We start from the raw sequence: 52,699 nt of genomic DNA on the forward strand, positions 1-52,699 counted from the left end.
TGCAAGGGCCAGCGCCGCCTTAGCCGCCGGTTGCGATATGATTTTGGTGTGCAATGACAATGCGGGCGTGATGTCGCTACTCGATGGCTTTACTTGGCCAGCGAGTGCGCCGCAGTATCCTGCAAGTCTACTAAAGCCTAATGCTGCGCAAACTGCTGCAGCGCTCGATAATACCGCCCGATGGGAAAAAGCGAAACAGCTTGCGGAGCAAATTTGTTTGGCCCAACAGGCGAAAGTTTGATGTAGCGCAAGGTGTGAGATCACTCTTTTGCTAGGGTTAGTTAATTCACTGTAATCAAAAATGATTAAAAGGCCTTGATATGATTTTCTATCTTCATGGATTTGATGCGACTAGCCCAGGTAATCACGAAAAAATGCGTCAGTTGCAATTTATCGACCCTGACGTACGTTTGGTCAGTTACAGCACCTTGCACCCTAAGCACGACATGCAACACTTGCTCAAGGAAGTCGCCAAGCAAATGAAGCATAGCGACGATCCCGCGCCGTTAATGGTCGGCGTAGGACTCGGCGCTTATTGGGCCGAGCGAATTGGCTTTTTAAATGGGCTTAAATCTGTACTGATTAACCCTAATTTGCACCCAGAAGATAATATGCAGGGCAAGATTGACCGCTCAGAAGAATATGCAGATATCGCCAATAAGTGTGTGTCGCAATTTCGTGAAAAGAATACTCACAAGGCCATGTGCATATTTTCGGTTAATGATGAGATGTTTGATAATCAGCAACTCGCCAGTGAATTAAGCGCCTATTATTCGATTGATTGGGATGACGTTCAGCCCCACAAATTCCCCCAACTCGCCGCACATCTCCCCAAAATAAAAGCCTTTAAATTGGCTTGATTGATATCAATTGGATAAAAGTACCACTCCTCTTTTTGTATTTAAGAGGGGGAGTGGATTTATCTTATCTGCTATTCCGCCTTATGGTTTTGGCTTTCGTACTTCATGTAGCGGACATATGACTGTGACTATTGGGGATAGATTAAGTAGGATTTTAGTGTTGGCTGATATCCCCGCATATAGGCTTGCCATGGTATTTACTCACCGACGCGCAGCCAGTCCATCCTTGGATGCTCGACCGCCCCGTCCATGGGGCGGACGGTCGTCTCGCCAATCACCATGGCTCACCTTTCGAGTATTAGCGTAATATGCAAATCCAAAAGACTCGCGTTAACATTCAGCGATGGAGGGCTCTGCTATTTTTATCTTTCCAAAAAATGATCATGGGTAGCTAGAAATGAAGAAATATAAACAGCGCACTTTTGTACAAAAGTGCGTTAGTGTCTTGTGCTCTGTAGATACCTTCGGTCACCCGATTATTTGTCTTCAATCATTAGTGCTGGCCAAAATGCAGGATTTATCTGGTATTCAATATTTCCTTTCTTCTTAATTATTCCAGCCATCAACTGCATGCTGTAGTTAAAGTCATAAATATATTTAGTCTCACCATTAATGTTTAATCCAATAAATCCATACCATAGTAAAAGTTCAAATATTTTTTTAACGAATTGATCTCCAACACCAAATTCGCCTAATACCGAGAATATCTCATCTATCTTAACAACTGATTTGCTTCCGATGAATGCATAGAGAACGTCATCAACATTATTCTCTACATCGTGTATTTCATAGCCGATATCGGCTAACAGATCTGTAGAATGTGCTGTTAATCCTTTTTCAATATCTTCTTCAAGGATACGTTCATGATTAAGATTAATCGCAAAACTTTTACACTGGCTAATTAGATTTAATAGAAATCGTGGTCTCATCAAAGATCTTTCAATAAGATATTGGGAGCTTTCCTCTCCCGAATAGTGGCTGACACAGATTTTTTGCCATAGAGAATTGAATGAGCTATCTCCATTAATATTGTTGGACACTATTCTTAAACGAACCAGCTCTCTTAGTAAGTCTGGGTCAGTCCAATCAAGAAGTACACTAGCCTCTTTTCCTCGATCGGATGTTTCTTTAACAAGTAATTCATACACATCGTTTCTTAGAAAGAGAATTGTATTTACATCAACATTTGATTTTCCAAACTGGCGCTCTATCTTTTTGGTTGCATCTATCAATGCTCTAATTATTAATAGGTCTTCATGCTCAAGCCCTGAGGTTGGCCAACCTTTATCAATATTGTCAAAAAGAAGCCAGCAAACTTCTTTTTGACTCATATATTCGATTACTTGCTTTGAAAGCTCCCTAACATCATGGCAATAAAGCATTTCAGTTATATTTGAGGCATTTAATCGAACATTAGTTTGGCTCCCATATTTTGATCTATATTCGGTCGATATTTTTTCCATTAGCGAACTCATCCTTTCGGAAAAGTCACCTTCAGTTTCATACCCATCTGCATGATATAGATCAGCTAGTGCACGGTATGGCTCATATAAGGTATGATCATGTTTATGCTGCTCTCGGTCTTTTTCTAAAATCTTGTAACATATTTCTAAAAGTAAAACATACTCCCAAAATGCCATAATAGTGTGCTGAAATGTACCTTCTTCAAGAAATGATAATATCAATTCTTTAAATTTAATTAGTTTATATCCATCGGGCTTGAGATCTAAAACAATGTTCCCTTTTTTATTTCTTTCTCTATCTCTTACCTGTAAAAATATTGCCGATTTACCTGAACCCTTTCGCCCTACAACAATATTTGCTTCGCCCCTCAAGGATTTTAGGAACTGGTCTGTTTTTAAATAATAACTTTGTAGAGTACGCATCTCGTTTTCTGCTGAAGTCGAGCCTAAATCAAGAGATTGAAGAAATGTATCTTCACTCGACGTGGTAATACTTACATCTTGCTGAAATGCTTCAGCTACCTTGCCAGCGAAATTGGCTATATGCTCATTTATGTCATCAGGATGATATGACATAGAAACAAAATCACGGTAATCAAGAGGTACTGGATCATTCTCATGCTGAATAATACAAAGTGCTTTCGACATTCCATCAGCTAAACCAGCAATGAACGCACCTCTCATATTATGAACTTCATAGCCAACCGATTTATTGGAGAGTAGTGGAACGACTACGCCATGAGACTGCGCAACTTGGTCGATAGCATCATTTGCAGATAATCTCGGTTGCTCATTAGGGTCAAAAGATCTAAACAAGTAACGCGCTTTCTTAATTCGAGATATTATACGGGTTGCCCAATCCGTCTTATGCATGCCTTCTAGTAAATATACTGGCGATTTAACATTAATTTTACTGGGCAAGTTAAGTGGAACAGATGGAATAGCTGAATTAAGGAAACCACGCAACTCAAATGAGTTTTGATACCCCTTATACCCAAGCGTGTCAAATATTCCGACCTCTCTTATTGAAGGGTTTCCTTCTTGTATACTCATATTTTTTGTCAGCAGAATACGCTTTCCTTTCCCTATCGCATAACCTATTTCATAGGTCACGTTAAAATTTAGCACTGAAATATCTGCTACAAGAAAATCACAAGAATCTATACCCTCTAAAACCTTTTCAGAAATAAAGTGACCAGGTATATCAAGTGCCTTCCATGTATTTACCTCTGTATTTGAACTAGTAACAGCTTGTTAAATCGTTTGACCAATTTCAGCAGGTGTTGAGGCGTATGCATAAAATCCTGATTCTTTATTTTCCACAAAATATTTCCTTATAGATGTAGTTTTTTGAAGTAACAGTGGGCATAACATAACGTCTTACTTTATGCGCTGTACTGTTTACCTCATTAAAACAGTAAAAATCGGACATAGTTAACCATCTGTATTAACAAGAAGTTATCAGACTTCTATCATTTTTCATATGCAAGAATCCATCAGGAAAACGTGTATGTGTATTTTACGAACTTTTCATCTTAAAAAGCTAACATTTAAGTATTTGATTTTAAGTGCTTTCATATTTAGTTTTTTGAAATGAGGCGCATAAATATTGACTTGAAAACGTTCAAAACCAAGCAATTGGAATACTACGGTATAACGCTCTAGTTTCGGCCACTCGTGTAGTGTAATTAGGTAGTAGTTTGTTCATCAACTTCTTCTGTCACGCTTGGGGGGCAAAGCTGTTTAGGGCTGATTTGTGAATTAAGGACTTAGTTAAGATTGGCATTGTTGCAACTGTGACCGTTGGCGGCATGGATGCCGCCGTCGAGCCCTCAGGGACGAGTTTATGGCGAGTCACAGGGGAAACAATGACAATAAAAACAACACAACTGACGACAACGTTATCTTGCTTTGGAGCAAAAGCTGTTCAGCTAAACGAATTGCGAAAGGGTGAGTTACGATGGGCATTGTAGGACTAGTGACCTACTAAAACATGGATATTTTAGCAGAACCCATCAGGGATGAGTTTACGGCGAGTCACTGGGGAACCAATGACAATGAATACCGCACAACTGGAAATAAAACTAACTTTAGGCATCACTGCAAAAGAGGTTTTCCTGTTGCGCTGAACTGGCATAAACAGCAAAGCATTTTATTTACTGGGCGTGAAAGGGCATAATGCGGCGCTTACTATTTGAGATACAAGGAATAACCATGAAGTACTTGGTTAGCGTAGTTGCATGCTGTTTATTATCGGCCTGTTCTTTTGGGGATGCTGATGTTGAGTTCACACCTGAGAAAGGGGAAGAGCGCTCGTATCAGTTGTATAGCACCACCAACATCACTGTAGACAATGGTCAGCGTACCGAAACGGTTAACACCAGCTCACATCAATTGCTGCGTTATAAGGTCCTCGAAACAGGCAAAAACAGTCGGTTTCAAGTGCATGTCGATTATATGAACATGCGCGATGGTCAAGGGAGCGGCGTCAGTAGTGGCCAGCGGGCCGATCGTAATCCCGAAATGCACGCTATTTTCTCGCAGGGATTTGAATTTACGTTAAATCTAGACGATGGCAGCGTTAAAGAATTCAGTGCATTGAACAAACCGGTATGGCAGGCGCTGCTGGCTGAACGCGGCGCAGAGCTTGAGCAGGAACTGAAAAAACTCTTTAGCTCATCGGCCTTCCTTAGCACCATACCCGCCAAAGCGGGGGCGGTCGTCGCGCTTCCTACCTATCAAGGCCACGCCAATGCCAAACTTACTGTATTGCAAGTCACTGATACGCATGTGTTAGTCAAAGTTGAAAGTGATGGTGAGCAAGCCAAAATATACGGTCAGTTGATGTTAGAACGTGAGCGGGGTTGGTTAGCGCAGTTAGCTTTAGTGGCAGAAGCGCCGTTTGAGCGCTACGGCTATAAGGGGACAGTGCGCAGCAACGTTATTATGTTGCCGCAGCAGCGCCAGTTGGGTGATTTAACACAGCGTTTAGGTTTTGATTATGATTTCCCAGCCTTTGAGTATCAAAAACAGCCTGACTTTGTGCTAGATGACATCAATAAGACCTTAGGCATTGATGCTGTGTTTGCCTATGATGCGGGTTACTTTTACCAGCAAGATGATCTATTAAATCTAACCTATCATCATGACTTTTCAGGTTTTAAACCCGAAGGCGGATTTAGCTTAACCGATATCACTGCATACAGCGCGGATGGCACTGTGCTGCCACTACAACTAAGCAAGGTGGGCAGTTACAGTTATCCAGAACAGGATGGTTTCCATCAATCTGTGCAGCAAAATCTGCTTATTGGCTGGAATGCACCAAATGACCTCTTAGCTCAGGTTGCTGAGTTTCGCGCGACTGCCCATTATCATGGTGCGAAACTGGTCAAACTTAACTTGACACCTGATCCCAGCAAAACTGTGAGCTTGCAGTATGAAGATTTACAGCTGGAACTCTCGCCAATCACCGACAAGCCATTCAGTTATTTACTGAAATCGCGAGGCGGCGCTGACAAAACTTGGTTGTACCGGCGCTATGACGGTGCCGAAGGCGCTATGGTGCACTATCTGCCACCGCCAGCCACTGGACCGGATTGGTTAACCCCAGCAGAGCAAAATATGCTGGCGCTGACTTCATCGGCGCAATATGAAACGATTACACAGTTTACCTTTGCCGCCGCGCCGTCGACACTGACACTCTATGTGAATACTGCGACTGACAGCGGCGAACTGACTAAGAATATTCGTTTTATTCCAACTCTATATTACGCGCAAAATATGGCTTATCCGCCGGCGCAGCAGCAACTGCTTTATAGCGATGATATGTATGCGTCCTATGATAATCAGCCGCAACCTAGCACAACCGTCGATCCCGCCTTACTTGAGCCGCAAATCGTCGCCAAATACGGCGTCAGTATGCTGTTAACGTCTGAGCAGGCAGCGGTGTGCACCCTTAGTGTGGTCGATGCCCCTAAGGTCAACGGGCACACACTGCAATGGACAAACACCAGCGCAAGCAACAACACGGGTTTTGGTGCTGGGCTGGATAAGTTTGTGCTGTACCAACTGAGTAGCGCCGATGGGATCCGCCGCAATTTTTACGACATCAATGTCAGCAGCACCTTGGCCTGTACTGGTACGCCTCAATGGCAAGCACTCGCATATCATCCCGAGCAAAGTTGGTTGATTGATGTCAGTCAGCTGCCAGATTTGGATACCACTCAAACCGTGGCCGAATTTATGCGGCGCTATCGTTTTCTAAATGCACAGAATTTACTCCTTGCGCCTGCTATGCAAGGTGACAGTACTGATTTTTATCAACGTCCGTTGCAGCAAGTATTACGTGAGCAACGCTGGTTTGTGCTGGCGGGGCGCGCGGCACAGATAGAACAGCTGACGATAAGAGGCGAACCGGTGAATAAACAGTGGGTTAATGCATTCCCAGCGTTACCTTAAGGAGCAGAATATGCGAGTCTTATTACTATTATCTGCGCTACTTATGTCGTTTAATTTGTCGGCTGAGCGAATTTTACTCGACCAAGAATGGCGGCTTAGCGATGTGCCGGGCGAAGCCATTTATTATCTGGAGCAAGCGCCGACAGAACAAAATGGCGAGTGGCCAGTGCAGCTATTTTATTTAGAAACGGATAAACCGGTTTTTAAGGGCAGTGTCAACAATCCCAATTTAGTCGAGAGTTTTATCGTTGGCGATTTCGAGTTTTTCTACCCCGACGGTCAATTGTCTCGCAAGGGCAGCAGCGATGCGCAAGGACATTATCAGGGCACGCATCTGCATTATTGGGAAGACGGAGCGCTCTCGGGAGAGTACCACTACCAGAATGGCCAGCTGAACGGCGAGCAGAAAAGCTATTATCAAAATGGCCAACTGCAGCGCCATGAGCATCGCGTGAATGGGGCTGAATTAGGCTTATCGCAAAGTTATCATGCCAACGGCCTGCTGGCATCGCGCGCAAACTATGGTGCGAACGGTATGGAAGGGCGATATGAAAGCTTCTATGACAATGGTAAGCCAGAGCAAAGCGTGAATATGGTGGCGGGAAAATACCAAGGTGAACGACTGTATTGGGCCAAAGAGGGCTGGTTATACACCAAAGAGTTTTACCTGAATGGAAAAATGCACGGAGAAGTGTTGATTTATCAGGCCGCAGATATTCTGCAAGAGATCAAACATTATCAGCATGGCAAGCAGGTAGGAAACCAGCAGCGTTTTAAAGGGCCAGGGCTGTTAGCCATGCAGCAAGAGTACGATAATGATGGCCACGAAATACAGAATATTACCTATGATGATGCTGGTAATGTCGCCACCCAAACCGATACTCAATATCTTGCCAAAGGCCGGATTAGCACTGAACAGCGCTTCGATGCCACAGGAAAGTTAACCCATCAATATCAGCGTGATACTGCAAAAAACTGGAGTTTACGTCAGCGCTTCGACTCTGCAGGTGAATTGATTGAACGCGATGAACAACTCAAGGGGCAATACGATGGCTTGTATATCGGGATTGGCTGGAATGGCGCTGTCCAACGTGCGAGCTATAGCAAAGGTCAAATGCACGGTACCTATCGGGAAGATAATGTAGAGGACGGCAGTTTTGTCAGCGGCCAATACCACTTAGGTTTAAAGGTCGGCAAGTGGGTCACGCAAACCCGTGACACGACGCGCAATGAGCAGTTTAACCAACAAGGTCAGCTGAGTGGCGAACAAACAGAAATCGCAGCCGATGGCACGATAATGCGCCGAGAGTTTTATAAAAACGCTAAGTTACATGGCGCGTATTTACTGCGTGGTTTTGATAAACAGCTGCAAGCCCAAGGTCAGTATGTTAACGGTCTGCGTGAAGGCCAATGGCTGCTGCAAGATGAAAGCAGCTACAGCATGGTTAAGCTTTGGCATGGTCACTATAAAGCAGGACACGAAGTGGGTCACTGGCAAGCCTTTTCCGCCAATAGCCATTTATTAGGGCAGACGCAGTATGATGATAAAGGTCAATTGCAGGGTAAAGGTTACAGTTTTAACGAAGATGGCAGCCTGCTACAAAGTGATGAGTATCTTGATAATCAACTGCACGGCAGGTCGGTGTATTACTTTAATGGCGAACCCTCATCCGAGTATCGCTATCAAAATGGTCAGATGATCAGCGAGTAGCAGGTTATCGCGTAATCAACTTATCGCGCAATAAAACAGAAACCGGCAGACTATGCCGGTTTTTTACTTTTGTCTTTTGAATGTGTAGCTGGCATATTTTTGCTTATCTTGCTGTAACGCTTCGCCATACACAGTACCCGTTATTAGCGTGGCATAGCGACACTTTAATTCTACAACCCTCACTTCTAACCCCATTACTTCCCAAACCCCCAATTCGCAATTGTGAGCGGGCCAGAACAAGCACAATCTCAGCGTTGAACGTCAACGCGCCCTCATGTTTCTGCGATTTTCACAGGGGTGTTTTTTTAAATGAACAATGTAGGCAGAGGTAGGAGCCGATTTTCAGCTAAAAGCATTATATTCGCTGGGGAGGGATAGTTTTACTTTTCAAACTCTTGAAAATAATTATTTATTGTGTAAAGTAGCCAGTCTTGCTATTTTGTAACAAAATGCTACAGAGTTGCTGTTGTATTTGTCCATTTATTGGATATCCCTTTGCGTATGTCGCCCGACACAGCTAACTGCAGTCTTGTTAGCTGTTTTTTTTGCCTAAAATAAAATATCGTTTGTTTTTTGCTCTATAGATCCATAGGTTAACACTTAGCCTTCGGATAATTGCGGCTATGCTTAATCCAATAACAGGCTTGTGTGCAATGCAAAAGGGGCGTGAGATGAAGCGTGTATTGATAAGTTTAACGGGTAAAGTGCAAGGTGTGGGTTGTCGGCATGCGACCTTGACTAAGGCCAGAGCCTTGGGCGTGACAGGCTATGTCACCAATTGCCGTGATGGCAGTGTCGAAGTATTAGCTCAAGGCAGTGATATTGCGGTGAATAACTTGATTGCTTGGTGCGAAGTGGGCGTGCCTTGTACCGAGGGATTAACGGTCACTGTGGGAGAAGACGAAGCCGATGATATCTACCTCGACTTCTCCATAGTACAGTCTTAAACAGCTGCACAGTCTTAAGCTAAAAGTGCAGTCTCAAACAGCAGTACAGTCTAAGTCATTCATTTTAGAGTACGACTCAAGTCTTTTGTTGTTTACTTGCTGACTCAGTATTGCCCAACCGTTTGTATCGATTCGGCATTCTGACTTTTTTGCTGTGCACTAGGTTGTGCCATCTTACGAATTTGGATCACCATGCCCATTTCGGGGTGATCTAAATAATGGATTTCTTCACTCTTCACCCGGCGGTTTTGCTCCAAAGGCACTGACATTAAAAACGGTGTCATGACTTTAGGCGCCGTGAGTGTTGCGCTGGTATCGGCGGCATCGCTTGGCATTGCTGGTAATAGCTTCCTGCCTTCTTTTCGCATATTCAGTGCAGTTTCAATATACAAATAGTGGCTCAAGTAGATATTTAACGTGCCATCTAATTCCCAAACCGGTGAGACCACAGATGCAAGCATAGGCGTGCCATCGGCATTGATCATAGGTTCAGTTTGAGTTGGCGTAACAATTTTTCTGCCATCAAAATGATAGGTATCCGAGTAATCTTTACCCGCAAATAAACGAATAGGCACAGAACCACTTTTGCCGCGCATCGGTTGTTGCCACGCCATGTGCAGTAAACTGCGCGTGCCGCGTTCACGGGAGATACTATTGATAATGCTCGCGAATTGGCTTTGGCTGCGCGCTAATAACACTGGGCCACCATTGGCGCTAGCATAGCTGGTCGTTGCGCTGCTGATTTCTGATGGGATCACTGGCGGATAGCGATATTCGACACTGGTTGGCGCGGCGGCTACAGGCTCAGACGTTGGCTCACCGTTTAAGCTTTCAGCGCAGTGGCTATTGGCATCGGCATCAAATATTAGCGTACAAGGCGCCGACTCACTCGCCATTGGGGTAACGACTTGTGCAACCGCTGGAGAGATCAAGTCTATCGCTTTATCGGTTTTTGTCTTGATCGGTGTATCTGGCCATTGTTCAGTTGACTGACTTTGGCGTTCAAATACATAGACTTCAACTTCGAACCAAGCTTCAGCTTGGACGACCTGACTGTGCGATAGTGCAATGAGGGTAGCGATAGAGACCGCGAGTTTACGTAACACTATTTATCTCCAAGACGATGTTGCGATTGATGTTGAGATAGTTGTTCGAGCAAGAGTTTGACCAAAGCGAGCCTGTCTTTACAGGTTTCGGCCGCAAGGCTGAACTTTAACTTATTCGGTCCTTCCATTCGATAGATTTGTGGCTGGCTTTGGAGTAATCCAATAATAAACATAGGATCGATGACGTGATCATGACTAAATTCGATGCTGCCACCTTTACTGTGCACTTCTATTTTAGTCGCCCCTAAGCGAGTCGCCTCATGTTTATAGAGGGTCATTTCCATTAAGTTACGCGTCGGTTCGGGCAATAGGCCAAAACGGTCGATCAATTCGACTTTTAACTCATCCAGCGCCGCTTCGGTTTCGCAACCTGCGATGCGTTTATAGAGGGATAGACGAATATTCACGTCGCTCACATAGGCCTCAGGCAGTAGGGCGGGGATACGCAGTTCAATTTCACATTGTTGATTCAGCATTTGCGCCAGCGATGGCTCTTTGCCTTGTTTTAAAGCTTTGACTGCCGCTTCGAGCATTTCCATGTATAAGCTAAAACCAATTTTCGAAATATGGCCGCTCTGCTCATCACCTAAGAGTTCACCTGCACCGCGGATCTCTAAATCTTGGGTCGCCAGCATAAAGCCTGCACCGAGATCTTCAAGGGCATCAATGGCTTCTAAACGCTTACGCGCATCGGGAGTCATACGTTTAGGATGCGGCGTCATCAAATAGGCATAAGCCTGATGGTGCGAGCGTCCGACGCGGCCGCGTAATTGGTGTAACTGCGCCAGACCAAAGGTATCGGCGCGCTCAATAATAATGGTGTTGGCACTCGGGACGTCGATACCAGTTTCGATAATAGTAGTACAAACTAGCACGTTGAATCTTTGGTGATAAAAGTCAGACATCACCCGCTCAAGATCGCGCTCACGCATTTGACCGTGGGCGACGACTACCCGCGCTTCTGGCAGTAAATCGATAATGCCTTGGGCACATTTCTCAATACTTTCAACATTATTGTGCAGGTAATACACTTGGCCGCCACGGAGAATTTCCCGCAAAATGGCCTCGCGCACGGTTGCAGGATCGGATTCTCGCACAAAGGTTTTCACCGCTAAACGTTTGGCGGGCGGGGTGGCGATAATCGATAAATCGCGCATGCCCGACATGGCCATGTTTAAGGTACGCGGAATCGGCGTTGCGGTCAGAGTTAAGATATCCACGTTGGCACGCAGTGCCTTGATTTTCTCTTTCTGACGCACACCAAATCTGTGTTCTTCGTCGATGATCAGCAGGCCTAAGTTTTCAAACTTGGCCTCAGATTGCAGTAACTTGTGAGTCCCGATAACAATATCGACTTTGCCTTCTTCCAGTTGCTGCAGCACTTGAGTCTGTTCTTTGGCGGTACGAAAACGTGACATCACTTCGGTGACCACGGGCCAGTCGGCAAATCTGTCTTTAAAGTTTTCATAGTGTTGCTGGGCAAGCAATGTAGTCGGAACCAGCACGACCACTTGCTTACCGGCGTTGACGGCCACAAAGGCGGCGCGCATGGCGACTTCGGTTTTACCAAAGCCCACATCGCCACAGACTAATCTGTCCATTGCGGTCGGCGATTGCATATCGGCTAACACGGCGATAATGGCGCTTTCTTGATCGACGGTTTCCTCGAAGGGGAAACCGCGAGCGAATAGGGCGTATTCCTCTTCGTCAATCTCGCAGCTTTCGCCGGGACGAGATTGGCGACGGGCATAGACATCGAGCAGCTCGGCCGCAACATCGCGGATTTTTTCAATGGCTTTTTTCTTGGCTTTAGCCCAAGTCTCGTTGCCGAGTTTATTTAAGTGGGCGTCTTCGTCGGCGCCAACACTGTAGCGGCTGATAAGGTGCAATGAAGACACTGGCACATACAGTTTATCACCGCCGGCGTATTCCAGTTGCAGGTATTCAGCGATCAGTCCACCCGTATCTAAGGTGACTAAGCCCCTGTAAAGTGCAACGCCGTGCTCTAAATGCACTATGGGTTGACCGACTTTGAGCTCGGCTAAGTTTTTAATCAGGGCATCGTTACTGATCTGACGCTGTTTTTCACGGCGACGTTGCTGGGAAATTCGATGGCCGAAGAGCTCAGTTTCACAAATGATACTGATGCCATCTTTGGCGCTGATCTGCAGCAAACAACCACGTGACAGTGGCGACACGATGAGCCCTAACTTGGCATCACTTTGAATAAATTCATCAAAATGGTTAAACAGCGCAGGTTTTAACTGAATTTTAGCGAGCAATTCAAGTAGCGCTTCGCGGCGACCCTCGGACTCAGCGCTAAACAACATGCGTTTGGCGCTGCTGGCATAATCTTGCAGCGCTAGCAGTGGTTGTTTTAATTTATGGTTGGCGCTGATGTCGGGCAGGGTGCTGGCGGCAATAACAACCGCTTTCGTTGTTTCAGTGCCATCAGTTGACACTTGCATTTGATAACGTGGCAGCGGTTTAAAGGCGGCAAATAACTCTTCAATGAGTAAATACAGCTCTTTAGGCGCCAGTAGCGGCCGCAGTGGATCGACGCGCCTGTCTTGATAGCGATGTTCGACTTCTTGCAGATGCGCGCGCGCCGACTTTTCGATATCCCCTAAAGTGACTAACTGAGTGTCCTTGGGCAAGTAATCGAATAGGGTGGCAGTGTCATCAAAAAACAGCGGCAGGTAGTTTTCAATCCCCGCCGGCATCAAGTTGCGGCTCACCAGCTGATAAACCGATTCCGGCTCTTTAACTATGACCTCAAAACGGCGACGGTATCTTTGTCTAAACCCTTCGATGGCTGAGCTGTCGGTCGGGAATTCCTTCGCGGGTAATAGGCGAATCGAATCTACAGGTTGTAGTGAACGTTGGGTTTCGGGATCAAAATGGCGGATGGTCTCCACTTCTTCATCGAATAGCTCGATGCGCAGCGGCATACTCATCCCAGTGGGGAAGATATCCAGAATCGAGCCGCGAATGGCAAACTCGCCGTGTTCATACACTTGCTCAACTGAATGGTAGCCAGTGTCGGTTAAATGCTGGCGTACATCGTGCAATTTGTAGCTATCGCCTTTTTTCAGCACAAACACGTTGGCGCTTAAATAGGCCTTAGGTGGCAGGCGCATCATTAAGGTCGTGACGGGCACGATAACGATATTTTGTTCAATCTGAGACAGTTGCGACAGGGTTTCGAGTCGCTGGGAGATCAAATCCTGATGGGGCGAAAAACTGTCGTAGGGCAAGGTTTCGCGGTCAGGGAATAATCTGACCTTAATGCCTGTTTTACTGAGCAAATAACTCAGCTCTAGCTCTAAGCTTAAGGCGCTTGGCGTATCACTGGTGACAACTAAGGTCGTCCCCTTATGTTGACGCGCTAAACTGGCGAGTGTAACGGCTTGGCAAACGCCGCCCACAGTGGACAGAGTCTGAATTTGATTGCCATTTTTGACGGCTGGCGGCGTTAGGGCTGATATGTGAGTCATTGGCGTGCGATAAACTGATTCATTCACAAAGAGTTGCAGACATTGTAGAGACTTGATGGCGCAGGTGCCAGTGAAAAGTCAGTGGCTATTGACGCTCGTCTCTGGCGAGTTTACGTAACTTGAGTTGTTTCTGCTGCACATTGAGGCTGGCTTTGACTAATTGCTCCACGTCAGCTTCGAGAATTTGACTGAACTCAAAGTCGGTTTGCCATTGCGTGGCAGGAGACTGAAGTTCCGCCTGAGTATTGAACTCGGGGCTTTGTGTGTCACCGCTATTAGTATCTCGATTGGCGCTGCTCTCGGTAGATAGCGTTTTTTGCGCGGTAGAGGCGGTTACTTTGCCAAAACAAAGAATGGCGACTAACTCGTCGTGAATAAACAGGGTGATTTTATAGTTTGAGCCGATGGCCAAGGCTGTGGGTGTGAGTAGTCTTAGGCTGCTGCCACCAAACTGATTGCCAATGCATTTTTCGCCTTCTTGGGTTTCTTTCTCTAATACATGCTGCAGCACTAAATCCACTTTGCGGGATTGCAGCTTTAAAAAGTCCACCACCACCTTAGCGTCGTTGTCTAAATGGCGCAGTTGCAGCAAGCAATTGGCCTCGAGCGTTTTCACTTCGCTGAGTAGCTGAATACCCAATGATTGCATTGATCTTAATGCCATTTCAGAGGGTAATGGCTCGGAACTCGGCCACAGACTTAAGTAGGCGGTAAAAGGGTGAGGCACACTAAAATACGGATTGGTGTCAGTGAACAAGGCTTGCCTCTTTATTTATAGGACCAATACCCCTATTATCGTGCCCATCTTCATGATTTAGCAAGTTCAGCACACAGGACGCAACCCTCTTTCAATGAATCCAGGATTTCCTTTCTATATTGGTTACCGTTATTGGCGGGCCAGAAAAGCGAACGCGTTCGCGTCGTTCATTACTCTATTTGCCGTTTCGGGCATTTTTTTAGGCGTTGCCGCGCTCATTGTTGTGAGTTCTGTGATGAATGGTCTCGAAGGCCAACTCAAGCAACGTATCTTAGGCGCAGTACCGCAATTAACTGTTTATAGTGAAGCGCCTTTAGTCGATTGGACTGAGCAGGCGAGTGTGCTTAAAGCCTTACCTGGCGTATTAGGCGTGACGCCGAGCGTGTCGACGCAGGCCATGGTGCAATCGGCGGCGAGTATTCGTGCTGTACAGGTTTATGGCGTGTTCCCCGAGTTAGCGGAAAAGTTATCTTCGGTTGCCCAGCACACTTACTCAGGTGCATTTGAGCAGCTGACGAGCGGCGACTACAAGGTGATTTTGGGCTCTGAGCTGGCAAGGCAACTTAAAGTCGCCCCCGGTGATACGGTGCGATTATTGAGTGGCGATGGTGTGGTGTATTCGCCCTTAGGCCCAGTGCCGAGCCAACGTAAGTTTTTGGTCTCAGGCATTTTTGAAATGGGCTCTCAGGTCGATGCGGGCGTGGCGTATATCCATTATCAAGATGCGAAACGGCTGATGCGCCAACCCAGTGAGGCTATTGATCAGCTCAGACTCTATTTAGCCGATCCCTTTAGCGCACCCGCTTTAGCGCCTAAAGTTCAGGATATATTAGCTAAACAAGGTGTTAAGGCGACAACCAGCGATTGGCGTGATACCTATGGCCACTTGTTTGGCGCGGTCAAAATGGAAAAGAACATGATGTCGCTGATGTTGAGTCTGATTGTGGCCGTGGCCGCATTCAATATCGTCTCGGCGCTGGTCATGATGGTGGTCGATAAAACCACAGATGTGGCGGTACTCAAAACCCAAGGCGTGACCACACCCGCCGTGATGGGCATTTTTGTGGTGCAAGGGTCGCTTAATGCAGTGCTCGGTTTAGTGCTGGGGCTGGCGGTTGGGATACTCATCACCTTGAATCTGAATGGCATTATGACCACCTTAGGGATTTCTATTTTAGGTGTGGGGCAGAGCTTGCCGGTGAAATTGGAGTTGATGCAGTTGTCTGTGATCGTGATTGGTACGCTACTGGTGACCCTGCTGGCGACCTTATATCCCGCACTGCGCGCCGCCAATGTGCAACCCGCGACTGCGCTCAGATATGAGTAACGGTATGCGCCAATAAGCTGTAAACCGTCGCCACTGTTGAATTGAGCGACGGTTTAGCAAGGTGCGAATAATTAAATGCATTGATTTGATGACATAAATCGATGCCAAAGCCTGTTTAAGAGAGAATTCAATGCAAGACGTGTTACTGCAAGTGCAGAGTGTCAGTAAGAGTTACCATGATGGCGCCGTGACCACGCAAGTGTTGTCTAATGTCGACCTACAGGTATTTAAGGGCGAACAGTTAGCGATTGTCGGTAGCTCTGGCTCTGGTAAGAGTACGCTGCTGCATATCATGGGCACGCTAGATGAACCAACCGCCGGTAAAGTCTTGCTGTTAGGCGAAGATTTATATCAAGTGTCCAGTGCGCGTCAAGCGCAGATCCGTAACCAAGATTTGGGTTTTATCTATCAATTCCATCATTTATTGCCTGAATTTACCGCGTTAGAAAACGTCGCTATGCCGGCATTTATTCAAGGTAAAGATCGTAAGCTGGCGCTCGCCGATGCTAAAGCCTTGTTGGAGCGGGTCGGGTTAGGGCATCGCATGACGCACATTCCCGCCGAGTTATCGGGCGGCGAACGTCAGCGTGTGGCTATCGCAAGGGCCTTGATTAATAAACCAAAGTTAGTGCTGGCCGATGAACCTACGGGTAACTTAGATGCCAACAGTGGCGATGCTGTTTATGAGTTGATCCGCGAGTTGGCCGAACAACTGGGTACAGCGTTTGTGGTGGTGACCCATGATCATAAATTGGCTGCCCGTATGGACCGTCAGCTGATGATGAAGAACGGCTTCCTGCAATTAGCGGCGGAAACCCAAGTATGAAAGGACCGTTAGCCTTATCCATTGGTTGGCGTTTTTATCGCGCCCGCCAATCCAACAGCTTTATTAGCTTTATTTCCTTCGCATCGACAGCGGGCATCGCCTTAGGCGTGGCGGTATTGATCATCGTTCTGTCGGCGATGAACGGTTTTGAGCGCGAGTTAGAACATAGATTGCTTGGCGTCGTGCCGCAGGCGGACATAGTCGGTGTGAGCGAGCCTATCGCGAATTGGCAAAGTGTTGCCGAGGGGGCGCTGTTAATTGAAGGTATTCGCGGCGCGGCGCCTTTTATCCGCATGCAAGGTTTAGTACAAAAGCCCGGCGGTTTTCAAGGCTTAGCCGTGGTGGGGATCGATCCAAAAGAAGAAATCAAGGTCTCGACACTGGGGCAATTTATGAGCGATGCCAGCTGGCAGAGTCTAGGCCAAGATGAAAATCACATCGTCCTTGGGCAGAGTTTGTTGACTAAATTGGGGCTTGAGGTTGGCGATACGCTGGCCTTATATGTGCAGGATATGGATCCAGAAGCGGCGGGCAGTTTACGCGCCGCGAAGAGCCATCGTTTTGTGGTGTCTGGCACCTATAATCTTGGCGGCGAGCTTGAGCTGACCACGGCTTATATTCCTATGCAGTACGCGGCGCAGATTTTGAACATGAAGAGCGGCGTGACTGGCGTGCGTATTAGCGTCGATAAAGTGTTTGATGCACCCGTCAAAGTGCGTGAACTTGGTTATGCGCAAAAGCAGTCGGTGTATATCAGTGACTGGACCCGTACCCAAGGGCATTTATATCAAGACATTCAGTTGGTTCGCACAGTCATGTACTTAGTGCTTGTGCTGGTGATTGGTGTCGCTTGCTTTAATATCGTTTCCACCTTAGTGATGGCAGTGCGGGATAAAGCCTCTGAGATTGCGATTTTGATGACTATGGGCCTGAGCCGCCTTGCTGTGATGGGGATTTTCATGGTGCAGGGCGCCTTGAATGGTCTGCTTGGCTGTGGTCTTGGTGGGATTATTGGCGTGAGTGTGGCACTAAATTTAAGTGCGATTGCCAGTACTATGGAGCAGTTACTCGGTATTCAACTGCTGTCAGCCGATGTGTACTTTGTCGATTTTTTACCGTCTGAGTTACATGGCTCAGATGCGGTGTTGGTGATTGTGATGGCGTTTGTGATGAGCTTAGTCGCCACACTCTATCCTGCTTGGAAAGCCAGTCAGATTGCGCCAGCGCAAGCCTTAGCGGGTAGATAACGCAATCAGTGGTTGTGCGTCCTGTTAGCCGATTGGTGCTGAAATCAGTGCACGCTTGCAGGACACTCCTTTTATTCTCAATCACTATACTATTTCTCAAATACTATGTTTTGGCGATTGCGGATGTGAGGACTTGATGGCTCGAGTACTGAAGGATTTAGAATGAAAGCCACATAAACAAAAAGGCCAGTGAGCGCTCTTAGAAGAGACTGCCACTGGCCTTTTTTATGTCTAACGTTTTGTATCTATGCGTTTTGGAAAGCTAAGTGTTAATCGAGGCTAACGCTTCGAGACTAACGCTTCGAGATTAACGCCTACAATTAACGCTTTAAAGCTTCGTTCAACAATGGACGCATGATTTTAACTAATTCTGTGGTTACTTTAGGTGAACCTGCAACGATGTTACCAGAAATCAAATAGTTATGGTTGCCAGTGAAATCGGTAACCGTACCACCCGCTTCGCGGCAGATAAGATCGCCAGCAGCGATATCCCATGGCTTTAAGCCGATTTCGAAGAAACCGTCTAAACGACCCGCAGCAACATAGGCTAAATCTAATGCGGCAGAACCTGCGCGACGTAAGTCAGCACATTGGCCGAAAACTTCGCCGAAAATAGCCATATAAGTTTCAGTGTGTTGACGCGCCTTGAATGGGAAGCCTGTACCAATCATGGTAGGAGCTAATTCATTCACGTTGGTAACACGCAGACGGAAATCATTGAGTTTTGCACCTTTACCACGGACGGCGGTAAAGAGTTCTTCACGGACAGGATCGTAAACAACCGCAACTTCAGTTTTACCTTTATGTTGCAGAGCGATAGAAATCGCGAAGTGGGGAATGCCTCTAACAAAGTTGTTAGTGCCATCCAGAGGGTCAACTATCCAAACGTAGTCGTTATTCTCACCGCGGTTTTCGCCTTTCTCTTCACCCACGATAGTGTGATCAGGGTAAGATTTACGAATTTGGTAAGTAATTGTCGCTTCTGCTTCCTTGTCTACACTGGTAACAAAATCGTTGATACCTTTTGAACTGACTTCAATACGGTCAAGTTCGGTATAGGCGCGCATAATATTTTGGCCGGCCGCGCGGGCAGCGCGTACAGCAATCGTCAGCATCGGATGCATTGCAATCCCCTGGATGTTAAAGAACGTTAAAATAGCGGGCGGCATTATACCCGATTTGATAGTTATATCAAATACCGATTTTCATATAAGCATTCGGCAATGGCTGTGATAATATTCGTCCCCAACGTTTTATGAATTAAATTAAGTTGTTTCATGCTAAGTAATATTCGAGTGGTTTTAGTGGGGACTTCGCACCCCGGCAATATTGGTTCCACTGCCAGAGCGATGAAGACTATGGGTCTGTCAAATCTGTACCTTGCAGAACCGCGTGTTGAACCCGATGGGCATTCCATTGCATTAGCCGCGGGTGCATCGGATATTCTGAAACATCTTGTGAAAGTGGATTCACTCGCTGAAGCGATTGCCGATTGCAGCCTCGTTATTGCAACCAGCGCGCGCAGTCGCACCTTAGATTGGCCGATGTTAGAGCCAAGAGAAGCTGGGGTGAGATTAGCGACCGAGGCACTTAAAGGCCCCGTTGCAATCGTGTTTGGCCGTGAGAACCACGGATTGAGCAATGAAGAGTTACAACAGTGCACTTATCATGTGGCGATTCCTGCAAATCCTGAATACAGCTCGCTCAATCTTGCGCAAGCCGTACAAATTATTTGTTATGAAACCCGTGTTGCCCACCTCGCACAAAAAGAAGTGGCCGAAGAAGAGCTGACTGAGTATCCCTTGGCCGCCGATCAGGAACGTTTCTTTGCACACCTTGAGACGACACTGCTATCAACCGGATTTATCATTAAGAATCATCCCGGACAAGTGATGATGAAACTGCGCCGCTTGTTTAGCCGCGCACGGATTGAGAGTCAGGAGATGAATATCCTCAGGGGTATTTTGACCTCTATTGAGAAAGTGACGGGTTCTAAAGACAAATAGCCAAATCCTAATCATCAATAATTACCATACAGAATGACCGTAAAGGGATAAACAATGGGCGTGATAGCTAGGCTAAAAGAAGACATTGAATCTATATATCACCGTGATCCTGCGGCGCGCAGCGCGTTTGAGATCTTGGTTAACTATCCGGGCATGCATGCCATTTGGTTGCATCGGATAAGCCATAAGCTATGGAAGCGCGATTGGCGCTTAACGGCACGTTGTTTATCGACTTTTTCCCGTTGGTTGACGGGGGTAGAAATCCATCCCGGCGCCACCATAGGTCATCGATTTTTTATCGACCATGGCATGGGGGTGGTGATTGGTGAAACGGCCGAAATTGGCGATGATTGCACCCTTTATCACGGTGTAACGCTTGGAGGAACCACATGGCAGGCGGGGAAACGTCACCCGACGTTAGCCAATAACGTGGTGGTGGGCGCGGGGGCAAAAATCCTCGGTCCTATTACCATGCACGACGGTGCGCGTGTCGGTTCAAACTCAGTTGTGGTGAAAGATGTGCCAAAAGATACCACAGTAGTGGGCATTCCTGGGCGCGTGGTGGCATCACCGTCACCGCAATCGAAAGAGAAAACTGAACGCCGTAGCGCGATGGCGAAAAAATACGGTTTTGATGCATACGCAGTATCACCGGATAATCCCGATCCTGTTGCCAATGCGATAGGGCAGATGCTGGATCATATGCATCTGATGGACTCGAAAGTTCAAGAGTTGTGTCAAGCCATCCAAGGGCTGGGAGGTAATGTCTGCACCGAAAAACTCCCAGAGCTGGATATGGGCGAGTTTAATGATGCAGAGAAAGCCGCCGCCGATAAGCGACAAAATGCTATCGATGAGTTTGATCCGAGTATTTAGCTTTAACGTAATGGTCTGAGTGACTTAAAAGTCTAGTTTCAACGGTTCTACTTTAGCGGATCTTGTTATAAGGGCTCATACAGCGGTCAAACCTTAGTTTGACCGCGCCATAGTGTACTGATCACTTTTATCCAGGGTTTATATCGTGCTAGATGTCGATTAATTGGCGCTCTAGCATTGAATCTTAAGCCGGAAAAAGGTTAAATACCCCACCAAGATGAAAGGGTATTGGTTATGTGCACACTCAATACTTGAGTGTTTTAGTAGGTTTTAATACTTGACTGATTTACTCGGGTATGTTGAAATAAAGCATACCTCTTCGGGAGCTATGGTAGTTATGAAACTTACATCAAAAGGTCGTTATGCAGTAACCGCTATGCTAGATGTGGCCATCCACTCAGCATCGGGACCAGTTCCCTTAGCGGACATCTCTGAGAGACAAGGGATTTCGCTTTCCTATCTGGAACAACTCTTCGCTAAGCTAAGAAAACACGGTTTAGTTGCCAGTGTACGTGGACCGGGCGGTGGTTATCGCTTAGGCCTAGAAGCCAATGATATTTCAGTCGGCATGGTTGTCCATGCTGTAGACGAGTCTGTCGATGCGACTCGTTGCCAAGGACTTGGCAATTGTCAGAGTGGAACTCGCTGCTTAACCCATTCACTTTGGGGCGATTTAAGCAAACAAATTTCAGATTTTTTAGATGGTATCAGTCTTGCTGGCTTGATGCAGAAACGAGATGTGCAATTTATCTCGCTTAAGCAAGACACTATGCAAAAGGAACAAAGAGTCAGTTTATAACTGAACTTTGTTATACGATAAAAATAATTTTTGTACGTTGTATGTAGCCTCGGCAGAGACTGCTCAGTACGGAGTGTGTTATGAAGCTTCCTATCTATTTAGATTATGCCGCCACCACGCCTGTTGATCCAAGAGTCGCGGAAAAGATGTTCCAATGCATGACAATGGACGGCATCTTTGGTAATCCAGCCTCACGTTCACATCGCTACGGCTGGCAAGCTGAAGAAGCGGTGGATATTGCTCGCAATCAAATTGCCGAGTTAATTAACGCCGATCACCGCGAAATTGTGTTTACCTCTGGCGCGACGGAATCGAACAACTTAGCGATTAAAGGTGTTGCTCATTTCTATCACAAGAAAGGCAAGCACATCATCACCAGTAAGACTGAACATAAAGCCGTTCTTGATACCTGTCGCCAATTAGAGCGTGAAGGTTTCGAAGTGACTTATTTAGAGCCTGCGGCTAACGGCATCATTCCGATGGAACGTTTAGAAGCGGCAATGCGTGACGACACTATCCTTGTCAGCATCATGCACGTGAACAACGAAATCGGTGTGATCCACGATATCGATGCAATCGGTGAGCTATGCCGTTCAAAGGGCATTATTTTCCACATGGATGCAGCGCAAAGTGCAGGCAAAGTGCCTATCGATGTGCAAGCCACTAAAGTGGATTTGATCTCGATTTCTGGTCACAAAATGTATGGCCCTAAAGGTATCGGCGCGCTATATGTTCGTCGTAAGCCACGCATTCGTTTAGAAGCGCAAATGCACGGTGGTGGTCATGAGCGTGGTATGCGTAGCGGTACGTTACCAACGCATCAAATCGTAGGTTTAGGTGAAGCTGCTGCAATCGCAAAAGCGGAAATGGCCTCTGATGACGCTCGTATCGGTGCATTACGTGACAAATTATGGAATGGCATCAAGCACATTGAAGAAACCTATATCAATGGTGATGCGATTGAGCGTGTTAGCGGTAGCCTCAACGTCAGCTTCAACTATGTTGAAGGCGAGTCGTTAATGATGGCACTGAAAGATTTAGCGGTTTCATCGGGTTCGGCTTGTACCTCAGCCAGCCTAGAACCTAGCTACGTATTACGTGCGCTTGGCTTAAACGATGAAATGGCACATAGCTCGATTCGTTTCTCTATCGGCCGTTTCACAACCGAAGAAGAAATTGATCACGCTATCGAAGTAATTACTCAATCTATTGATAAATTAAGAGAAATGTCTCCTTTGTGGGAAATGTTTAAAGATGGAATCGACCTGAACCAAGTTCAATGGGCACATCATTAATTCTGACCTTTACAATAGATAATTTTGGAGCAGTACCATGGCTTACAGTGAAAAAGTGATAGATCATTATGAGAACCCACGTAACGTTGGTTCTTTTGATAAAAACGATCCTTCGGTCGTGACCGGTATGGTAGGCGCGCCTGCTTGCGGTGACGTGATGAAACTTCAGTTGAAAATTGGTGCTGATGGCATCATTCAAGACGCTAAGTTCAAAACCTACGGTTGTGGTAGCGCGATTGCGTCTAGCTCACTGGTAACTGAGTGGGTTAAAGGCAAGACTATCGAACAAGCTGCGGCGATTAAGAACACAGATATCGCTGAAGAATTGGCATTGCCACCGGTGAAGATCCACTGTTCAATTTTGGCTGAAGATGCCATTAAAGCTGCTATCGACGAGTACAAATCGAAACAAGCTAAGTAACATCTGGAGTTAAGATGGCGATTACAATGACCCCAGCGGCAGCCGATCGTGTCAGATCTTTCTTAGTCAACCGAGGCAAAGGTGTAGGCCTGCGTCTCGGCTTAAGAACATCAGGCTGTTCTGGTATGGCTTATGTACTTGAGTTCGTTGATTCTTTAAATGATGACGATGAAGTGTTTGATATCGAAGATGTGAAAATCATCATCGATGCCAAGAGCCTCATCTATCTTCAAGGGATCGAGCTGGATTTTGTTAAAGAAGGGCTGAACGAAGGCTTCCAATTTAACAATCCTAACGCAAAAGGTGAGTGTGGTTGCGGTGAGAGTTTCACTGTTTAACCGCTAAAGTTGACGCATGAATTATTTCGAGCTGTTTAAATTTTCCCCTGCCTTCGATATTGATACCGCCTTACTTGCAGAACGCTATCGCGAACTGCAACGGGCGGTTCATCCCGATAAATTTGCCAATGATACTGAGCAGCAAAAATTGCTGTCGGTGCAGCGCACGGCGCAAGTCAATGATGGTTTTCAAACCTTAAAAGATCCCATTCGCCGCGCCGAGCATATGCTGTCGCTGCGCGGCATTGAATTAAGCCATGAAACCACCACAGTGAAAGATACTGGCTTCTTGATGCAGCAAATGGAATGGCGCGAAGCGTTGGAAGACATACGCGATAGCGCCGATCCTCAAGCGAGTATTGAAGAGTTATATCAATCGTTTGCGCAGTACCGCGCGCAACTCACTCAGCAATTGACTCAACTGTTAACCAGTGAGCAGGCTGAAGATGCATTGTTAGCGGCGGATCAAGTTCGCAAACTCAAATTTATGGCAAAATTACACGACGAGTTAACCAGAGTCGAAGACGCTCTGTTAGATTGATTTTCCGTGTTTATGTTACTTTGCTGACTCAAGCACGCTTGAGTTGGCATTACTAAGTTGGATATATATGGCCCTTTTGCAGATAGCTGAGCCCGGTCAAAGTGCCGCGCCGCACCAACATAGACTTGCCGTTGGCATCGATTTAGGTACGACCAATTCTTTGGTGGCGGCTGTTCGAAGTGGAGAGACGGCAACCCTGCCGGACGAACTTGGACAGCATTCATTACCTTCTATCGTGCGTTATACCCAAGATTCAGTCGAAGTTGGCGCCCTTGCGGCGTTGAGTTCGGCGCAGGATCCGCAAAACACGATCGTTTCGGTTAAGCGTTTTATGGGCCGCAGCCTGGCTGATATCAAAGCTGGCGAGCAATCATTCCCCTACGAGTTTGCCGAAAGCGAAAACGGTTTACCTTTATTCGTGACTCCCCAAGGCCAAGTGAATCCCGTGCAAGTGTCTGCGGAGATTTTACGTCCGCTGATTGCCCGTGCTGAAAAAACCTTAGGCGGCGAGCTGCAAGGTGTGGTGATAACCGTACCGGCTTATTTTGACGATGCCCAGCGCCAAGGCACGAAAGATGCCGCAGCTTTGCTGGGTGTTAAAGTGCTACGTTTGTTGAATGAACCGACGGCTGCTGCGATTGCCTATGGCTTAGACTCTAAGCAAGAGGGTGTGATTGCCATCTATGACTTAGGTGGCGGCACCTTCGATATTTCTATTTTGCGCTTGAATCGCGGTGTATTCGAGGTGCTTGCTACGGGGGGGGATTCAGCGCTTGGCGGCGATGATTTCGACCATTTATTGCAAGCACATATGCAGCAAGTGTGGCAGCTTAGTGACATCGACTCACAATTAAGCCGTCAGTTGCTGATTGAATCGCGTCGAGTTAAAGAAGCCTTAACGGATGCTGTAGAAACTGAAGCGAAAGTGATCCTTGCCGATGGGACTGAACTGACGCAAATCGTTACTAAAGCTGAATTTGATGCCATGATTGCGGCGTTGGTTAAGAAGACCATTGCCAGCTGTCGCCGTACCCTGCGTGATGCGGGCGTGACAACGGATGAAGTGCTTGAAACTGTGATGGTTGGCGGTTCAACGCGCGTGCCATTAGTACGTGAACAGGTCGAAGTTTTCTTCGGCAAACCACCCCTGACATCTATCGATCCCGACCGTGTTGTCGCCATTGGTGCAGCCATTCAAGCCGACATTTTAGTGGGTAACAAACCTGAATCGGATTTGTTGTTGCTTGATGTGATCCCTTTGTCATTAGGCATAGAGACCATGGGCGGTTTAGTGGAAAAAGTGGTGTCGCGTAATACGACGATTCCGGTTGCGCGAGCACAGGAATTTACCACCTTTAAAGATGGTCAAACGGCCATGGCATTCCATGTGGTGCAGGGCGAGCGTGAGCTCGTTGCCGATTGCCGCTCACTGGCGCGTTTTACGCTAAAAGGTATTCCGCCGTTAGCCGCAGGCGCTGCGCACATTCGTGTGACTTTCCAAGTGGATGCAGATGGTTTACTCAGTGTGACCGCGATGGAGAAATCCACCGGCGTGCAGTCAAGTATTCAAGTTAAGCCGTCTTTTGGTTTATCGGATACTGAAATTGCCACTATGCTGAAAGATTCGATGAAGTATGCCAAAGACGATATCGGTCGTCGTATGCTGGCCGAGCAGCAAGTGGAGGCGGCGAGGGTACTCGAGTCTTTACATGCCGCGTTAGCGAAAGATGGCGACTTGCTGAATGCCGATGAGCGTAGACAAATCGATGCCATTATGGCCAATGTGGCGCAAGTTGCCGCGGGCGATGATGCCGATGCGATTAAGCTCGCGATTGAAAAACTGGATGAGCAAACCCAAGATTTTGCTGCCAGACGTATGGACAATTCTATTCGAGTGGCATTCAAAGGCCAGTCGATCGACAACATATAGGTGATGTAATGCCCCAATTAGTCTTTCTTCCCCATGCCGAGTTGTGCCCAGATGGCGCAGTGCTTGAGGCGAATGTTGGTGAGACCATTCTTGATGTTGCGCTGCGTAATGGCATCAATATCGAGCATGCATGTGAAAAGTCCTGTGCTTGCACGACGTGTCACTGTATCGTGCGTGAAGGCTTTAATGATCTTGAGCCAAGTGATGAGCTGGAAGATGATATGTTAGACAAAGCTTGGGGACTTGAGCCTGAAAGCCGTCTATCTTGTCAGGCGAAAGTGGTCGACACTGACATGGTGATTGAGATCCCTAAATACACGGTTAACATGGTTAGCGAAGGCAATTAATGCTGCCGCGATAATTGTTAAAACCAGTCCACGTGACTGGTTTTTTGCTTTTGGCGTTGAGCATTTGTGCAACTAATCTTGTCTATGCCTCTAGTTGTTTGATTTATCCCTGCGCAGGCGTATTATGCGCTCAAAATTAATGGTTGCCGGAGACCAGAATGAGAATAGCGATCTTATCGCAAGGGCCTGAGTTATATTCAACGAAGCGACTCGTTGAAGCGGCTCAATTACGTGGTCATGAAGTACACGTAATCAATCCCCTTGAATGTTATATGAATATCAACATGCGGCAATCGAGTATCCACATTGGTGGGCGAGAGTTACCCGCATTTGATGCTGTGATCCCCCGCATTGGGGCGTCGATTACCTTTTATGGCTCGGCGGTTTTGCGTCAGTTTGAGATGATGGGCGTATATGCTTTAAATGATTCTGTTGGGATCTCGCGCTCACGTGACAAATTGCGTTCTATGCAGCTGATGTCACGCCGCGGAATTGGCTTGCCCATTGCTGGATTTGCCAATAAACCGAGTGATATCCCCGACTTGATTGATATGGTGGGTGGCGCGCCTCTGGTGATTAAATTACTCGAAGGCACCCAAGGCATTGGCGTGGTATTAGCCGAGACCCGTAAAGCGGCTGAGAGCGTGATTGAAGCCTTTATGGGCCTTAAAGCCAACATCATGGTGCAGGAATATATTAAAGAAGCCAATGGCGCAGACATTCGCTGCTTTGTGCTCGGCGATAAAGTGATTGCCGCCATGAAGCGTCAAGCTATGCCCGGTGAGTTCCGCTCTAACTTGCACCGTGGTGGCACGGCAAGTTTAGTCAAATTAACCCCAGAGGAACGCTCAGTCGCCATTCGTGCGGCTAAGACCATGGGGCTCAATGTCGCTGGCGTTGACTTGCTACGCTCAAACCACGGTCCTGTGATCATGGAAGTGAACTCTTCACCTGGTCTTGAAGGGATTGAAGGCGCCACCACGAAAGATGTGGCGGGTGCTATTATTGATTTTGTTGAAAAAAATGCGATAAAAGTAAAAAAGGTGACGCAAGCACAGGGTTAGTGCCCTTGCTGTCGAGTATTGACTACGGAATATCAACACTTGATTCACCTCCTTATGGGTAACGCCGTTTAGCAAGAACTTACCCATTAAAGCGAACCGAATAGGGGAAAACGATGACATTAACCTGGATAGATTCGTTAGATATTGCGTTGGAATTACTCGAAGCACACCCAGAGGTGAATCCTACTCAGCTGCATTTCACCCAATTGTATGAGTGGGTGTTAGCCTTGGATGATTTTGCCGATGATCCCAAGCACTGTAATGAAAAAATACTGGAAGCGATTCAGCAGTGTTGGATTGATGAAAAGTAGTGAGCACAGCGGTGATACGGCTTTTTATGTGAGGCATCTTGTCCTTTTGACGTTTAACTAAGGTGATTTACCTCACGTATTTGCAGGGGCGCAGAGAATATTTGGCGAGAGTTTGATCACAGTCAAGTTCATTTTTAGCGGATATCGTACCTTGTTGTATATTGGTTAAGGCATTTAAATGGCTTAACTTTGTTATCGCAACTGCAAGGATGTTCACATGAAACTTTTGCTTGTATTGTTATGTATGCTTGTCCCTTCAATGGCTTGGGCTCATCCAGGGCATGGCGGTGTCGGTTTATTCCATCACTTGTTAGATCTTGCTCCCGCAGTCATTTTAGTCGCTTTGATTGCTTGGGCAGGTATTTGGGCAAAAAATAGAAAATAATCCCATTTTTTAATGAGTTAATGGACCCTGCTGAGGATTTATCCTCCTAGCGGGGTCTTTTGCGTGATCAAGCTGATTACGAATAAAGCGAATGTGCGCAATATCTCAGACTAATTTGCTATAAAGATAGGATTTAGCTTTTAAATTTCGTATAATCCGCGCGAATTTTTTAAACTTGCTGACAAAGGAAGCTAGTTATGGCGATCGAACGCACATTTTCTATTATCAAACCTGATGCTGTTGCAAAAAACCACATCGGTGCTATCTACAATCGTTTTGAAACTGCTGGTCTTAAGATCGTTGCATCAAAAATGTTACACCTGACCAAAGAACAAGCTGAAGGTTTCTATGCTGAGCATAGCGAGCGCGGCTTCTTCGGTGCTCTGGTTGCATTCATGACTTCTGGTCCTATCATGGTCCAAGTATTAGAAGGCGAAAACGCTGTTTTAGCTCACCGTGAAATTTTAGGTGCAACTAACCCAGCTCAAGCGGCTCCTGGTACTATCCGTGCTGATTTCGCTGAAAGCATTGACGAAAACGCGGCTCACGGCTCTGATGCTGTTGAATCTGCTGCTCGTGAAATTGCTTACTTCTTCAGCGCTGAAGAACTGTGTCCACGCACTCGTTAATTCGATGCTAAGACTGAAAAAGGAGCCCTAGGCTCCTTTTTTATTGGCTGCAATTTAGCGAATACAGATTGCCGTGCGCAATGAATCTAATGCAGCGATACCAATCACGTCTCGATTCACCGTTTTAAAGTTGAATTAGCGTTTGTTTTTATTGTTCTTTTAAAATTCTGCACATTTTTTTAATTTTTTTGCTTGAAATTTTCTCTCCCGTCCTTATATCTATTTCAGGATCGCTCGATGAGGGTCCTAGTGTGAATTCTGTGCCGTAAGGACAGAAGATTTAATTCGGCAGACTCTACAACCGTTTTCATCCTGAAAACAGTCCGCCAATTCTCCATATTGCTTAAGACAAGGATATGAATATGCGTACTTATGATTTAACACCACTTTACCGCAGTGCCATTGGTTTTGACCGTTTAGCGCAATTGGCAGAACATGCCGCTGCCAATAATGGCAACTCAGGTTATCCTCCATATAACATCGAATTACTCGGCGAAAATCGTTATCGCATAACGATGGCCGTAGCGGGATTCTCAATGGATGAACTTGAGATCAGCAGTGAAGGTGAAAAATTACTGGTGAAAGGCAATAAAGCCGAAAGCCAAACCGAGCGTAAATACCTGTATCAAGGCATAGCTGAACGCGGTTTTGAGCGTACTTTCCAGCTGGCAGACTATGTTACTGTGCTCGGTGCAAGTTTAGAAAATGGCTTACTCAATGTTGATTTAGTGCGTGAAATTCCTGAAGCATTGAAACCACGCAAAATTGAAATCACCTCATCGCGCTTGTTAGACAGCCAGTCATAATTGACGCTGTGATAACCGCCTAAAAATAAGGGGAGCATTATGCTCCCCTTGATGTTTTGGTGTTGACGCGAAAAATGTCCGCGAGAACTCCGTGAGAAAGTTACGCTTTCATGGCCTTTTCACCACGGGCCAAACCCACCACGCCGGAGCGAGAGACTTCGACCAGTTTGGTGACTTCCCCCAGCGCATGAATAAACGCATCGAGTTTGTCTGACGTGCCCACCATTTGGATGGTGTATAAATTGGCGGTGACATCGACAATTTGACCGCGGAAAATATCCGCCATGCGTTTCACTTCTTCCCTAAATTCACCTTGGGCACGGACCTTGACAAGGGCAAGCTCACGTTCAATATAAGCAGACTCAGTAATATTCGATACTTTTAACACATCGATTAACTTATGTAGCTGCTTCTCTATCTGCTCTAATACCATTTCGTCGGCAACGACTGTGATATTAAGCCGCGACAGGGTGATATCGTCCGTTGGCGCCACTGTTAAACTTTCAATGTTATAACCGCGCTGTGAAAACAAACCGACCACACGAGACAGGGCGCCGGATTGGTTTTCTAATAATACAGATATAATTCGACGCATTAGCATTTCTCCGTCTTGGTCAGCCACATTTCATTCATCGCACCACCGCGGATCAACATGGGGTACACGTGCTCAGTTTCATCCACCATGATGTCGATAAAGACCAGTCTGTCTTTCATCGCCAGCGCTTCAGCCATTTTTGACTCAAGTTCGGCGGGATCGCTGATCGTCATGCCAACATGACCATAGGCCTCGGCAATTTTGGCAAAATTTGGCACTGAATCCATATAGGAATGTGAGTGACGGCCAGAGTAAATCATGTCCTGCCATTGTTTTACCATGCCAAGGAAACGATTGTTTAAGTTGATAATTTTTACCGGCGTATCATATTGCAGCGCGGTCGAAAGCTCTTGAATGTTCATCTGGATAGAACCATCACCCGTGACACACACAACAGTAGCGTCAGGCATGGCCATTTTCACGCCCATTGCGGCGGGCAGGCCGAATCCCATCGTCCCTAGGCCACCTGAGTTGATCCAGCGGCGCGGCTTATCGAACGGATAGTACAAGGCAGCAAACATTTGGTGCTGGCCAACATCTGATGCGACATAGGCATCACCATTGGTTAGCTTATACAAGGTTTCAATCACTTGCTGTGGTTTGATACGGCCACTGTTTTTGTCATAGGCCAGACAATCGCGGCTGCGCCATTGTTCAATGTCATTCCACCAAGTGGCAATGGCATCGTTGTCGTTGTGTTCGTTCGATTCATCTAACAGTGCCAACATGCTGTCTAAAATACTGTCGGCCGAACCCACGATAGGAATATCTACGTGGATAGTTTTCGAAATAGAAGAGGGATCGATGTCGATATGCAAAATGGTCGCGTTCGGACAGTATTTTTCCACATTATTGGTGGTTCTATCGTCGAAGCGTACACCAATACCGAAGATCAAATCGCAGTTATGCATTGTCATGTTGGCTTCGTAGCGACCGTGCATCCCAAGCATGCCTAAACTGTTTTTGTGGGTGCTTGGAAAGGCGCCAAGTCCCATCAGCGTGCTGACGACGGGAATGTTTAATCTCTCAGCTAATTGCAGAATTTGCTTATCACAACCTGAGATAATCGCGCCGCCACCGACATAAAGTACCGGTTTTTTCGCGGCTAACAGGGCTTGAAGACCACGGCGGATCTGACCTTTATGGCCTGATGTCGTTGGATTGTACGAGCGCATTTTGACGCTTTCTGGGTAGCAATATTCGTGCAGCAGGGCGGGGTTTAAACAATCTTTTGGCAGATCGACAACCACAGGACCGGGACGGCCAGTAGAGGCAATGTAAAAAGCCTTTTTAATAATTTCAGGAATTTCAGTCGGATCTTTAACTAAAAAGCTGTGTTTCACCACAGGGCGAGAGATACCTATCATGTCGCATTCTTGGAAGGCATCGTTACCGATAAGATTGCTCGGGACTTGACCCGATAACACCACAAGGGGGATAGAATCCATGTAAGCGGTGGCAATACCGGTAATCGCGTTGGTCGCGCCTGGGCCTGAGGTGACTAATACCACGCCCACTTTACCCGTGGCACGGGCGTAGCCATCGGCCATGTGTACGGCGGCTTGTTCGTGGCGAACGAGTATGTGTTCAATACCGGGGATAACGTGCAGGGCGTCGTAGATATCTAAAACTGAACCGCCAGGATAGCCAAAAATGTGCTTTACGCCTTCATCGATCAAAGAACGCACTATCATGCTGGCGCCGGATAACATCTCCATGTGGAACTCCTATTGCATAGTACCGTTACGGTAAACAGTATCTTGTTACAGCGACGGTAATCGCTCTAAAAATTAAGCCTGAAGGGTAATTCAGACTCCGAAATGCTGAACTGACTTCGTCGAAGACAAGTGACTCATCCCTTAGGATGCAGCAACTGTTGCAATGAACAGAATTTCATCATATTCAAAAAAAACAACATTTCAAGCCTTTTATGTAAAAAATAACCAACTTGAAACAATTTCACGTTTGAATTGATCGATAACTTGCTGGAATCGCCAAGTAACCTAGGCTGATTTATGGACTTATTTTATATTTTTCAGATTGTTAGATGCTTAAAAAGCAAAAACGACACTAAAAGTGCCGTTTTGGTGTGGGAGGTTAGATAAGCAGATACTTAACTGTCGCGATTAAATATTACTTATTTGCTACATCTGTGAAAGCCAATGCGCTGTTTTCACGCGATCAAACATGTGTTGCCGATGTGGCATTGGTATCCATGGCTTTTAAAAATAGATCCTTAAACCGTCGGCGGTATTTGATGCTTTGGACGGTTGAATTGGCAAATACCGACTAACACAATAGAACCTAACATGAGTGCAGAGAAGGGCACGGCTGTGCCATCGTAAAACACCGCCAATAACGGGCCCGCCAGTGCGCCACAGCCAAATCTTAAGGTGCCAATAACTGCGGTTGCGGTTCCCGTTTCTTGCTTGAACTTCATCAGTACTATCGCATCGGCATTGACTGACATCACCCCTAGGCTACCCATCAAAGGAATAAGCATGATCACGGTAAAGTGATAGCTCATATCCAGCAGGTTTACGGTTAATAAACCGACACCAGCAATCGCCCCGAAAAAGGTCGACACATGCAACATACGTAGCGAACCATAACGGCCCACGATGCGCGTATTAATGATATTGGCCAACATCAAAGCGCCGACGTTAGTGCTAAACAAGATGGCAAAATAGGATTTATCTAAGGCAAAGACTTCCATGTAAACGAAGGGCGATGCGGTGAGATAACAGAAAAATGAAAAAGACGTTAACACGCCGCTGGCAATGTTTAGCTTAACGCCAGGGCGAGAAAATACGGTCGCATAGGCGCCAAGAAACGATTTCTGGCTGCGGGTATCCATATCTTTATCGCTGGGCATTTTTAGCGCCAATAGCACCAGTAATAACAGGGTTGCGGCATAGGCGGATTGAATGAAGAAGATTAAATGCCAATCACCGAGTTCGAGGATCACGCTGCCAATGCTAGGTGCGAGTAATGGCGCTAACATCATGATTAAACTCACGTATGACATACCCTTGGCGGTATTATCACCATAGACTTCTTTGATGTATCCCGGCACCACCACAGTCGCAGCCGCGCCGATAAAGGCCTGTAAAAAACGTAGTCCAAGAAAGACTTCGACTTGACCCGCAAACCCAATCAGTAAGCTGGTGAGCATAAATCCACTCAGTCCCAATATCACCATAGGGCGACGACCAATGCGGTCGGCTAGGGGGCCGAAACATAACATGCCCAGCGCGTAACCCGCTAAGTAGATACTCAGGGACTGTTGCACTGTCGTGACATCGGTATGAAAACTGAGTGCCAATGTCGACATCGCAGGTAAGTACATGTCGATGGCCAATGGCGTGATCGCGACAATCGCCGCAAGCATGGGAATAAGCAGCGCTAAATTCGGTATACGTCTGCCGTTATGGGCAGAAGGTTGTGATTGTGGGTCCACTGTTACCTCGGGTGGCGAAAGAATTGAAAGCGTATTTCACAGGTTTATGCGGTGTGGTTTAAATTGTACTAGGACAATTCACGATTAATCCGCCATTTTGAAGCCAGTTCCTGCGCTACCTGTTTCTACACTAAGCGCGAGAGCACATGATCAAGATCATTGGCGGGGTTTAGGCAAAAGTGAATTGCGGTATTGTCTATTTGCATAGTTCAGACAGTAAGCAATAGCATAGTAAAGTGCTCGGACAAATAAACCAATCTTTGCGCTGATTTCTTTACTGTATTTTACCGATTAAATTGTAACTAAGTGGTAAGTTTGATTATCGAGGCATCACTTTAGTGGATTGAGCCGTTATCTTCACAAGATTCTTCATTTAAATCTTTCTTATCAAGTCTTTCTTATCAAATTGCAGCCCTTTGTAACTCAGTTCTTTACATCTTAGTCCTTCACATCCTTATAGTTCAAACTGACTCATTCTAAAGTGCGAGATGTCATCTGAGTGTCACGGCTTTGTCATCCCAGCGTCTTTTATGCTGACTAGTTTAGTGGGCTTTAGCTTCACCCTACTAAAAATAAAATATTCAGGAATGACACGATGAAAACACAACGACTTCCGCTAGCCGCTGCCATTATGGCGAGCTTATTACTCGGAGCCTGTAGCGGTGATGATGGCGCAGCAGGTGATAAAGGAGACAACGGCTTAAATTCACTGGTTAACGTGACGGCATTGAATATCGGTGATGCACATTGTCCCGCCGGTGGCCAGCGAATCGATACCGGATTAGATGCTAACAATAATGGACAATTAGATGACAGCGAAATTGCAGCAGCGCAAACCCAATATGTTTGCCAGCCACAAACTGCAGGCTTAAAAGCTGAGTTAATTGGTCGTCATCAGACTGGCGTTTATGGCTTAAGTGCCGCTGAAATCGTTGAATATCACAGTGCATCTAACCGTATTTTTGTGGTCAATGCCATTAGCGGCAAAGTGGACATTATTGATGGCAGTTTATTAGCAACCGCATCCAATGCCGCTGATCCGTTAGCATTGAATAATCTCGAAAAATTTGGCGAACTTGATGTTGCTAAAGACGTTGGCCAAACCTTTATGGGTAGCGTTAACAGTGTGAGCATTTCAGGCAACTTGTTAGCGGCTGCGATTGAACGTGGCGATGCTGACGGCAATAAAACCCAAGCCAATGGTTTTGTCGCTTTTTATCAGCTTAACGGCACAGATGCACCGCAGTATATCAGCGCGGTAGAAGTCGGCGCTTTACCCGATAACGTGGCATTTACCCACGATGGTAAAACCTTATTAGTGGCTAATGAAGGGGAGCCAAATCCAGCCTATACCTTAGATCCTGAAGGCAGTGTGGCGCTGATTGCAATTACTGATAGTAAGCCCGCAGCCACTGCGACTATTATCGGTTTTAGTGAATTTAATCAGGGCGGTGCACGTGCCAGTGAGATCACGCCAGACATTAAAATCAATGGCCCAATGGCGAGTGTGGCGCAGGATTTAGAACCTGAATATATCGCCATTAGCCAAGATAACAGCCGTGCGTTTGTCAGTTTGCAAGAGAACAATGCCATTGCCGTAATTGATATCGCCAATGCCAAAGTCGCCAAGATTTTACCACTAGGCCTTAAGGATTACGGACTTGAAGTGAATAAAATTGATGCGAGTGACAAAGACAATCTTGTCAACCTGCAAAGCTACACAGGCGTCTACGGCATGTATCAACCCGATACTGTCGCGACCTACCGTTGGAACAATACCGACTTTATCGTTACGGCCAACGAAGGTGATTCCCGTGATTATGCGGGCTTTTCTGAAGAAGCCCGCGCAGGGGATTTAGTGCTCGACCCAAATCACCCACAATTTGCCGCTGCAAAAGATAAAACGCAGTTAGCCCGCCTTAAAGTGACCACTAGCATGGGTGACGACGATAAGGACGGCGATTACGACAAGATAGTCAGCTTCGGTGCTCGCTCATTCTCGATTTGGAGCGCAGACGGTCAGCAAGTCTTTGACAGTGCGAGTGATTTTGAACGTATTACCGCGGCACTTTTAGGCAGTCACTTCAACAATAATAACGAAGAAAATAAAGGTGATAGCCGCAGCGATGACAAAGGACCAGAGCCAGAAGCCTTAGCCCTGGGGCAAATTGGTCAACGACTATATGCCTTTGTTGGTTTGGAGCGTACTTCAGGCTTTATGATCTATGACGTGACCAATCCCTTCGATGTGCATTTTATCGACTATGTTGTGAATCGTGATTTTGATGCCGACTTTGTTATCAATACAGATACGGGTGAAGTCAAAGGGGATGCAACATTGGCGGGTGATTTAGGGCCAGAAGGGATGAAGTTTGTCAGTGCCGATAAAAGCCCTAACGGTAATCCTTTGTTAATCATAGGCAATGAAGTCAGCGGCACGACGAGTGTTTACCAACTAAAGATTAAATAATGGTGCGCTAGTGAGTTATAGCTAATTGCTTGTTCATCAAGCTTGTCAGTCACATCAGCGCCAGTAGCATACATGCTACTGGCGCTTTTTTATGCTCTCTAATTTTATAAATTAGCCATTTAGTGTGAATTAACTTCATCTGACATGGCGCATAAAAATTGGCTGAGTTCTGAGGTTTTTAAGCGCTATTACACCACTGAATAGGCATTTTGTACCAGGGAGTGAATCGTCGCCTCGATACACTCAATCGCATGTTGAAATTGAGTGTCGTTTTCGGCGCCGCCAAGGCTCAAGCGAATAAAATTATCATGGCAATTAAAGTCATCTCCATTACGGATCAAAATGCCTTTGGCAGCTAGCGCAGTGACGAGGTGATGGGCCTTGATATCTTCTGGCAGTTGTAGCCAACCGTTCAGTCCTCGCCAAGTTTGGGTTAATCCCAGTCGTTCGCCCATGGCGATACAGATGCATTGCCGTTGGCGAACTATGGTATCGCGATCGGCAGTAATTTGGCCTTTCTTAATCAACTGACAGGCTATTTCAATGTTCAGCGGCGATACCATCCAGCATTGGCTATGAATCGCGAGTCGCACTTGGGCGATAAGTGGTTCAGGCACCAGAATAAAACCTTGCCTTAGGCCGCCAGAAAACAATTTGGACAGGCTAGAAATATAAATCACCCGTGGGATAGCCAGCTGTTTTGCTAATTGCCAAAGAGGCGAATGCCACTCTTCGGGTAAACAATAATTCACATCATCTTCAATGATATAAAACTGATACTGCTCGGCCAATTCGAGGAGTTTTTGTCGCTGTGAATCACTGTATTGAATACAGGTAGGGTTTTGATTATTCAGGGTTAGATAAACTAACTTGGGATGATGGATTTGCACTAACGCCTCAAAGCGGGCGAGATCCACACCTTCATGGGCGAGGGGCACACCAATGTTGGTCACGCCGAGCTGCTTAGCGCAAATTCTCACGCCTGGATAACTGTATTGCTCGTGCAGCAGCACATCGCCCGTCGATAAAAATGCACTCAAACAGGCAAAAATCGCTTGCTGGCCGCCGTGGGTAAAGATCAGTTGCTCAGGCGTTTGTTGTATGCCGCGTTGGTTAAGCCATTGATGAAACACTTGTTGGTGTTGATCTAATGGACTGGCGCGATAACCCAGTAACTGGCTGAGCTTTGTCGGGTCTTTTGCTAATTGGCTGAGGCAATCACTGAGAGTGCTAATTTGATCCGTGAGTGGCTGCTGGCAGGTCGCCATATTCAATTGTACGTTACCTATCTCTGGTACCGGAGAGGCGTTGACATAGGTGCCATCACCGACGCGTGCTTCAACGTAACCCCTTTGTTCCGCCAATGCATAGGCGCGGGTCACAGTACCAATAGTGATGCCTAAGGCATCGGCTAAACGGCGCTGCGGTGGCAGTTTACTGCCTTGGGTTAACACCTTCTGCAAAATGCCTTGTTCTATCGCACTGACTAAGCGCTGATATTTCGGGCCTGAAAAAGCAGTTAGGTCTGGCGTCCAGATTGTACCCATGACAATAAATCCATTGATCTCTAATATTCCCCGTATATTATTTATTGCATCTGTTTGTGTCAATAAATGTATGCATACAATTTAAGGTGAATATGAATACTGCATTACTCTACGATCCACAATTATGGACTTTGATGGCCTCGACTGCGCTGTTTTGCGCCACTATGTCTATGACGCCCGGACCAAACAATGTGCTATTGGCCAGTTCCGGTGCGCATTTTGGTGTGATGCGCACTGTGCCGCACATTGCAGGTATCCGCTTAGGTTCGACCTCCTTACATCTTGCAGTGTTATTCGGGCTTGGAACCTTGTTTGAAGCATTACCGATATTGCACCAAGTATTGAAATATTTCGCTTTGGCGTATTTGTTGTATCTCGCGTACAAATTAGTGACGTCGCCAGTGCAGAGCACGCATCTTGATGACGGCCGAAAACCTATGACCCTGATTGAGGCCGCCTTGTTTCAATGGATTAACCCTAAGTCTTGGATGTCGACAATTACCCTGTGCAGCGCTTTCACATTAGGCGGCGATGGCTTTTGGCTCAGTGCCTTTCTTGGGGTATTAACCTTTAACGTAGTGGGATTTCCGGCGTCATTTACTTGGGTGTTTGTCGGTGCGGCGATCAGTAAGAAACTCAATACGGATAGACGTAAGCGTCATTTTAATTGGTTTATGGGCAGTTTACTTTTAGTGTCACTGCCGATGATATTGCGCTAACTTAGTGTTTATTCAGCGCCTAACTCCATAAATATTCTGAGGAAAATACTCGCGTAATGATTGGCTTTATGCCATAACCAACATACTATTGCTGGCTTTTAGGTAATGACCTTTTCGCTGAATATTTTCAGTCTCGGTTATACTGATTAGTGCTTATCTTGATGGTGTGAATGGAGGTTGCCGAGTGAAGTTTCCTAGTTTGATTTCGTTTATGCCGGGATTGGCGCAATTATTACAATATGAAAAGCAATGGCTTAGGGATGATGTGCGCGCAGGCTTGTCCGTTGCCGCCGTGGCACTCCCTGTCGCGATTGCCTATGCCCAGCTCACAGGCGTCAATGCTGCTGTGGGTTTGTACTCCTGCGTTTTGCCTATGCTGGTATACGCGCTATTTGGGACCTCAAAGCAATTAATCGTGGGTCCAGATGCGGCGACCTGCGCCGTTATCGCCGCCGTTGTTACGCCCCTTGCTGCAGGCGATAGCATGAAGCACTGGCAGTTAGTCATGACAATGACAGCCATGACAGGCTTTTGGTGCCTGATCGCGAGCCGTTTTAAGTTGGGTGTGCTCGCTGACTTTCTGTCAAAGCCGATTTTGATGGGATTGCTGAACGGGGTCGCGATCACCATTATCGTCGGACAATTTTCGAAGATTTTTGGTTTTACCTTCGACGAGCGCTATTTAATCGAACGCCTCAGCGGCGCCCCTTCTTATTTATCAAAAACCCATTGGCCGACCTTGGCGATGGGGATTGTGACGCTGGCGACCTATGCCTTAGTGAAACGGTTTCGTCCACAATGGCCCGCATCTATGTGCGCGATGGCGATGGCGGCGTTCCTTGTTTGGGTATTTAACCTGACGAGCTTTGACATTAGCGTTGTCGGAGAGGTGACCTCTGGATTACCTTCATTCCAAGCACCGGCTTTTGATTTGGGGATCGCCCGTGAGTTGGTGGTGCCTGCGCTCAACTTAGCCATGGTGAGCTTTGTGAGCATGATGCTGACGGCCCGAAGTTTTGCGGCAAAAAATGGTTACGATATAGATGCAGATAAAGAATTCAGGGCGTTAGGTTTAGCTAATATCGCATCTGCCATCTCCCAAGGGTTTGCGGTGAGCGGCGCCGATTCCCGCACTGCGGTGAACGATGCTAATGGCGGTAAGAGTCAGTTAGTGTCCATCATAGCTGCGGTATTGATTGGCGTTGTCGCACTGTTTTTTACTGCGCCGTTGAAATACATCCCTAGCGCAGCATTAGGGGTGGTATTGGTGATTGCCTCTATTTCGCTTATCGATCTTAAGTCGCTGTGGAATCTGCGTGTGCGCGATAAATCAGCTTTCTTGCTTGCGTGTATTACCTTGTTCTCAGTGCTGTTTATTGGGGTGATTCCTGGGATCACTTTGGCCGTGTTACTGGGGTTGTTCCAGTTCCTTGCGACGGTAATGCGCCCCACGGATCAAGTGCTTGGCTTAGATCATAAGGGCGTTATCCGCAGCGTCGATGATTCGGGTAAAGCCAAATCTGTGCCTGGCGTGTTTATGTATCGCTTTAATTCGCCGTTAACTTACTTTAATGCGACGTATTTTAAGCGCCGTTTACTGGAAAAGTTTATTCGGGAATCTGAGCCGGTCGATTGCATCATTATTGATGCTGTGCCTTGCTTTACCCATTTAGATTTAAGTGTGATGGCCATGTTGGCTGATTTACATCAATTGCTTAAAAAGCGTGGAGTACGCTTAGTGCTTGCGGGGCGTAAACGACAGATGCTGAGTTGGTTCGAGCAAGCGGGTATGCAGACAGGGGAAGGCGGCATTCTGATCCGGCCAGATTTGTATCTCGCCCTTAAAATGAATCAAAGTTATAAACAAGCCTTGGCTGAAGGGCAAGCGCCTGTGATCCAAAAAGTCCCCGATGATGCTGTGCTGTTGCATAGCCATTTATAGCGAATGATTTAAATTTCAAGGTTTTGTAAAAGAGGGGTCATTAAAATAGCGCAGCCTAAGCTTGCGCTATTTTTTTCTTGTTTAAGTGCTTGTAAGTATTTATTTAAATGCTTATTTATGTGCTTTGATTTGTTTGAAATTAGTCTTTGAATTGGGCGGGTCAATGATGCTGTAGCAAGTGTTGTCGCCCAATGTGATGGTGTTTGACGGCTTAGTCTTTGAGAATTCTATCGAGGGGAATAAAACCGTGATAACCGTAATATCCCATAGGGCCGAGGATCAAACTGAGTAGGCACCATAACCATTTTTTGTTGGTGCTGAGATCCACTTTACTTTTGAAGGCTCGTAGGGCGAAAAGAAAATGCAGTAGCATCAGGCCCCCAAGCATAATAATGATATTGATATCCATATGTTCCAACTGCCTTATCCTTGTGTTCTATCATTCACGCCTTTGAAATACATTAAGCGCGGTTACATTTATCTTGAGAAGCTTGCCTAGTGATCTGTAGCTAAATTAGCGACCTCACTAACTGTTAAATACCTTACTCGAATATTTTACCGATGGCTATAACATAAAATAAAAATAATCTTTAAATCTTATTGGGTTACATGTCTCCTAACAAGCAAGTTGGAGAATGGCTAGCGTCCCAGATCACATATTTTTCCATCGCACGAATAAATATTTCACTCGAAATGAGGTTTTCTAGCCAAGCGGCGAGTCGCGGAAAATCATCGCTCAGTGCACGTTTAAGATCCACTGCGGCAAATTGGCGTATAAAAGGCACGATGGCGTAGTCCGCAAGGCGAGGTGTATCGGCAACTAAAAAGGAGTGTTGCCCTAAGCATGCTTCAAGTTGAGTGAGGAAATGGCTCGCTTGCTGATAATAGTCAGCTTGCGTTTGCTCAGGGTAACGGTCAGCATATTTATAGCGGTCGAGCCATGGCTTAAATTGTTGATCATTTTGCGTGATAAGCTGCGCCATTTTATCTGCAATTACAGTGCTTTGCTGACATAGCAGATCTAAAGGATCAGCTTGCGTTAGTGCCCAGCGCATGATCTCAAGACTTTCGGCAATCACTTCGCCATTGGCTAGCACTAATACCGGCACGGTCCCTTTGGGTGAAGCGGCAAGCATTTGCGCTGGTTTAGCTTTAAGGGTGATTTCGCGGACTTCAACATTGCATTGGGCGAGTAAGAGTCCCAAACGCGCTCGCATGGCATAAGGGCAACGGCGAAAAGTGTATAAAACGGCTAAAGCCATTAGGATTTCCTCTACTGTGTGGCGCTAATGCGACGTAAGTTGATACGACGAATTCAGGTGTCGGCTTGTGTCTTTTACATGTATATGCTTATTGACGACTCGAGTGTGCCAGTACGAATGCCGCGTGCCAATCAGGCAGTGTGCAAAGGGCGCAGATGGTAACGCTTTCATATTGAAATTTCTGCTTAATTTGCCAGCAGAAAATGATTTTTCTTACCTCTGTGCGTAAAGAATTAAAGACCCTGCATTTTATCTGTGTTTATCTTGCTGTGACTCAGGTAGAATTCCGCGCTATTTTGGGATCTGTAGCCAGTCTACAGATGATTGATTTGTTTATGCACTGGAAATTAAGTTCCAGCTAGCAAAGAGGGTGTTATGACTAAAGTCGTCGTGTGTGCGTTATATAAATTCGTGTCTTTACCGCATTTTGAATCTATCCGAGCGCCACTGCTCGCCATGATGGAACAGGCCGAGATCAAAGGCACTCTGCTCCTCGCAAGCGAAGGGATTAATGGCACAGTTGCCGGCACCCAAGAAGCGATTGAAGCATTATTGGTTTGGCTTAATAGCCAAAACGGCCTAGACAATATTGTTCACAAATTGTCATTCGACGATGAAATGCCGTTCTACCGCACTAAAGTCAAACTGAAAAACGAAATCGTCACTATGGGCGTTGAAGGCATTGATCCACTTAAAGTGGTTGGTACCTATGTTAAGCCTCAAGATTGGAATGCGCTGATTTCTGATCCTGACGTGATTTTAGTCGACACCCGTAATGACTATGAAGTGCAAATCGGCACTTTTAAAAATGCCGTTAACCCTGTGACTGAAACCTTCAGAGAATTCCCCGAATATGTGAAGCAGAATCTTGATCCTTCTAAACATAAAAAGGTTGCCATGTTCTGTACTGGTGGTATTCGCTGTGAGAAATCAACTGCTTATTTAAAAGAGCAAGGCTTTGACGAGGTGTATCATCTCGAAGGCGGCATTCTTAAATACCTTGAAGAAGTCAAAGCAGAAGAAAGTCTGTGGGAAGGCGAGTGCTTCGTGTTCGATAACCGCGTCGCGGTTAACCATGACTTGAAGAAAGGTCAATACGATCAATGTAATGCTTGCCGCATGCCAATCACTGAAGTTGAAAAACAGAGCCCTGCCTATGTGCAAGGTGTCAGTTGTCCACATTGTATCGATAAAATTTCTGACGAGCAGCGTAAACGTTTTGTTGAGCGTGAGCGCCAAGTGAATCTGGCAAAAGCCCGTAACGAAGCGCATATCGGTAGCGATGTGAATCAAGTGATTGAAGCGCGCCGCGAGAAAAAAGAAGCGCAGCGTCGACTCGCCGCCGAGAAAAATAACGCGAAAAAATCGCAAGTGCTTTAACTTTATATTTCATTGGATTAGCTGTGAGTTAACCATGAGTTAGCACTGAGTTCGTTTCTCGCTCAGGCAGCTCATACATTGCTCTCGATTTGAATATGGTTGCACTATGGCCCGACTCGTTCGGGCCATTTTTTTATGCCGATTTTAGTTTTAGTGTGAATGTGCATTAACCCATTATTTAACTCATTATTTATCATAGCGCTATGCCGAAAATCTTAAATTTATGATAACTTTCAGTCGCTAGTATTAAAAAAATAAAGTCGAGTGCCATTAAACGAAAGGGAGTGATTCAGTGCAAGGTAGGCAAAGCGCATGAGCATTTGGAAAGAGCTATACGATATTTTCGATAAGGAACGCAGTCGCTGGCAGCAATCGAGCGCCAGTAAGCACGCGATTGCCTTTGAGTTAAAAGCCAATTTGGGTTTTCTGGCCGATGCCTTAAGCAGCGGTTTATCGCAAAGCGCGATCGCCAGCGGTTTAGAATGCAGTATTTTTGAGGCAAAACTGAAAGAGGGCGCCGCACTCACTGCGTTAAATCGCCGTAAAGTGACCCTGAAGTTTATTGGCGAATTTGCCGAGTTTGCTAAGTATGTCGGTAAAGAGAACGACGCTTTAGTCGAGAATGCTTACTCTAAAATCAAATCACTGCAGAAATTAGTCGCGGCCGAGCCCAATAAAAGCCACGATCTGAGGATTAAATCCCTGTTTCGCTTCTTAGTCCTTTTAGTGGCGCACCTTGAGGAGCTGCCATTAAGTCGCACATCAGCGAAAAAAGCTTAAGGTTGATGCGTGGACGAGCTTGTGATTAATACGATTGGTATAAGAGACAAAAAAGGCGCTTGTGGCGCCTTTTCTATGTTTACTAACGTTATTGCTCAGCTTTTTAGCGCAGTCTTTAAGAGGCGTGTTCAAGAGCCATCTTCAGACTCACTCTTTAAAAGCCACTATTGAGTTTAGCGCTTAGGTGGCTCATCTGTTTTATTGGGCTCTGAGTCCGAAGAACTCGGCTTATTTGAAGCCGCATCTGCGTCATTCTCTGCTGCCGAAGGCTCAGCAGTAGGCTTTATCTGCTTATCTTTACCATGTTGGCCGAACTGCGGCAGTTTGAACTTAGCACTGTACTTCAACGCGGCAAGATTGCTGGCGATGACACCGACGATCAAAATAATAATGATCCAGACTTCTAAGGTCGACATACTCAGCTCCTGTTTCGAATAGACTCGCGCGCAAGACACACGGGTGATCAATCAACCGCTAAACGTTGCTCACATTTACGAATATCTTCTGGCGTATCAACTTCAATAGAATCAAAGGCGCTAATGGCGATTTTGATTTTATGGCCGTATTCTAATGCACGTAATTGCTCGAGTTTTTCCAGATCTTCTAGACGTCCTAATGGCAGGGCGGCGAAGGCTTGGACGAATTTGCGGGTATAAGCATACACACCTAAGTGCTTATAAACGGGGTAATCTTGGGTGTCGCGGCCAAAAGGAATACGCGAACGAGAGAAATACAAGGCATAGTTGTTGTTATCGAACACCATCTTCACATGCATAGGATCGTCAAGCTCGGCTTTATTCACGATTTCAAAGCCTAAGGTGGCCATTTCAAACTCACCTGGGTGACGCTCGAAGAGGCTGATGACTTGCTCGATGGATGTTGGGTCAATAAGGGGTTGATCGCCCTGTAGGTTGATCACTAAGTCGTCATCTTTCAGTCCCAGTTGGTTTATCGCATCATTGATACGATCTGTACCCGATGCCGCTTCTGGGCTGGTCATGACCACTTTACCGCCAAAACCTTCAACGGCCGCTTTAATGCGGTCATCATCGGTAGCGACATAAATATTGGTGAGGCCTTTGGCTAACGACGCGCGTTCATACACGTGTTGGATCATTGGCTTGCCGTTAATCGGGGCTAAGGGTTTGCCCGGGAAGCGGCTTGAACCGTAACGAGCCGGGATTAACAGAGTCACATTCATCAAATTATCCTACTTTTATCAAAGATATACAGTGTAGAAATACAATGCATATAGACAAAAGGGCTCACAATTGAGCCCTTTTAATATGTGTTAGAGCTTAGATGCGACGGAACAGGGCAGTCAACATTTCATCTGTGACTTTCTCTTCCCAACCCGCGCCGTAAACGTTAGCCCATAGTGGACCCATGCTCTTAGTCACGGCAACCATTTTAGCGATGGTTTCGTCTGGCAGATCTTTACAGATGTTCTTCGGCAGTGTGATGTTATGTTTCTTCATCATCAGACGGAACTCTTCGACGCCTTCTGGATAGAATTCTTCTAACACGTCAAAGGCGATACAGTTGCCGATACCGTGGTGGTAACCCAGGATATAAGACAGACCGTAAGAAACCGCGTGACAGGCACCCACTTGGCTATAGGCTATGCTCATGCCGCCCATGAAAGACGCCATCATCAGCTTGTCGTCTTTATCTATATGGTCGTCTAAGTACACTTGGCGACATAAATCCATGGCTTTTTCAGCGTAGGATTTAGAGAATTCGTTTAAGAAGGTACCTTGTAAAGATTCAACACAGTGGATATAGCAATCCATACCTGTATAGAACCATTGGTCCGTTTCAACGCCTTCGATTAACTCAGAATCCATGATGATTTGATCGAATACTGTGTAATCTGAGTTCAGACCTAGCTTACGCACTGGACCACATAACACGGCGGTGCGTGACGCTTCTGCACCAGTACCAGAAATCGTTGGGATACCAATGTGGTGTACCGCTGGGTTCTTGATTAAGTCCCAACCTTGGTACATGGCAGAGCCACCTGGGTTCGTCAGCATCAGCGATACCGCTTTAGCCACGTCCATGGTTGAACCGCCACCTAAACCCACTACGCTGACAGGCAGTTTGCTATTAAAAGCTTGAACTTGCTCTGTTAACGTGTCGATTTGAATGGTGCTTGGCTCTTCATCAACGTTAACCCAAATCACCATGTCTTGTGCTTTAGCTGGGATGCGGCCCTCAAGGGCTTTGCCTTGATGCACGTCATCGACTAAAAATACCACGAAGTCGTCGGCGGTTTTACGTTCAGCAGCTAACACTTCATCCAATTGGACGAATGAGCCACGGCCGAAGATCATTTTTTCAACTACTTTAAAATTCTTAAAACTCATTGCAACAAACTCCCGTAGAATTATTGGGCAAATGCTTTCTTGATGTTTTCGATACGCTCAGCGATCTGAGCATCGGTCCAAGACAACTTGATGAGCATAGAAATGGTGCGGCTCATAATGGCATCGGATTTAGGCACAGAAACTTGAGTATAGTCAGGTCTGTCGGCGATTAATGTGATTGGCAACGCAGCAGATGCCTTAAGCTCCTGAATGTGTTTCCAGTTTTTCAAATAATGCCAGTTGTTTACATACCAGTAGAAGCAGCCATCGACGCCGTTTTCAGCCAGTTTTTTGCTGATTTCGATAGTACGCGCTTCGGTTGGCAACATAAAGGTTAAGAAGCCCGCTGAGTCGCCTTCTGGATCGGGGATCAGGCGGAAGGTTACTTCTGGGATAGCAGCGGCCATCGCATCTTTAATGGTTTTTTTGTTTTTACGTTGGATATCGATAATGGTATCGAGTTTACGTAATTGCGCTAAACCTAAGGCGGCGTTCATTTCCGAAATACGGAAGTTCAAGCCAATGATTGGATGTGACTCAGCGCCGCGGTCTTTACCTATGTGGTCATGGCCGTGATCGGAGAACATGTGCGCGTTGTTGTAGATTTCAGTGTTATTAGTGATTACAGCGCCACCTTCACCACAGGTGATGGTTTTGACTGAATCGAATGAGTAACAACCCACATCACCGATAGTACCTAAGGCTTGGCCCTTGTAGCTGCCACCAATGGCTTGGCAAGCATCTTCTAAAATCTTGATGTTATGTTTTGCACAGACGGCTTTGATCTCGTCCATCTTCGCCATAGAACCACACATGTGCACTAAGTTAATCGCTTTAGTACGTGGGGTAATCGCGGCTTCAATACCTTCTGGAGATAAACACAGTGTCTCGTCGATTTCGGCAAAGATAGGAATCGCGCCTGCCATAAAAATCGCTTCAACTGAGGCAACAAAGGTAAAAGGTGGCACGATAACTTCGTCGCCAGCGCCAATGCCCGCAGCCATCATGGCCGTTTGCAGTGCAGCGGTGCCGCTTGACAAAAGGTGAGCATGCTTCACGTTCATTTTCTCGCAGAGCAGTTGCTCCATATCGCGAGTCTTCCAGCGATCATTACGCATATGGTCGAAGTTGTAACGGAAGGTAAAACCGTTTTCCATAACGTCAGCGACTTCCTGCTTCTCTTCAGGACCAAATAATTCAAAACCGGGCATGGAAGGTATCTCCTTAGAATATGTCGCGCATAGGTCGCGCTGCAATTAACTGGCGGATTATAACTGGGGTAATAGACCCTTGCGATGTTTTATTGCTGAAAATTGCCATGGAAAAAGAAAAACCTGCACAGGTGCAGGTTTTATCTGAGCATAGATGACACTCAGCTAAGGGTTAAAAGCACACATTCAGGCCGTTAGCGTGGATTGGCTAAGCCGTGTTCACGATCGACAGTGACATCTAAATCTGTCAGTAAACCGTTATCAATGCCGTAAATCCAGCCGTGTACTGCGACTTCTTGGCCGCGATCCCAGGCTTCTTGCACTATGGTTGAACTGGTGACGTTGGCAACCTGCTCAATCACGTTTAGCTCGCATAGGCGATCAAAACGTTTCGCTTCATCCATCTGTTTTAATTCATCTTGATAGATACGGTAGATATCACGTAAATGCCCGAGCCAGTTATCGATAAGGCCTAAGCGTTGCTGACTCATGGCCGCACGCACACCACCACAGCCGTAGTGACCCACCACCATAATGTGCTTCACCTTGAGCACATCAACGGCGTATTGCAGCACAGATAAGCAGTTAAGATCGGTATGGATCACCATGTTGGCAATATTGCGGTGAACAAAGACTTCACCCGGCATAAGATCGATGATTTGGTTAGACGGTACGCGACTATCTGAGCAGCCAATCCACAGGTATTCAGGATGTTGCTGTTTCGCTAATTGCTCAAAAAAATCAGGGTTTTCTTGACGTATACGTCCGGCCCAACGGCGGTTGTTGTCGAATAAAGGTTTGAGTAGTTTCATTTTAACCTATTGTTTTATTGACATATAAAATGTCTTCTCATGCTCTAATTCATGCAAGCAGCACATTTTTAGCAAGAGTATACCAGCAAAATTGTTTCTGCTGGTCTATCCAATACGCGGTCGTATCATTGTATTCAATATTTTCTATGACTTGCGTTTATTGCGAACGTCTTGCTGCTAATCGGATTATTTTACCGACTAATTAATGATGTTTAGCGAGAAAATCGGCTAAGTGTTGATTGATAAATTCGGCTTGTTCAAGGGTCGAGATATGTCCCGCCGCAGGAATGTGCACCAGCTGACTGCCATCGATGGCATCACTCATCAGGTAGCTTTCTAGCACACTGCGCGCTTTATCCTCAACGCCCGCCATGATGAGGCAGGGGAGTGTCAACTGCTCCGCACATTCCATGGTATCGCGGCGACCAAAAATCATTCGTCCCAGTTTCACTATCGTGGGGATTTTTTCTGCTGAGATTGTGGCAAGTGAGTGTTCAAAGCCAGCGACCAGTTCAGGTGTGTTATGCGCGGCATTATTTGCGAAGAACAAAGGTGAAATCGCACTGATAAGCGGCGCAGGAATCGCCTTAGCGGCGGTAATCATATCCAGCATGCCATCATATTTCGCGCGGGTCACTTCGGGTTCAAAACCGATAAAACTGTCGATCATGACTAAGGTTTTCACCCTTGCTGGCGCCTTGAGTACCAGTTCGGCCCCCCACATTGCACCTACTGAAAGTCCGATAACACTAAAGTCAGTGATGTCGAGATCATCCATTAAGGCCAACATGTGATCGGCAATATCGAGCAGGGTTTTACTATTATCGGGCAGTAATTCTGACTGACCATGACCCCACAGTTCTGGCACGATACAGCGGTAATGGGCACTTAGCGCGGCAATTTGAGGCGCCCACATGGCGCTATCCCACAAATAACTGTGGCCAAACAACAATACAGGCCCTGTACCGACATCAAGGTAACTTAATTTACGATCGGCAATAATGAGCTGCTGACGGTGTGAAGACAAATTCATAAAACCTACTTAATCAAATATATCATTATGTTAAGCCGCATTTCGGTGCCCATTTTGGCGATAGAGCGCTGGGCTTAACCTTTACAAAAATCTGCGACTAATATCCCACAGTTATGGCTGAGCAATACGCAGCACGTATTCATCCACTAGATAGTCTAATCGTGCGAGTACCGCAGCTTTTAGCAACATATCACTGTTTTTTAAAAGAATTGCCAGTTCGGCACGATCGAATTGCGGCAATAATAATTGTGATACAGGGAAATAGCTGATGTGCCAAGGCTCAGGACTGACCGCGCTTTGTCCCTGTTGAAACGGGAAGTAAAAGCCAAAATCATGGGCATTTTCCACCAGCCAAGCATGCAGTTTGGCGCAGGGGCCAGCTTGGACATATTCAGCTTCAACAAGACGCAGGGCTTTGACATCAATGTGATTCGCATCGAACACATCAAGATCTGTGCCCCAGTGGTGACGCGAAGCGCCGGGCAGTGCCGACCAGAGCAAAATCAAGTCGACGATGGCGTCATCACTCAATCCCTTAATGCTTACCGCCTGCTCGTTGGCATCCAATACCGTGCGTTTACCACTGGCTTTGGCATTCCAAATTGCCAATTGTCGCTCAAAAGGGCGGTGGGCAGAGCAGATGGCGAGTGCTATGCCCGCATCTTTGGCTTTTTCCGCCATCGCATTAAAGGCGATGGCGGTGTTCGCTTCGAGCCAAAAGCTATGATACCCAAGGTGATACGGACTTAAATATTCCACCAATTCAGGGGAGTTTAAGCCGTAAAGCCTTGCGGTTTCGGGGCGGATCTCAAGGTGTGTTAGCACAATAGTTGTTCCAAAATCACTTCATAACACAGGGCTAGCTGCTCAAGGTCATCCACTTTAACGCATTCATTCACTTTATGAATGGTGGCGTTCACTGGGCCAAGCTCTAACACTTTGGCACCCGTTGGCGCGATAAAGCGTCCGTCCGATGTGCCGCCTGTGGTTTGTGGATCTGTCTCATAGCCTGTGACTTGGCGAATAGCAATACGGGTCGCGTCAAGCAGTGGGCCATCGCCGGTTAAAAATGGCAGGCCATTGAAAATCCAGCTAATATCGTAGTCTAGCTCGTGGGCTTTCAATAAGGCTTCAACCCGTTCAATCAATATTTCGGCGGTCACTTCGGTGGAGTAACGGAAGTTAAACATCACGTCCAGTGCGCCGGGGATCACATTCGATGCGCCGGTGCCGCCATTAATATTGGCGATTTGGAAGCTGGTGGGCGGAAAGAACTCATTGCCATTATCCCAGTGCATCTGACTCAGCTCAGCCAAGAAAGGCGCGGCTTTGTGGATTGGATTATCGGCAAGATGTGGATAGGCCACGTGGCCTTGAATGCCTTTCACGGTTAAGTTGCCGGTTAAACTGCCGCGGCGACCATTTTTGACCACATCGCCCAGCTTTAGGGTTGATGAGGGTTCGCCGACTAACGCCCAGGTGATCTTCTCGTTGCGCGCTTCTAAGGTATCAATGACTCGCGTCGTGCCGTTGATGAAGGGGCCTTCTTCATCGCTGGTGATCAAAAAGGCGATTGAGCCATTATGATCGGGATGTTTAGCCACAAAACGTTCGGTGGCAATGACCATAGCCGCCAATGAACCTTTCATGTCTGCGGCGCCGCGGCCATATAAGTAGCCATCGATAATGGTGGGCACAAAAGGCGGCGTGTGCCAGCGGCTCACATCACCTGTTGGCACAACATCTGTGTGGCCGGCAAAACAAAAGACCGGACCTTCATTGCCACGGCGAGCCCACATATTGGTGGTGTCTTCAAATACCATAGATTCGATATTAAAGCCGATGGCGCTGAGTCTTTCAGCCATTAAGGTTTGGCAACCTTCATCAAGTGGCGTCACCGAAGGGCGGGCGATCAGCGCTTTTGTCAGTTCAGTTACGGGATAATCGTCGGCTGACATCATAGTGAAAATACTCTTTTATAGGCGGCTTCATCAAAGCCAATCAGCACGTGTTCACCGACGACCAAGACGGGGCGTTTGATCAGTGTCGGTTGCGCCAGCATAAGTTGAATAGCTTTGGCTTGATCGATATCGGTTTTGTCTGCGTCACTGAGTGCACGAAAGCTCGTGCTGCGCTTATTGAATACGGTTTCCCAGCCTGAGGCTTTACACCAGAACTCGAGGTCTTCTTGACGTAGGCCGTCATCTCTAAAATCATGGAAGTGAACTGGAAGTTGATGATTTTCAATCCATTTGCGTGCTTTACGCACTGTATCGCAATTCTTAATACCGTAGAGGGTCAAAATGATGCTCCAGTGTGGATGGACGCTTGGCTTGCAAGCATTGATTTTGCTGGCATTGTGGCATTGTGCGCCGCATGTCACAAGTGGGATGTTTTGCTGAGATAGCGTGAGCATAAAAATGTCAGTGCATCCGCCTTTATATGCCTGTTGTTGCGGGCTGTAAGCGTTATCTGAGCATGGGAAAAAAGTCTGTTATTTTGTATTAAAAATAGGCTAAAGGCTTAAGCGTTACTTAAGTTTTCCGCTCTAATGTCTAAGCGTGTAATCGTTGTCATTAGTTGAGGGGAATCATCATGAATATCGCCAATGTGGGTCAATCATCTGCGAGCATGCAGTCATCATCGATACAAGCTCAACAGAAACAAGCCAATATCTCGCCTCAGAAAGTAGAGAAAATGAATGAGTCATCCCAAGAGCGCGCGAAAGAGGCGGGCAAAGGGGAGTCAGTCGACACTTTTGCCTAAGTTGAAATATTGATATTTACTATTTAAACCTCTAATTGTTGCGCTTCATATTGCAGTTAAGATTGCACTTAAGGGCGATAATGAGAGCAGCAGTCAATTTTTAAACGTTACGATAAGCGGTAACAAACTACCGCTATCTCGCAGATTAGATGTTAGGAAGTTGAGCTAGCGCAAATGTTGGATCTGCTACTTTTACTGCAGGGGATTATTCCTGACATTAGGTTAAAGCCATAGATTTGCTGCATCTCTAACTCTATATTTTGCCAATTTAAATAAAACGAATCTGAATTAGGGTCTGTTGATCTTTCGAGAGTGATTTTTAGACAGCATGGCAAGACGTTATAATTTGCTTCGCCAAAAGTAACCATAACCTCAAGCCATGCCAAGACTTATGCTAACCGATGCA

Annotated in this window: 48 protein-coding genes (1 of these 48 running past the window's edge); 28 read left to right on the forward strand and 20 right to left on the reverse strand. The window is 46.4% G+C overall.

Features of this window, described 5'->3' with window-relative positions:
* Both nagZ and ycfP read left to right on the forward strand, forming a co-directional pair.
* Positions 1-241: the 3' end of a beta-N-acetylhexosaminidase gene (gene nagZ, locus KV201_RS03125; RefSeq protein WP_226058474.1), read on the forward strand. It extends 788 nt beyond the left edge of the window; only the last 241 of its 1,029 coding nucleotides appear in the window; its start codon lies off the left edge, out of view; its stop codon occupies positions 239-241.
* Positions 242-320: 79 nt separating this feature from the next.
* Positions 321-860 carry an alpha/beta hydrolase YcfP gene (gene ycfP / locus KV201_RS03130; RefSeq protein ID WP_226058475.1) on the forward strand — a complete coding sequence of 180 codons (540 nt, stop codon included), beginning with the start codon at positions 321-323 and terminating at the stop codon, positions 858-860.
* Positions 861-1,336: 476 nt separating this feature from the next.
* On the opposite strand, the gene KV201_RS03135 is transcribed toward ycfP, so the two are convergent.
* Entirely contained in the window at positions 1,337-3,451 is a 2,115-nt protein-coding gene (locus KV201_RS03135; RefSeq protein WP_226058476.1) for a hypothetical protein, read from the reverse strand.
* Positions 3,452-4,537: 1,086 nt separating this feature from the next.
* On the opposite strand from KV201_RS03135, the gene KV201_RS03140 reads away from it, so the two are divergent.
* The 3 genes from KV201_RS03140 to KV201_RS03150 all read left to right on the forward strand — a co-directional run bounded on the left by KV201_RS03140 (position 4,538) and on the right by KV201_RS03150 (position 9,439).
* Positions 4,538-6,781, forward strand: a complete 2,244-nt coding sequence (locus tag KV201_RS03140; RefSeq protein WP_226058477.1) for a hypothetical protein — start codon at positions 4,538-4,540, stop codon at positions 6,779-6,781.
* Positions 6,782-6,791: 10 nt separating this feature from the next.
* Positions 6,792-8,492 (forward strand): toxin-antitoxin system YwqK family antitoxin, encoded by a 1,701-nt coding sequence (locus tag KV201_RS03145; RefSeq protein ID WP_226058478.1) that lies wholly within the window; start codon positions 6,792-6,794, stop codon positions 8,490-8,492.
* Positions 8,493-9,163: 671 nt separating this feature from the next.
* Positions 9,164-9,439, forward strand: coding sequence for an acylphosphatase (locus KV201_RS03150; protein ID WP_011846955.1), 276 nt, complete (start codon positions 9,164-9,166; stop codon positions 9,437-9,439).
* A gap of 104 nt (positions 9,440-9,543) precedes the next feature.
* Here the strand turns inward: KV201_RS03150 and KV201_RS03155 are convergent, their stop codons facing one another.
* The 3 genes from KV201_RS03155 to KV201_RS03165 all read right to left on the reverse strand — a co-directional run bounded on the left by KV201_RS03155 (position 9,544) and on the right by KV201_RS03165 (position 14,799).
* The gene (locus KV201_RS03155; protein ID WP_226058479.1) at positions 9,544-10,545 is read right to left on the reverse strand and encodes a peptidoglycan binding protein CsiV; all 1,002 of its coding nucleotides are present in this window, start codon (positions 10,543-10,545) and stop codon (positions 9,544-9,546) included.
* The gene (mfd, locus tag KV201_RS03160; RefSeq protein ID WP_226058480.1) at positions 10,545-14,042 is read right to left on the reverse strand and encodes a transcription-repair coupling factor; all 3,498 of its coding nucleotides are present in this window, start codon (positions 14,040-14,042) and stop codon (positions 10,545-10,547) included. The genes KV201_RS03155 and mfd overlap by 1 nt, the downstream gene beginning before the upstream one ends.
* A gap of 85 nt (positions 14,043-14,127) precedes the next feature.
* Positions 14,128-14,799: a hypothetical protein gene (locus tag KV201_RS03165; protein ID WP_226058481.1), complete on the reverse strand. Its 672-nt coding sequence runs from the start codon at positions 14,797-14,799 to the stop codon at positions 14,128-14,130.
* Between the two features lie 94 nt (positions 14,800-14,893).
* On the opposite strand from KV201_RS03165, the gene KV201_RS03170 reads away from it, so the two are divergent.
* The 3 genes from KV201_RS03170 to lolE all read left to right on the forward strand — a co-directional run bounded on the left by KV201_RS03170 (position 14,894) and on the right by lolE (position 18,199).
* Positions 14,894-16,126, forward strand: coding sequence for a lipoprotein-releasing ABC transporter permease subunit (locus KV201_RS03170; protein WP_226058482.1), 1,233 nt, complete (start codon positions 14,894-14,896; stop codon positions 16,124-16,126).
* 130 nt (positions 16,127-16,256) lie between these two features.
* The gene (gene lolD / locus KV201_RS03175) at positions 16,257-16,952 is read left to right on the forward strand and encodes a lipoprotein-releasing ABC transporter ATP-binding protein LolD (protein ID WP_006081863.1); all 696 of its coding nucleotides are present in this window, start codon (positions 16,257-16,259) and stop codon (positions 16,950-16,952) included.
* Positions 16,949-18,199, forward strand: coding sequence for a lipoprotein-releasing ABC transporter permease subunit LolE (lolE, locus tag KV201_RS03180; protein ID WP_226058483.1), 1,251 nt, complete (start codon positions 16,949-16,951; stop codon positions 18,197-18,199). Before lolD ends, lolE begins: the two co-directional genes overlap by 4 nt.
* 320 nt (positions 18,200-18,519) lie before the next feature.
* On the opposite strand, the gene suhB is transcribed toward lolE, so the two are convergent.
* Positions 18,520-19,323, reverse strand: a complete 804-nt coding sequence (gene suhB / locus KV201_RS03185; RefSeq protein WP_006081861.1) for an inositol-1-monophosphatase — start codon at positions 19,321-19,323, stop codon at positions 18,520-18,522.
* 153 nt (positions 19,324-19,476) lie between these two features.
* Between suhB and trmJ the strand changes: the two genes are divergently transcribed.
* From trmJ to KV201_RS03255, 14 genes are all read left to right on the forward strand, one after another.
* Complete coding sequence (trmJ, locus tag KV201_RS03190; protein ID WP_006081860.1) at positions 19,477-20,205, forward strand: tRNA (cytosine(32)/uridine(32)-2'-O)-methyltransferase TrmJ; 729 nt, start codon at positions 19,477-19,479, stop codon at positions 20,203-20,205.
* A 54-nt stretch (positions 20,206-20,259) separates the two neighbouring features.
* The gene (cysE, locus tag KV201_RS03195) at positions 20,260-21,081 is read left to right on the forward strand and encodes a serine O-acetyltransferase (protein WP_006081859.1); all 822 of its coding nucleotides are present in this window, start codon (positions 20,260-20,262) and stop codon (positions 21,079-21,081) included.
* A 337-nt stretch (positions 21,082-21,418) separates the two neighbouring features.
* Positions 21,419-21,880 (forward strand): Fe-S cluster assembly transcriptional regulator IscR, encoded by a 462-nt coding sequence (gene iscR / locus KV201_RS03200; protein ID WP_006081858.1) that lies wholly within the window; start codon positions 21,419-21,421, stop codon positions 21,878-21,880.
* 80 nt (positions 21,881-21,960) lie between these two features.
* Positions 21,961-23,175 (forward strand): IscS subfamily cysteine desulfurase, encoded by a 1,215-nt coding sequence (locus KV201_RS03205; protein ID WP_006081857.1) that lies wholly within the window; start codon positions 21,961-21,963, stop codon positions 23,173-23,175.
* Positions 23,176-23,212: 37 nt separating this feature from the next.
* The gene (iscU, locus tag KV201_RS03210; RefSeq protein WP_006081856.1) at positions 23,213-23,596 is read left to right on the forward strand and encodes a Fe-S cluster assembly scaffold IscU; all 384 of its coding nucleotides are present in this window, start codon (positions 23,213-23,215) and stop codon (positions 23,594-23,596) included.
* Positions 23,597-23,610: 14 nt separating this feature from the next.
* Entirely contained in the window at positions 23,611-23,934 is a 324-nt protein-coding gene (iscA, locus tag KV201_RS03215; protein ID WP_006081855.1) for an iron-sulfur cluster assembly protein IscA, read from the forward strand.
* 16 nt (positions 23,935-23,950) lie between these two features.
* The gene (gene hscB / locus KV201_RS03220; protein WP_226058484.1) at positions 23,951-24,475 is read left to right on the forward strand and encodes a co-chaperone HscB; all 525 of its coding nucleotides are present in this window, start codon (positions 23,951-23,953) and stop codon (positions 24,473-24,475) included.
* A gap of 67 nt (positions 24,476-24,542) precedes the next feature.
* Positions 24,543-26,405 (forward strand): Fe-S protein assembly chaperone HscA, encoded by a 1,863-nt coding sequence (hscA, locus tag KV201_RS03225; protein WP_226058485.1) that lies wholly within the window; start codon positions 24,543-24,545, stop codon positions 26,403-26,405.
* 8 nt (positions 26,406-26,413) lie between these two features.
* The gene (gene fdx / locus KV201_RS03230) at positions 26,414-26,752 is read left to right on the forward strand and encodes an ISC system 2Fe-2S type ferredoxin (RefSeq protein ID WP_006081852.1); all 339 of its coding nucleotides are present in this window, start codon (positions 26,414-26,416) and stop codon (positions 26,750-26,752) included.
* 158 nt (positions 26,753-26,910) lie between these two features.
* On the forward strand, positions 26,911-27,816 hold the full coding sequence (rimK, locus tag KV201_RS03235) for a 30S ribosomal protein S6--L-glutamate ligase (RefSeq protein ID WP_226058486.1): 906 nt from the start codon (positions 26,911-26,913) through the stop codon (positions 27,814-27,816).
* 113 nt (positions 27,817-27,929) lie between these two features.
* On the forward strand, positions 27,930-28,127 hold the full coding sequence (iscX, locus tag KV201_RS03240; protein WP_006081850.1) for a Fe-S cluster assembly protein IscX: 198 nt from the start codon (positions 27,930-27,932) through the stop codon (positions 28,125-28,127).
* Between the two features lie 217 nt (positions 28,128-28,344).
* On the forward strand, positions 28,345-28,512 hold the full coding sequence (locus KV201_RS03245; protein WP_006081849.1) for a hypothetical protein: 168 nt from the start codon (positions 28,345-28,347) through the stop codon (positions 28,510-28,512).
* 197 nt (positions 28,513-28,709) lie between these two features.
* On the forward strand, positions 28,710-29,141 hold the full coding sequence (gene ndk, locus KV201_RS03250; protein WP_006081848.1) for a nucleoside-diphosphate kinase: 432 nt from the start codon (positions 28,710-28,712) through the stop codon (positions 29,139-29,141).
* A 362-nt stretch (positions 29,142-29,503) separates the two neighbouring features.
* Positions 29,504-29,947: an Hsp20 family protein gene (locus KV201_RS03255; RefSeq protein ID WP_006081847.1), complete on the forward strand. Its 444-nt coding sequence runs from the start codon at positions 29,504-29,506 to the stop codon at positions 29,945-29,947.
* Positions 29,948-30,047: 100 nt separating this feature from the next.
* Here KV201_RS03255 and ilvN read toward each other — a convergent pair whose 3' ends face one another.
* The 3 genes from ilvN to KV201_RS03270 form a co-directional block, all read right to left on the reverse strand.
* Complete coding sequence (gene ilvN / locus KV201_RS03260; protein WP_006081846.1) at positions 30,048-30,542, reverse strand: acetolactate synthase small subunit; 495 nt, start codon at positions 30,540-30,542, stop codon at positions 30,048-30,050.
* A complete protein-coding gene (locus KV201_RS03265; protein WP_006081845.1) occupies positions 30,542-32,260 on the reverse strand; it encodes an acetolactate synthase 3 large subunit in 1,719 nt (572 codons plus the stop codon). Before KV201_RS03265 ends, ilvN begins: the two co-directional genes overlap by 1 nt.
* A 518-nt stretch (positions 32,261-32,778) precedes the next feature.
* A complete protein-coding gene (locus KV201_RS03270; RefSeq protein ID WP_115334503.1) occupies positions 32,779-34,002 on the reverse strand; it encodes a multidrug effflux MFS transporter in 1,224 nt (407 codons plus the stop codon).
* A 595-nt stretch (positions 34,003-34,597) separates the two neighbouring features.
* Between KV201_RS03270 and KV201_RS03275 the strand changes: the two genes are divergently transcribed.
* Positions 34,598-36,472: a choice-of-anchor I family protein gene (locus tag KV201_RS03275; protein ID WP_226058487.1), complete on the forward strand. Its 1,875-nt coding sequence runs from the start codon at positions 34,598-34,600 to the stop codon at positions 36,470-36,472.
* Positions 36,473-36,660: 188 nt separating this feature from the next.
* Here KV201_RS03275 and KV201_RS03280 read toward each other — a convergent pair whose 3' ends face one another.
* Entirely contained in the window at positions 36,661-38,019 is a 1,359-nt protein-coding gene (locus KV201_RS03280; protein ID WP_226058488.1) for a PLP-dependent aminotransferase family protein, read from the reverse strand.
* 92 nt (positions 38,020-38,111) lie between these two features.
* Here KV201_RS03280 and KV201_RS03285 point away from each other — a divergent pair, with 92 nt between their 5' ends.
* Together KV201_RS03285 and KV201_RS03290 are read left to right on the forward strand one after the other, a co-directional pair.
* Positions 38,112-38,738 carry a LysE family translocator gene (locus tag KV201_RS03285; protein ID WP_006081841.1) on the forward strand — a complete coding sequence of 209 codons (627 nt, stop codon included), beginning with the start codon at positions 38,112-38,114 and terminating at the stop codon, positions 38,736-38,738.
* 184 nt (positions 38,739-38,922) lie between these two features.
* The gene (locus tag KV201_RS03290) at positions 38,923-40,680 is read left to right on the forward strand and encodes a SulP family inorganic anion transporter (RefSeq protein WP_226058489.1); all 1,758 of its coding nucleotides are present in this window, start codon (positions 38,923-38,925) and stop codon (positions 40,678-40,680) included.
* Positions 40,681-40,891: 211 nt separating this feature from the next.
* On the opposite strand, the gene KV201_RS03295 is transcribed toward KV201_RS03290, so the two are convergent.
* Positions 40,892-41,089 (reverse strand): hypothetical protein, encoded by a 198-nt coding sequence (locus KV201_RS03295; RefSeq protein WP_006081839.1) that lies wholly within the window; start codon positions 41,087-41,089, stop codon positions 40,892-40,894.
* 196 nt (positions 41,090-41,285) lie between these two features.
* Positions 41,286-41,942, reverse strand: coding sequence for a glutathione S-transferase (locus tag KV201_RS03300; protein ID WP_226058490.1), 657 nt, complete (start codon positions 41,940-41,942; stop codon positions 41,286-41,288).
* A 375-nt stretch (positions 41,943-42,317) separates the two neighbouring features.
* Here KV201_RS03300 and KV201_RS03305 point away from each other — a divergent pair, with 375 nt between their 5' ends.
* Both KV201_RS03305 and KV201_RS03310 read left to right on the forward strand, forming a co-directional pair.
* A complete protein-coding gene (locus tag KV201_RS03305; RefSeq protein ID WP_226058491.1) occupies positions 42,318-43,322 on the forward strand; it encodes a rhodanese-related sulfurtransferase in 1,005 nt (334 codons plus the stop codon).
* Positions 43,323-43,634: 312 nt separating this feature from the next.
* The gene (locus tag KV201_RS03310) at positions 43,635-44,102 is read left to right on the forward strand and encodes a hypothetical protein (RefSeq protein WP_226058492.1); all 468 of its coding nucleotides are present in this window, start codon (positions 43,635-43,637) and stop codon (positions 44,100-44,102) included.
* Between the two features lie 173 nt (positions 44,103-44,275).
* Here the strand turns inward: KV201_RS03310 and KV201_RS03315 are convergent, their stop codons facing one another.
* From KV201_RS03315 to KV201_RS03355, 9 genes are all read right to left on the reverse strand, one after another.
* Entirely contained in the window at positions 44,276-44,518 is a 243-nt protein-coding gene (locus tag KV201_RS03315) for a DUF2897 family protein (protein ID WP_006086830.1), read from the reverse strand.
* 47 nt (positions 44,519-44,565) lie between these two features.
* On the reverse strand, positions 44,566-45,303 hold the full coding sequence (gene kdsB, locus KV201_RS03320) for an 8-amino-3,8-dideoxy-manno-octulosonate cytidylyltransferase KdsB (RefSeq protein WP_006081834.1): 738 nt from the start codon (positions 45,301-45,303) through the stop codon (positions 44,566-44,568).
* 97 nt (positions 45,304-45,400) lie between these two features.
* Positions 45,401-46,471, reverse strand: a complete 1,071-nt coding sequence (gene kdnB, locus KV201_RS03325; RefSeq protein WP_006086829.1) for a 3-deoxy-alpha-D-manno-octulosonate 8-oxidase KdnB — start codon at positions 46,469-46,471, stop codon at positions 45,401-45,403.
* Positions 46,472-46,491: 20 nt separating this feature from the next.
* Positions 46,492-47,682: an 8-amino-3,8-dideoxy-alpha-D-manno-octulosonate transaminase KdnA gene (gene kdnA / locus KV201_RS03330; protein ID WP_006081832.1), complete on the reverse strand. Its 1,191-nt coding sequence runs from the start codon at positions 47,680-47,682 to the stop codon at positions 46,492-46,494.
* Between the two features lie 194 nt (positions 47,683-47,876).
* Positions 47,877-48,494: a carbonate dehydratase gene (can, locus tag KV201_RS03335; RefSeq protein WP_006081831.1), complete on the reverse strand. Its 618-nt coding sequence runs from the start codon at positions 48,492-48,494 to the stop codon at positions 47,877-47,879.
* A gap of 202 nt (positions 48,495-48,696) precedes the next feature.
* Complete coding sequence (locus KV201_RS03340; protein ID WP_226058493.1) at positions 48,697-49,527, reverse strand: alpha/beta fold hydrolase; 831 nt, start codon at positions 49,525-49,527, stop codon at positions 48,697-48,699.
* A gap of 111 nt (positions 49,528-49,638) precedes the next feature.
* Complete coding sequence (locus tag KV201_RS03345) at positions 49,639-50,352, reverse strand: M15 family metallopeptidase (RefSeq protein WP_226058494.1); 714 nt, start codon at positions 50,350-50,352, stop codon at positions 49,639-49,641.
* A complete protein-coding gene (gene dapE, locus KV201_RS03350; protein ID WP_226058499.1) occupies positions 50,346-51,485 on the reverse strand; it encodes a succinyl-diaminopimelate desuccinylase in 1,140 nt (379 codons plus the stop codon). Before dapE ends, KV201_RS03345 begins: the two co-directional genes overlap by 7 nt.
* Entirely contained in the window at positions 51,485-51,829 is a 345-nt protein-coding gene (locus KV201_RS03355) for an ArsC family reductase (protein ID WP_006086822.1), read from the reverse strand. The genes dapE and KV201_RS03355 overlap by 1 nt, the downstream gene beginning before the upstream one ends.
* Before the next feature lie 293 nt (positions 51,830-52,122).
* Here KV201_RS03355 and KV201_RS03360 point away from each other — a divergent pair, with 293 nt between their 5' ends.
* Complete coding sequence (locus tag KV201_RS03360) at positions 52,123-52,293, forward strand: hypothetical protein (protein WP_226058496.1); 171 nt, start codon at positions 52,123-52,125, stop codon at positions 52,291-52,293.
* Positions 52,294-52,699: the final 406 nt, after the last annotated feature.

Source organism: Shewanella sp. SR1 (assembly GCF_020447145.1).
GTDB classification, from domain to species: Bacteria; Pseudomonadota; Gammaproteobacteria; order Enterobacterales; family Shewanellaceae; genus Shewanella; species Shewanella baltica.

Bases quoted from the DNA above. Each gene is read 5' to 3' on its own strand.
- ycfP (WP_226058475.1), top strand. From the start codon at position 321: ATGATTTTCTATCTTCATGGATTTGATGCGACTAGCCCAGGTAATCAC.
- KV201_RS03140 (WP_226058477.1), top strand. From the start codon at position 4,538: ATGAAGTACTTGGTTAGCGTAGTTGCATGCTGTTTATTATCGGCCTGT.
- KV201_RS03145 (WP_226058478.1), top strand. From the start codon at position 6,792: ATGCGAGTCTTATTACTATTATCTGCGCTACTTATGTCGTTTAATTTG.
- KV201_RS03150 (WP_011846955.1), top strand. From the start codon at position 9,164: ATGAAGCGTGTATTGATAAGTTTAACGGGTAAAGTGCAAGGTGTGGGT.
- mfd (WP_226058480.1), bottom strand. From the start codon at position 14,042: ATGACTCACATATCAGCCCTAACGCCGCCAGCCGTCAAAAATGGCAAT.
- KV201_RS03170 (WP_226058482.1), top strand. From the start codon at position 14,894: ATGAATCCAGGATTTCCTTTCTATATTGGTTACCGTTATTGGCGGGCC.
- lolD (WP_006081863.1), top strand. From the start codon at position 16,257: ATGCAAGACGTGTTACTGCAAGTGCAGAGTGTCAGTAAGAGTTACCAT.
- lolE (WP_226058483.1), top strand. From the start codon at position 16,949: ATGAAAGGACCGTTAGCCTTATCCATTGGTTGGCGTTTTTATCGCGCC.
- suhB (WP_006081861.1), bottom strand. From the start codon at position 19,323: ATGCATCCGATGCTGACGATTGCTGTACGCGCTGCCCGCGCGGCCGGC.
- trmJ (WP_006081860.1), top strand. From the start codon at position 19,477: ATGCTAAGTAATATTCGAGTGGTTTTAGTGGGGACTTCGCACCCCGGC.
- cysE (WP_006081859.1), top strand. From the start codon at position 20,260: ATGGGCGTGATAGCTAGGCTAAAAGAAGACATTGAATCTATATATCAC.
- iscR (WP_006081858.1), top strand. From the start codon at position 21,419: ATGAAACTTACATCAAAAGGTCGTTATGCAGTAACCGCTATGCTAGAT.
- KV201_RS03205 (WP_006081857.1), top strand. From the start codon at position 21,961: ATGAAGCTTCCTATCTATTTAGATTATGCCGCCACCACGCCTGTTGAT.
- iscU (WP_006081856.1), top strand. From the start codon at position 23,213: ATGGCTTACAGTGAAAAAGTGATAGATCATTATGAGAACCCACGTAAC.
- iscA (WP_006081855.1), top strand. From the start codon at position 23,611: ATGGCGATTACAATGACCCCAGCGGCAGCCGATCGTGTCAGATCTTTC.
- hscB (WP_226058484.1), top strand. From the start codon at position 23,951: ATGAATTATTTCGAGCTGTTTAAATTTTCCCCTGCCTTCGATATTGAT.
- hscA (WP_226058485.1), top strand. From the start codon at position 24,543: ATGGCCCTTTTGCAGATAGCTGAGCCCGGTCAAAGTGCCGCGCCGCAC.
- fdx (WP_006081852.1), top strand. From the start codon at position 26,414: ATGCCCCAATTAGTCTTTCTTCCCCATGCCGAGTTGTGCCCAGATGGC.
- rimK (WP_226058486.1), top strand. From the start codon at position 26,911: ATGAGAATAGCGATCTTATCGCAAGGGCCTGAGTTATATTCAACGAAG.
- iscX (WP_006081850.1), top strand. From the start codon at position 27,930: ATGACATTAACCTGGATAGATTCGTTAGATATTGCGTTGGAATTACTC.
- KV201_RS03245 (WP_006081849.1), top strand. From the start codon at position 28,345: ATGAAACTTTTGCTTGTATTGTTATGTATGCTTGTCCCTTCAATGGCT.
- ndk (WP_006081848.1), top strand. From the start codon at position 28,710: ATGGCGATCGAACGCACATTTTCTATTATCAAACCTGATGCTGTTGCA.
- KV201_RS03255 (WP_006081847.1), top strand. From the start codon at position 29,504: ATGCGTACTTATGATTTAACACCACTTTACCGCAGTGCCATTGGTTTT.
- ilvN (WP_006081846.1), bottom strand. From the start codon at position 30,542: ATGCGTCGAATTATATCTGTATTATTAGAAAACCAATCCGGCGCCCTG.
- KV201_RS03265 (WP_006081845.1), bottom strand. From the start codon at position 32,260: ATGGAGATGTTATCCGGCGCCAGCATGATAGTGCGTTCTTTGATCGAT.
- KV201_RS03275 (WP_226058487.1), top strand. From the start codon at position 34,598: ATGAAAACACAACGACTTCCGCTAGCCGCTGCCATTATGGCGAGCTTA.
- KV201_RS03280 (WP_226058488.1), bottom strand. From the start codon at position 38,019: ATGGGTACAATCTGGACGCCAGACCTAACTGCTTTTTCAGGCCCGAAA.
- KV201_RS03285 (WP_006081841.1), top strand. From the start codon at position 38,112: ATGAATACTGCATTACTCTACGATCCACAATTATGGACTTTGATGGCC.
- KV201_RS03295 (WP_006081839.1), bottom strand. From the start codon at position 41,089: ATGGATATCAATATCATTATTATGCTTGGGGGCCTGATGCTACTGCAT.
- KV201_RS03300 (WP_226058490.1), bottom strand. From the start codon at position 41,942: ATGGCTTTAGCCGTTTTATACACTTTTCGCCGTTGCCCTTATGCCATG.
- KV201_RS03305 (WP_226058491.1), top strand. From the start codon at position 42,318: ATGACTAAAGTCGTCGTGTGTGCGTTATATAAATTCGTGTCTTTACCG.
- KV201_RS03310 (WP_226058492.1), top strand. From the start codon at position 43,635: ATGAGCATTTGGAAAGAGCTATACGATATTTTCGATAAGGAACGCAGT.
- KV201_RS03315 (WP_006086830.1), bottom strand. From the start codon at position 44,518: ATGTCGACCTTAGAAGTCTGGATCATTATTATTTTGATCGTCGGTGTC.
- kdsB (WP_006081834.1), bottom strand. From the start codon at position 45,303: ATGAATGTGACTCTGTTAATCCCGGCTCGTTACGGTTCAAGCCGCTTC.
- kdnB (WP_006086829.1), bottom strand. From the start codon at position 46,471: ATGAGTTTTAAGAATTTTAAAGTAGTTGAAAAAATGATCTTCGGCCGT.
- kdnA (WP_006081832.1), bottom strand. From the start codon at position 47,682: ATGCCCGGTTTTGAATTATTTGGTCCTGAAGAGAAGCAGGAAGTCGCT.
- can (WP_006081831.1), bottom strand. From the start codon at position 48,494: ATGAAACTACTCAAACCTTTATTCGACAACAACCGCCGTTGGGCCGGA.
- KV201_RS03340 (WP_226058493.1), bottom strand. From the start codon at position 49,527: ATGAATTTGTCTTCACACCGTCAGCAGCTCATTATTGCCGATCGTAAA.
- dapE (WP_226058499.1), bottom strand. From the start codon at position 51,485: ATGTCAGCCGACGATTATCCCGTAACTGAACTGACAAAAGCGCTGATC.
- KV201_RS03360 (WP_226058496.1), top strand. From the start codon at position 52,123: ATGAATATCGCCAATGTGGGTCAATCATCTGCGAGCATGCAGTCATCA.